The organism is Peribacillus sp. FSL P2-0133, assembly GCF_037975445.1.
Taxonomy (GTDB): domain Bacteria; phylum Bacillota; class Bacilli; order Bacillales; family DSM-1321; genus Peribacillus; species Peribacillus simplex_E.
The window spans coordinates 3,224,086-3,281,756 of the sequence record NZ_CP150254.1 but is presented as its reverse complement, the minus strand read 5'-3'; the positions used below and the strand labels follow the sequence as shown (position 1 = coordinate 3,281,756).

The following is a 57,671-nucleotide window of genomic DNA, read 5'->3' as shown; positions in this document are numbered from 1 at the left end:
TTTAATATTCGTTTCTTTAGTCCGTGGATGAATCACCACATGATTGTTTTCATTTACTTGCACACCTAATTGTAAGGCTAGCTCATTATTAAGTTTGTTACCTTTAAATGCCGTGAATGCCTTTTCAGCTTCGATTATTTTACCTGATCGTAATTGTATGGCTGTCAACTGCTGTTTGGCATCAACATGAACCTCACAAACTTCCTCTTCAATTACGGGAATCTGATTTTCCTTTAACTTTTCCCTATACTCATCATCAATTTTTGTTTTCAAATGATTTACGTAAATGATATCTTTTGACCAATATAATAGAGTAAGCGCCATGCCCGCGCCCGCATTTCCGCCTCCCATGACAACGGTTTGCTTATCCATGATCTCATACCCATCACAATCAGGGCATATATATGTGGAAGTCCCAAGAGTTGGATAGATGTTTTTGATTGGAGGAATGTTATCGGTAATGCCAGTACCAAGAAAAATCATTTTGGCTTGATATTCCCTGTCATTCTTTGTTTGGATAAAAAACATGTCCTGCTTTTTTTCAAGAGATTTCACTGTATCATCCAAGAATTCGACACCGAATTTTTCAGCGTGCTGTCTGCCAAGCGTCCTTAATTGTTTGCCGCTTACCCCATCAGGCCATCCAAGAATGTTATGGTAAGCCTTGGCAATCGAAGATCGGCCTTGAGCAGAATCAATGACGATAATATCATGTTTATATCTTCCGAGTTGGATGGCTGCCTGAATACCGGCTATACCTCCACCAATAATAATGCAATCTGCTTGTTTCATGAATTCACCGCCCATAAATTTGGAATAAACCTAGTGTTATTCTATCTGTAAAAAATATACCACTAGTTGCTGGCGCTTAAACAAAAAAGGAGGAAGTCCGCAGCTGGCAGACCTTCCTCCATTCTTTAATTCCTATATCATTGATTCTGTATTGGTTCAAGCCATTCTTGTGCCCAATTTTGAATTTCGTTCATTACCGGTGCAAGGGCCTTGCCTTTTTCAGTTAAAGAATATTCAATCCTGACCGGTGTCTCTGGATATACGTCCCTTTTAACAATACCTTCAATTTCCAAGTCCTTTAAACGTTCAGAAAGAATCCTGCCGCTTATCGGGAATGCAGATTCAATATTACAAAACCGTTGAGGGCCTTTAAGTAATTGATTGACAATCAATCCAGTCCAGCGTTTACTCAAGATTTGCATTCCTTTTTCAAATCGTGGACAAAGTGTCGTATTATTCATCATATCACCTCATTATTAATATATTATAATCCATTTACCTCAAATGTAACAACTTTACCGATAATTATTTAGTTACTAGAGATGTTATAGTATAAGAAATTTATGAGCTTACTTTAAGTATCATGAAAAGTTTTCCGCCTCAGAATTGCCACACTTTAAAAAAATGTGCTTTTTAAAAATTGTGTTCTTTAGAGATACCATGAAAAATATGTTATTTTAATATTGAAGTCAAAGTTTTGCAAATGGAAGGATCCGTGGGAAAGATGAATGATTTACTGCAAGAGGCCGTATCCTTTATCAGGACAAGTTATCCGGAATTATTGAAAACGGAAGAGGACATAAATGGCAGGATCGAACAAATTAACAAGGAAATAAATGAAACAGGCAAATATGAACATACATATGAAGAATTGGTATATGGTGCTAAATTAGCTTGGCGTAATAGCAATCGTTGCATTGGGCGCTTTTTTTGGGAATCGCTGAGGGTAATTGATAAAAGGATGATTCAAAGCGAAGAGGGAATAGTATCGGCTCTCTTTGAGCATATCGAATATGCTACGAATAATGGGAGCATCAGACCTGTGATTACAATTTTCAAACAGAAAGATCATGATCGAAAAGTGGATATTTGGAATCATCAGCTTATTCGATATGCAGGATATGAGACGGAACATGGCGTAATCGGCGATTCAAGTTCAATCGAATTCACCAAGCAATGTATGGCATTAGGATGGGAAGGGAAAATCGGACCTTTCGATATTTTACCCCTTGTAGTCCAATTGGACGGAAAAACCCCTAGTTTTCATGATATACCTGAAAGACTCGTTAAAGAAGTTCAAATCACCCACCCTAAGCTAAAATGGTTCAAAGATCTTCAAATCAAATGGTATGCGGTACCCATCATTTCCGGTATGAGGTTGGAAATTGGCGGTATTACTTATTCAGCTGCACCATTTAATGGGTGGTACATGGGAACGGAAGTCGGTGCGAGGAACCTTGCGGATGAAGAACGCTACAATATGCTGCCGGAAATCGGGGAGAGGATGGGCTTGGATATTAAGCGCGATTCGAATTTATGGAAAGATAGAGCCCTGATCGAACTGAATGAAGCAGTCCTTCATTCGTATAAAAAACACGGAGTCAGCATTGTAGATCATCATACAGCAGCTAAACAATTCAAGAAATTCGAAGAAAAAGAAACCTCTTGTAATCGGAAAGTAACGGGGGACTGGACCTGGTTAATTCCACCGGTGTCTCCAGCGACGACACACGTTTTTCATCAGCCATATAACAATGAAATAATGAAACCTAATTTCTTTTATCAAATTCCTCCATATAAATAAAGGTTTAAATTATCTGGCGCGGGGTATAGTTATAGCAAGTCAATAAATAAGGGGGAAGGTAATGATGGCATTAGGAAAAAACATAGTATTAATAGGAGTCGGAGTTGCCGGAGTCTCATTTTTATCGAATAAAACGAACAGAGGAAAAGTGAAGGACATATGGTCCAATGCAAAAGCAAAAACAGTAGGCTTTTGGAATAGGAAGGCTTCCGAGCTGGATCCCGTAATTGAAAAGGCAGGTCACCCTGATCCATATGATCATGACGATAATAAAATGGTAGATGAAGGCGCCATGTATGGTGTTCACTATTATAATAATGCGAAGCATGGATAATGCAATCAGACTCGCTTGGGGATACCCAAGCGTTTTTTTTATTATATTTTTCAAATGAAAAAATCAGATAATTGCGAATTCTAAATAGGGGTTCATGGTATTAAATTCTTTATTGTGCTTTAAATGAATAAGGATTAAGATTAAAGAATCGAAAGGAAGTGGATACGAGTGAGCAGCAGTTCTTATGATCCTGAACCCAGAAAGAAAGAGGAAGCCAATATGATGCTAGAAGTCGAGACTGTTATTCTCCCTGAGTATCTGCTCGAAGAAGGTAAATAAGGCTTTCTCTATAGAAGAGGAGGTCAAGAAATGATTGAAATCTACAAGACGGATGAAAACCGTCACCTAAACAATATCGAGGACATGACAAAAGGTTCCTGGGTGAACATTGTTGCGCCCACAGAAGCTGAAATAGATTATATATGCACGACTTTGCAATTACCGATCAATTTCATGAAAGATCCACTTGATGATGAAGAAAGGCCACGAATCGAAAAAGAGGATGATAATGTTTTAATTATTGTCGACTTCCCATATTTGACCAGGGACGAAGCAGACTTACCGATCTTTGAAACGATCCCTATCGGTATGATCTTCACCAAAGACTGTTTCATTACAGTGTCTTTGAAAGAAACACCGATATTGGCGAATTTCAAAAACAATAAAATCAAAGGATTTTTCACTAATAAGAAAACAAGGTTTGCTTTACAAATATTATTTGAGATTTCATCCTATTATTTACGATACCTGAAACAGATTAACAAGATGACTAATGAAGCGGAACGTGAATTGCATCAGTCCATGAAAAATAAAGAATTATACACTTTCCTTGCTTTGGAAAAAAGCCTGGTTTATTTTACGACATCATTGAAATCCAATCGCGTAGTACTTGATAAGATCCTCCGTTTTAATTATTTGAAAATGTATGAAGAAGATAAAGAATTGCTTGAGGATGTAATCATCGAAAATGCTCAGGCAATCGAAATGGCAGAAGTGTATCTATCCATTCTTAGCGGTATGATGGATGCATTCGCTTCGATCATTTCCAATAATGTCAATAATGCCATGAAGTTTCTAACCTCAGTGACCATTATTTTAACACTTCCGACGATGGTGGCAAGTTTTTACGGAATGAATGTCGAACTGCCATTTGAACATAATCGGTTTGCTTTCATTTTTACATTATTAATTGCCATCACATTGGCTGGAACGACGGCATTCATTTTTTGGAAGAAAAAATATTTTTAAAATTAAACCGGCTTATAAAGCCGGTTTTGTTTTATTCCTCAAAAAAATCAGAAAATCCTTCACTGTTAATCCGATTCGCATAAGGGTTCTCATCCTTTACATTCTTTGCATCCAAATTTGTTTGAATAACTAAACGGGGACTCTGTGATGCTTCTCTGATGATACGGTCGTTCAACTCTTTAAAATCCGGTACATTCTTATTGCCGGGTTTGTTTGGTTCCAATAAAACCACCTCCATTCCTATCTTTGCAATAAATGATGGGGTGTATTCATGAATATTCTTAGGTTTGGGAAGGATAAAGGACTGAGGAGGAGATCATGATGGCCAAATGGAACGAGCAAGCAGCGCCCAATAATAATTTAAGGGCAAGTGATTTCAACCCAGGTGAAGCCGATAAAGCAAAAATGGATTCAAAAACAATTGATGGAGATCAATTGAATGATCTAAAAATTCAAAGGGAAATCAGAAATCAAAATATATAAGACCCTTATTGAATGTACGGCAAAGACAGGATCATGCAGAGGAAAACGCTTGGCGGTTAAACCAAGCGTTTTTTTGCGTATCATGAAGGCGGAGTTCCATGATTGATTTAAGATTCTCTGTTATCAGGAACGTTTTTGCTTTTTAAGTGAAGAAGGTTGAGTGAAGGCCCCTGTTTCTTTCGTAGTGGTACCTTGCCCCTCTATCTGAGAAGAACCTAAACGAGTTTGTGAAGCATCCTTCTTGTTTTTCCCATTCATATGTTTATCACCTCGATATTACTTTCCCTATTTCCTTTACATCCTATACATATATTGAAGGTGAAAAGGACAGGTTAGAGGGTAGAGGAGGTGTGTGTTGATGTCAAAAATCGGTGTTGAAGAATCATTAACGAATATTCAGGAAGCACTTCGCGAAAAAGGTTTTGATGTTGTGGAGATTAAACAAGAAGCTGACGCAAAAAACGTGGATTGTTGTGTGGTAACAGGTTTGGAAAGTAATATGATGGGTATAAGCGATACTTCATTGAAAGCGTCCATCATTGAGGCAAATGGTTTAACGGCTGATGAAGTGTGCCGCGAGGTTGAAAATAAAGTGAACTTGATTCAATAGTTCAAAAAGTGCCTAAACCGACATAGGGTTAGGCACTTTTTCTGTTCAAGATTGCTGTGCTATGGAAATTGTCGCATTCAATTCCACCGCTACATTACCTTTTATCGCTCTAGAAATCATACATGAAGTTTCAGCTTTTTCAGCAAGCTTCCTCGCTTTTTTAATCACTTTTTCAGAAGTGCCCGGTACTAATACAAGTGCAGGGCAATGAATGATTTTCTTATAGGTGAATACACCATTCGTAACATCCACTAACGCTTCCGATTGCATGGACAAGCTCGCCTTTTCTATATGGGCTCGCTCTAACAGGGCAGCAAAGGTAATGATATAGCAGGTCGATGCCGCCCCAAGAAGCATTTCATCGGGATTAGTCCCGACCCCTGGTCCTTCCATTCCAGTAGGAATACTTATTTGTGTTTGAAGATTCCCTGAATGAATCGTGCCGATATCATTTCTGCCGCCGGGCCATTCGGCGGTTAAATGAAAGTGATGTATCGTCATATCTATAACCTCCTTAATATTCTTTTAGTGTAAACGAATAAACAGGCTATGTATTCGATTTTGCTCGTAAATCAGGAAGTAATCTCATACATATTGAATTCATATGGAAAGCAAAAATTAATAAAGCTAGTGAAACAAAAAGGCAGAGGCATTAGGCTATTTTAAGCACCATAATGGATAGGCTTTTCTATAATAATATAAATCGCTTTATAAAAAGATAGATATTTCATAACGGAAGGGCTGAAAAGTTGACAACATTAAGTAATCTGTTCGATTTAACGAATAAAACGGCTATTATTACCGGAGGCGGCAGAGGGCTAGGCAAACAGATAGCTTTGGCGCTGGCAGAGGCAGGAGCTAATATTGTTATTGCCTCACGCAATCTTTCTGTATGTAAAGAGGTTTGTGATCACCTACAATCATTAGGAATTAAAGCGATCGCCTTTGAATGTGATATTACCAATAAGAGTGACATCGAACATGTTGTAAAAGAAACTGTTTCTCAATTCGGTGCCATTGATATTCTTGTCAATAATAGCGGTACATCTTGGTCAGGCCCGCTATTGGATGTTCCTGAGGATAAATGGGAGAAAGTGTTGAAGGTAAATGTTACGGGTACGTTCTTGTTTTCACAGGCTGTAGCAAAGGTCATGTTACAGCAAAAGTCCGGCAAAATCATTAATATTGCATCTGTGTCGGGTCTTGGCGGTTCGATACCTGAAGTATTGGATACCATTGCTTATAACACAAGTAAGGGCGCTGTGATAACAATGACTAAGGATCTAGGGGTTAAGCTTGCTAGACACGGGATTCAAGTCAATGCGATAGCACCAGGCTTTTTCCCGACTAAAATCACAAAAAAAATCCTTGAAGAATCCAACTTTGACATCGTAGGTCAAACTCCGGCTGGCCGGTATGGTAATGAAGAGGATTTAAAAGGAGCCGCCGTTTTTTTAGCCTCGAAAGCGTCCGATTATTTGGTTGGACATGTTTTAATCGTTGACGGAGGTATAGCAGCATTAGCATAATCGGAGAAGAGAGGAACGATATATATGACAGAAAAAAAATCAGATTTATATAAAGAGCTAAAAGTGTTCGGCAAACAAAAAGAGCAACAGTTGAATAGTAAAATTCAGGAGTTAATAAATAATAGGGAGTTAATAGAATCAGTTAGTAGAAGTTCACAAATGCAGGTTCCAGAGATAATAAAGATGCAGGAGGCCTCAGAAAGAAGGTCCATTATCATGAATTATCCCACAAAAAAAGATGTAGCCAATATTGCGAAATTAGTCCTCCAGCTCGAAGAAAAAATTGACAAATTAGAAGAGCTACTTTCCACTGTAATTCCAGAAAGAAATGGGTATCTTAGAAGTCAACCTTCTATGAGTGATTTAGGGGTCGTTTATTCATTAGGTAGTAAAAAAATGAAATCAAGAGAGGAATCTAACAAAAAGGAAGAGAATAAAAAAAGGGTTTTAGATTTAATAAACCAATTACAAGATATAAAGTTTGTTGGACAGAGGAATAGAAATGTCTAAACGGAAGGTGCCAAAAAATCAACCTAAATCGATATCTAAATGGAAACATTTTTCGGATATTCCCAATCAGCCTATGCCGGAAATGGGATTAACACCAAAAATTTCGGTGTGGAAAAAAAATAAATCTACACTTTGGTATTATCCGGCGGTAAAAAAAAGATATAACGTGCCGGTTTTTCTAATTTATTCACTCATAAATACCCCGTTAATTCTCGATTTAGCTCCAGGAAATAGTTTAATAGAAGCTTTTGTAAATGAAGGGTTTGAAGTGTATTTGCTTGATTTTGGAAGTCCAGGCTATGAAGATGGTGACATCTCGATTGATGATTATATCGTCGATTACATTCAAAAAGGAGTCCAGCGCGCATTACGACACTCCGGAGCGTCAGAGATAACTGTAATGGGTTTTTGTCTTGGCGGTACAATAGCTGCTATGTATGCGGCTATTGCAGACGAGCCTGTTAAGAATTTAATTCTCTCCGTTACACCTATAGATTTTAGTGCCTCCCAATCTTTTGATCAATGGCAAGCTGCAATAAAAGATGGTACCGCAGATTTTGACGAGACGATTGACATTTTTAAAACGATCCCAGCTAGTGAGGTTAAATATGGAATCCGCTTGATCACATCACCTATCTATATATCACCCTATCTGTCTTTATTAAATCAAGCTGATGATGAAGAATATGTTCAACATTGGCGTCGATTCAATGCGTGGACAAATGGACACGTGCCTTTAGCTGGAGCGACTGCAAAACAGATAAGTGAAGATCTTGTGATAAACAATCGTTTGGTTAAGGGGAGTTTAAGAATCAGAGGAAAAAAAGCTATGCTATCCAATATTGACGCTAGTGTATTAGTATCAGCAAATGAAAATGACCGTCTGGTACCGCAGGAAATGATTAATCCGGTTATGAAGCATTTGACTTGTAAGGATAAGACATACATTCTCCTACCAAGTGGACATGCTTCCAAGGAGTATGTGAGTGGACTCCCACTTTACCTTAAGGAATGGCTTCCGAAGCGATCTTCTCCAATAAATAATTAACAGTTTTTGAAGGGAGATGTATGATGTACGTGGTAAATGAATATGAAAATTTTAAAATTATGCCAATTATAGGTTATTTAGGGTTTGCGCCCGAAGTATTCACAAGATTTTTTGGAACTATTCCAGATTATATCGGTTGAAAATAGTAGGGCTGGCTCGTTATTTAGAGCCAGCCCTATTGTATCATTGATAATATTTCACACGTTCTTCAAGTGGTGAGAAGTCTTTATCGCCAGGCTCTGCAGTGGGTTTTCCAAAGGGCATTTGTGCGATGAGTTTCCAATCCCGTGATATATCCCATGTCTTTCTCACTTCGTCATCGATTAAAGGATTATAATGCTGAAGACTTGCCCCAAACCCTTCAATTTCCAAGGAAGTCCATACGACAAATTGTAAAATTGCAGACGATTGGTTCGACCAAATCGGAAAGTTTTCGGCATACGTTTTGAATTGTTCTTGAAGCCTATCTATAATGGCCTGATCTTCAAAGAATAAAACCGTACCATAACCATTTATAAATGACTTCATTTTTTCTTCAGTTTTTTCAAAATCTTTGTCACCGACTGCTTTTCTTAATGTTTTTTTCGTGATATCCCATAAGTGGTCGTGGCTTTGACCAGTTAAAACAATCACTCTTGCACTTTGGGAGTTGAAAGCGGAAGGGGAATATTGAACGGCATGATCGATAACTTCTTTAATCCTTTTATTAGGAACAACACGTTCCTTGCTAAGGGAATAATAAGAGCGTCTATCTTCAATTGCGCTAAAAAAATCTTTAACCATATATCACACCTCCATTCTATATACCGATTTATTTTGACCTGATTTTAATATTTTATGATAAGTGAATACGGGTGAAATAATTTGAATAAAAATGGTTGACAAATTTATCACTGTCATTTATCTTTAAATCAAGATATTTGTATTAAAAGCATTGTGTAGGTTAAATACTTTGAATTCGAGATATTATATATGGATTAATTCATCTCCGTAAGGGGAGATTTATAAAGATAGGAGTGGTACGGATGGAATTAAAAGGATTGCATCATGTTTCGGCGATTACAGCTAAAGCGGGAAATAACTTTGAATTTTACACAAAAGTCTTAGGGATGCGATTAATTAAAAAAACGGTGAATCAAGATGATGTACGTGTGTATCACTTATTTTATGGAGATCAAATTGGTTCACCGGGTACGGAATTGACGTTTTTTGAGATTCCCAATGCTGCCCGCACTCATGAGGGGAACAATAGTATTTCAGAAATTTCCTTAAGGGTGAGAGATGATGAAGCACTAGGATATTGGAAAAAACGGTTTGTTGAATTCAATGTTGAGCATGATGAAATATCAAGCCGTTTTGAAAGGAAGGTGCTTTCTTTTAAAGATCCTGAAGGGCAGAGGCTACTTTTGGTTTCCGATCAGGATAATAACGGGGTTCAAGGAGGATTACCGTGGGATGGAAGCCCGGTACCGCAAGAGTTTTCCATTCTTGGATTAGGACCAGTAAAACTTACTGTACCTAATATTGTACTAACAGAACGAGTTCTTACCGAGGTATTGGGGTTCAGGAAATCAGGCACATACCCATCCTCAATCAGGGGGCAAAATCCGATAGTCGTTTACGAGACAGGTGAGGGAGGAACAGGAGCGGAACTCCATATTGAAGAAAGGAATGACATACCTCGGGAAAGGTTGGGGAGGGGTGGAGTACACCATATTGCCTTCCGGGTGGATAATGAAGGGGAACTGAGAAAATGGATAGAGAAAATTAGTGAATCGAAATTCGTGAACTCGGGGTATGTGGACCGCTTTTATTTTCATTCACTCTATTTTAGGGAGCCGAATGGCATATTATTTGAATTAGCTACTGATGGACCAGGTTTTGCAGTGGATGAAGCAGAGCAGCACTTAGGTGAGAACCTTGCCCTGCCTCCATTTTTAGAATCGAAAAGAAAGGATATTGAAGCGAATTTAAAACCACTGAATACAAAACCAACAAATTAATCAACGGGAAAGGAAGTAATAGGCATGCAAAAGCAAAATGCAGGAATACATCATATAACCGCAATTGTAGGCAATCCTCAAGAGAACGTGGATTTTTATGCTGGAGTATTGGGACTGCGTATGGTGAAGAAAACCGTTAATTTTGATGATCCAGGCACCTATCATTTGTATTTTGGAGATGAATCAGGTTCTCCTGGCACTATCATCACTTTCTTTCCTTGGCCTGGGGCATACAAAGGGAGAATTGGCTCAGGACAGGTGGGGGTTACAACCTATGCCGTACCGGAAGGATCAATGGGTTTCTGGGAAATGCGTTTAGGTAAATTTAACATAGGCTTTAAAAAGGTTTCACGTTTCGGCGAGGAATATCTGGAATTTCAAGACCCACACGGTTTGCAACTTGAACTGGTTGAGCGTAAAAAAGGGAAAAATAGCGAGTGGTCATTCGGCGGTGTACCAGCTGCCAAGGCGGTCAAGGGATTCGGCGGTGCCGTATTATTGACGTCAGAACCGTTCAAAACGATGGAACTCTTAGAGAAAGTGATGGGCCTGCAAAAAATTGGGGAAGAGGGCGATTACATCCGCTTCAAATCCACATCGGACATCGGAAATTTGATAGATGTTAAAAAAACGGTGTTGCCAAATGGGAAAATCGGAGTGGGAACCGTCCATCATATTGCATGGCGTGCAATCGATAATGAAGATCATAAAGAATGGAGGGAGCATATCGCCAACCATGGCTATGGTGTGACACCCTTTACAGACCGTCAATACTTCGATGCCATTTATTTCAGGGAAGATGGAGGCATACTTTTTGAAGTTGCCACAGATCCACCTGGCTTCGCTCATGATGAAACGAAGGAAACGATGGGCAGTAAATTAATGCTGCCGCCATGGCTGGAAGAAAAAAGGGAGATCATGGAGAAAACGTTACTGCCGGCAGTGCCGAGAGTACTGGAGGAGGATAAATGATGAAGCATATTTTTCAAAAAGGAAGTAATCCAGAAGCGCCATTGCTTTTGCTTTTACATGGCACTGGAGGAACGGAAACAGATCTCTTGCCATTAGCGGAAATGGTTTCACCGGGCTCATCCGTATTGAGCGTACGGGGAAATGTACTTGAAAACGGAATGCCTCGTTTTTTCCGCCGGTTATCCGAAGGGGTTTTTGATGAAGAAGATTTGATCTTTCGTACGAAGGAGCTTTATGACTTCTTGGAATCAGCGTCCAAAAAATATGACTTCGACCGTGAAAGAGTGGTAGCATTAGGTTATTCCAATGGTGCAAATATAGCGGCAAGTTTGCTGTTCCATTTCGAAGGGGCATTACAAGGAGCGATTCTTCATCACCCTATGGTGCCTAGACGAGGGATTGCATTGCCGTCCCTTTCGGATATACCTGTATTTATCGCTGCAGGTAAAAACGATCCGATTTGCCCGGCAGCAGAAACTGATGAACTTAATCAACTTTTACTGCAAGCTGGTGCTACAGTGGATGTTCAGTGGGAAAATTACGGTCATCAGCTAACACGTTCAGAGGTTGAGGCAGCGGGTTCATGGTTTCAAAAGAACTTTTTATAAGAATGAGAGGGAATGAAGATGATTTCTGTTAATCCTGAAAGTCTGACTGAACGGGATAATTATAAGTTTTTAACTGGAAGCATTATACCGAGACCTATAGCACTCGTTACGACACAATCCGAAACCGGTACAATCAATATAGCGCCGTTCAGCTTTTTTAACATAGTCAGTTCAAATCCTCCGATGATTTCCATTTCTGTTCAACGGAAAGAAGGGGTTTCAAAGGACACGGCACGAAATGCAATTCAAACAGGTGAATTCGTTGTTCATATCACTGATGAGAATAATGTAGCTGATGCAAATCGAACGGCCAAGGAACTCCCATCCGACGAAAGTGAATTGGGTCTTACCGATTTCACGCCGGCTGTTAGTGATAAGGTATCCGTACCAGGATTGCAAGAAGCGAAGGTACGCTTTGAATGTACATTAGAGCAGGCGATACCATTGGCAGGTTCCCAGAATAAACCTGGTTGTGATTTATTGATAGGGAAAATAGTCTGCTATCATATCGAGCAAGATATTTACCATAATGGAAGAATTGACCAAAACGGGCTAAAACCTGTAGCAAGATTAGCGGGTCATACTTATACAAAACTAGGGGAATTATTTGAAATAGAACGTCCTTAAGTGAAAAGAAAGAATAAATGGCGTCATCTTTTTAAGATGGCGTCATTTTTTAAAATCAAAATTACCCGGTTAGCTTTATCTGCAATTTTAATGTGGTAAGCGACTGTTCCAAAAACGAGCAACCATATCATATTTATGCCGCCGGTGCCATGATCGTTAGAATTTTAAAGGAAGTCTTTACAATCCGAAACAAAACTTGACAATTTTTTCATAGATTGATAAAGTTATAAAAAAATAATTTCTTATCCAGAGAGGTGGAGGGACTGGCCCTATGAAACCTCAGCAGCAGGTCTACAAAGACACTGTGCTAATTCCAGGGGGTGAAACCTTGATAGATAAGACCGTACGTGTTTATTTGTCAGTAACGCACTCTTTTAGAGTGCGTTTTCGTTTTTTCTGGATCCAAGATTAAGGAGAGTAAGAATGGAGAACAAAAGAAAACATGATTTTCAAAGGGAAATGCAAGCACGGCATATAATAATGCTATCGCTTGGCGGGGTGATTGGAACTGGTTTATTCTTAAGTTCGGGTTATACGATTCAACAGGCTGGCCCATTCGGCACCATCCTTTCGTATCTGATTGGAGCTTTAGTGGTTTATCTAGTCATGCTATGTCTTGGTGAACTGGCAGTACATATGCCCGAGACAGGCGCGTTTCATAGCTACGCAGCCAAATACATCGGACCAGGGACAGGGTATACAGTAGCCTGGTTGTATTGGCTAACCTGGACTGTTGCACTAGGTTCGGAATTTACGGCTGCAGGATTGTTGATGCAGCGATGGTTTCCATCAATCAATGTCTGGATATGGAGTGCTCTATTTGCCATATTGGTCTTGGCTTTAAATGCGTGGACCGTTAAGTTTTTCGCTGAATCCGAATTCTGGTTTGCGTCTATAAAGGTATTTGCTATTGTGATATTTATTATTCTGGGAGCTGCAGCAATGGTAGGTTTTATTCCAATAATTAATTCACAATCAGCTCCGTTATTATCCAATTTTACAAGTGCAGGTTTATTTCCGAATGGTGCTTTTGCCATTCTAATGACGATGCTCGCGGTGAATTTCGCATTTTCTGGAACTGAATTAATCGGAATTGCAGCTGGAGAAACAGTGAACCCAGAAAAAACGATACCAAAGGCAATCCGTATGACATTATGGAGATTGATTATCTTTTTTGTAGGAACCATTGTTGTATTATCCGCATTATTGCCTATTTCGGATGCAAGCGTACTAGAGAGCCCCTTTGTTGCAGTTCTCGAACGAATTGGAGTGCCGTATGCAGCGGATATTATGAACTTTGTTATATTAACTGCCATTTTGTCTGCTGCAAATTCAGGATTATATGCATCATCCAGAATGCTTTGGTCGCTTGCAGATAAGAAAACAATATCACCCATATTTGCAAAATTGACAAAACGGGGTGTTCCGATAAATGCAGTTTTTTTCAGTATGTTGGGAGGTGGTTTAGCCCTTTTCTCGAGTATTATTGCACCGGATACTGTATATATAGTGCTTGTATCCATTTCTGGACTAGCCGTGGTAGTAGTTTGGATGAGTATTAGCGCGTCACAGTTTCTATTTCGCAGACGATTTATAAACGAAGGAAATTCAGTAAATGATTTGGCTTATCATACACCATTATATCCACTCATACCAATCGTTTCTTTTTTGCTATGTCTTGCTTCTTGCATAGGAATTGCATTTGATCCTACACAACGAATTGCACTATATTGTGGCATTCCTTTTATTTTGTTTTGCTATGGAAGTTATTATCTGACACAAACTATAAAGAAAAAGAGGAGTAGAACATGAAGAATAAAATTAGCCCAATTGACGCAATATTACGAGATCATTCAGTCATGATTTTGGACGGGGCTCTAGCTACAGAGCTTGAAAGGCATGGGTGCGATTTGGACGATCCCCTGTGGTCTGCACGTGTATTACTTGAAAATCCAGAAGTGATTTATCAAGTTCACTCTGACTACTTTCGGGCTGGTGCTGACTGTGCGATAACGGCAAGCTACCAAGCAACAGTTGAAGGTTTCGCCCTCCGCGGAATACAAGAGGAAGAGGCTTTGGAACTAATCCGGAAAACGGTTTTACTTGCAAGGGAAGCAAGAGATGAATTTTGGAAGGAAGAAGAATATCAAACGATTAGACCTAAGCCATTGGTTGCTGCATCGGTTGGACCATATGGGGCTTACCTTGCAGATGGTTCAGAGTATGTAGGAAACTATGGTGTTTCAGATGAAACTTTAACTGCATTTCATCGCTCGCGAATATCTGCTTTGATTGAAGCCGGTGCTGACATTTTAGCATTTGAAACGATACCTTCCCTGCAAGAAGCAAAAGTATTGCATTCATTATTGAAAGATTACCCAGAGGTCTATGCTTGGCTATCCTTTTCATTGAAAAATGAAAAAGCGATTAGTGACGGTACATTGCTTGAGGAGTGTACCAGATTGTTTGGGGACAGTGAGCAAATTGCAGCAATCGGCATCAACTGTGCGCCTGTATCAGGTATCACGGAAGCCATACAGGTGTTGCGTTCAAACACGCATAAACCAATTATAGTTTATCCGAATTCTGGTGAAACATATAATCCGGAAACAAAAACCTGGCATGGTCAAGAATCATGTAACAGGCTCGACCTGAAATCTGAAGAATGGCACCATGCAGGGGCACGTTTAATTGGAGGATGTTGCAGAACGGCACCGCATCATATTGCAGACATTTCAAGAAAGTGGCGACCTTCTGTGGTGGTATCCTCCTAGCCCTTTTACTGTTATCAAACTGATATCAGGAATGTAAGTAGTGCAAAAAAAGAACAGGAAGCGTCATAATTTGACGGTTCCTGTTCTTTTTTTGCACTAGATCGGGTGTGAAGGAACATCCTGGATTGACTCATATCTCTTATTATTTCAGTGTTTTTACAATGAATTTCGGGTGAAAATTACAGGTGAATCCAAACCTGCTGCAAAAACAGGAAAAAGAGAAAATAAATCATATTTTTTGTGTGCTTGGGGAAACTAAACAAACAATGATTGGAAAGGAGAGAATGAGTATGAGTCGTGGTAAAAATTTTAATCACAAAGAAAAAGGACATCCAGGAAATTTACCCAATAATAGAATTAGCGAAGAGAAGGAACACAGCCGGCAATATGAACAAATCGAGGATATTGTCACACATGAAGCTTTCAAAAATCGGGAAAAAGAAGACGAGATGCCTTGATTTATTGGGAAACAGTATATTGAATGAGACACTTTTAAACATATCAAGATATGGAGCAATTTTCCATACCTTTAAGGGTTTTATAATTTTGCTTTCCGAAAATAGAAGCACATCATGAGGCTTCCAAAATTCAGCTTCGTTTTTAGCTTTAAAGATGAGACAGCAATTTCCATTTATATACTTAGGAAAAACCATGAGCTTTGCTATGGTTTTTCTTTCATTGCATATAAATCAAGAGGGAAAGTCGGAGATTAAACTTAAATAAGCATATATGGCGGATAGAAAAAACAGTTGAATTTACTCATCTTCCCTTGATGGAAAAGGAAGTAAGTTAAAGAAGATAACAGAATAATGATGATGGATGCATTTAATTAGCCGACTTTCTTCTATTATAAATAATAAAACTTAATTTTCTAAACTCGGTGCACTATTAGAATTCCAAAAACTACTAAGCCCAGTTAGTAAGTTTAATTACATGTAGCGTCAAAAGGGCGAACTCAACGATTAATCATAACCCACTTATCCTAACTGGATAAAGCCATGGAATTTTACAGTTTTAATTAAATCATACCAGTTACATCGTGAATATTATAAGAACCTGGTGATGAAGTGCGGTTCATACCCCATATACCAAGTCTTAAGCCCTATGTCTGCTATGTTTCATTTTGTTTATCGCGATTTATTTCCACTTCTCGTTTAGCTCTAATAAAAGCGATGAATTGAATCGTTTCCTCTTCAGAAAGAGAGATTCCATCTACAGCCAGCTCCATATTTGGTGAATCCGTTAATTCCATGACTCGAGGTGATTCTGTGGTAATATCTTTAGATGGATAATCCACTCGACCTAGAATGTAATCAGTGGATGTATCATATAAGCCTGCTAATAAATTAATCGTTTCTAATGAAGGGCGGCGATGGCCCGATTCGTAACCTGCATAGGTACTCTTGGCGATTCCGAGTCTGTCAGCGGTATATTGCAAAGACCACCTTTTGGCCTTCCTTAATGTAGTTAATCTATTTACAATCATTCTTATTACTCTCCTTTTATATAAATCCATTATAACATCATATTGGAAAAAGCGTACGCGTAATGAATGATTTTAGCTTGATTTCACTCTGGAACATGACTATAATAACATGTGGTGTACGCGTAACATGTACATTTACAGCGAAAACATCCTTTTCTAAGATGATTGAATGATTGTAAAACAGGGAGGCTTTATAGGGGGTAGTATATTGGAGAAGTTGAAGTCAAAAATGAAGAAGTTGATGTTAATTACTACAGGTGGTACAATTGCATCGTTAGAAGGAAAAAATGGACTTGTTCCAGAGATGAAAGCTGACGAATTTTTAGGACACCTGCCGGGATTGGATTTACTTTATCAGATTGATAGTAAGCCTTTGATGAATATTGATAGTACAAATATGCAGCCGGAAGATTGGACAGAAATGGCACAATCCATTCATGAGCACTACCATGATTACGATGGCTTTGTGATTACCCATGGAACAGATACAATGGCTTACACTTCAGCTGCGCTCTCATATATGTTACAAGATTTAGGGAAGCCAATTGTCATTACAGGTTCTCAAATCCCAATTGCCTTTAAAAAGACAGATGCCAAAAGAAATATCTCTGATGCGATCCGGTTTGCTTGTGAAGATATTGGAGGAGTATATGTTGTTTTTGATGGTAGAGTCATCCAGGGTACTAGGGCCATTAAATTGAGAACTAAAAGCTATGATTCGTTTGAAAGTATTAACTATCCATATATCGCTACCATATTCAAAGATAAAATTGAGTATCTAAAGCCAGTTCATTCACCAAAGAAAAAGGAAGCTAAGTTAGATGCTTCCCTATGTACTGATGTTGCTTTGGTTAAGCTGCATCCCGGTATTAAGCCTGAATTCTTTGATTCTCTGAAAAATCAATGTCGGGGAATCGTAATTGAAAGTTATGGCAGCGGTGGTATTCCATTTCAAGGAAGAAATATTTTAGAAAAATTGAATGAGTTGGTACAGTGTGGAATATCCGTAGTCATTACTACCCAATGTTTAGAAGAAGGGGAAGATATGGATATTTACGAAGTGGGACGAAAAGTGAATAAGAATGTCATCATTCGTTCCAGAAATATGAATACAGAAGCCATCGTTCCTAAGATGATGTGGATTTTAGCCAAGACACAAGATCCCAAAAAAGTGAAGGAAATGATGGAAACACCGATTGCAGAGGACATTACATTATAGAACAAACAAAGGGGCAAGAGGAAATGTTGATAGAAGAGAAAACATACCGAATCGAGAAAGACTTTCTTGGAGAAAAGGAAATTCCAGCAGATGTTTATTATGGAATACAAACTCTACGCGCTGTAGAGAATTTTCCGATTACCGGTTACAAAGTCAATGAAGAAATGATTCGTGCACTAGCAATGATTAAAAAAGCAGCCGCTTTAGCAAATATGGATACCAAACGGTTATATGATGGTATTGGAAGCGCTATCGTCAAAGCATCTGATGAAGTGATCGATGGAAAGTGGCATGAATATTTCATCGTTGACCCAATTCAAGGCGGCGCAGGTACATCGATGAATATGAACATTAATGAAATCGTTGCCAACCGTGCGTTAGAACTCATGGGACACAATAAAGGGGATTATGTACAATTAAGTCCAAATAGCCATGTTAACATGTCGCAATCAACCAATGACGTATTCCCTACTGCCATTCATTTATCAACACTACGGCTTTTAGAGCAATTGTTACAAACAATGACCAAGATGAGTACGGTTTTAAAGAATAAAGCAAAACAATTTGATCATGTTATCAAAATGGGACGTACACATCTTCAGGACGCAGTGCCAATTCGACTCGGTCAAGAATTTGAGGCTTACAGTCGCGTGTTGGATCGGGACATAAAACGAATCAGTCAATCACGTCAACATTTATATGAAGTGAATATGGGGGCAACAGCAGTGGGAACGGGATTGAACGCAGATCCTCGTTACATTGAAAATGTTGTTAAATATTTAGCTGAGATCAGTAACTTGCCGCTTGTAGGGGCAGAACATTTAGTAGATGCAACCCAAAATACGGATGCATATACTGAAGTGTCAGCTTCATTGAAAGTATGTATGATGAATATGTCTAAAATTGCTAATGATTTACGTTTGATGGCTTCAGGACCGAGAGCGGGATTAGGAGAAATCACACTTCCAGCACGTCAACCAGGTTCATCCATCATGCCAGGAAAAGTAAATCCAGTAATGCCAGAATTAATTAATCAAGTCGCTTTCCAAGTAATCGGGAACGATAATACGATTTGCTTAGCATCAGAAGCAGGACAACTAGAGTTGAACGTAATGGAGCCAGTCCTTGTATTCAATTTATTGCAATCAATTAGCATAATGAACAATGCTTTCAATGTCTTTACAGATTATTGTTTAGAAGGCATTGAAGCTAATGAGCAACATTTAAAAGATTATGTCGAACAAAGTGTTGGAGTGATTACAGCAGTCAATCCGCACCTTGGGTACGAAGTGGTTTCACGAATTGCGCGTGAAGCGATATTAAAAGGCAAATCAGTTCGCGAACTTTGTTTACAATATGATGTGTTGACAGAAGAAGAATTGGATCTCATTCTAAATCCTTACGAGATGACAAAACCCGGTATAGCGGGAGCTTCTCTTTTTGATCGGCAATAACCAGTATTTTAGTAGAAAACATTAATCTATATGATTTTTGATGCAATGACTATGCCTTTAGGACCGTTGGTATAAAGGCATAGTCATTTATTATATACATTCCTTTATGAAATGTTACCCAAACCGTCCGTCAACTGCTTTTAGGTATTAATATCTGAATATTCAGATATTTTTTGACCGTCGATCTAATCATGGAGGGTGTATAACTATTCATAAAAAATCCATCCCCCATGGAATATATCTAATAGCATTAGCCGCTACAGATCATCTTAAATATTCAAATAAGCCAGTCAGTCATGCTGCAGTGCCTGCAGCTTTTTTAGGAACTAAATCCAGTGCTTGTAGACCTATTAACATTTCAGGTCCGTAAATTAAGAATCCAATTCCTCCTTAATATAATATTTTTGAACCTAATTAAGTTAAGTATTGATGATGATACATATAAAAAACTCATACCAAAATAGCAGCTCTTTATTTAAAAGGTCCTATTAAAGCATGAGTTCTCCAAATCTCCACCATCGTTAACTTTTAATAATTAACTATCTTCACAAGAAAAGCTGTGAACATTTTTTTTGCCCACTCGGACAAAGAAGGCACCATTGGCGTCAAGTTAAATAGCTTAATATTTCAATATAAGTTTTTTTCTAAACGAATGGTATGTGTCCAAAGTTCCAATGAATATTAATAGTAAATGTAAAACCAACTGGAATGACATAAGCAAATTTTCATCTTTTTTAAGATATTTAAAATAATGTAATTAGTCATTTCCAGGTGGAAAGGGAGGATAGCTTTGAAACAAGTGAATCGTTTTATCCGGAGTGTTACATTTCTAATGCTCGCATTTCTCATGTTTGGTGGGCAGCCTGCTTTTGCTTCATCTTCCTTAACATCACAATCCACGCCAGACCTTTTGATTCGGCAGATCCTGGGTTTAGCCTATGAATCCCAGCAAACCATTAATAGTGGTCAATTTTCTGTAGGTGATTCGTTGAAGAAAGTGGAAAAAGCCTGGGGTGTACCGGAAGATTTAAGTACCGCTGCGGCCAATTATTGGTCCCATAATATCCGATTCCTCTACGACGGTTCAACAGGAAGAAAAACGATTACCGCCATTGATGATTTTGATCCGCAATTGCAAACCATCCATTTATCCATGTTGAAGGGATTGATTGGTGAACCTGTAAGTGAGGTGGAGCAAGAAGGGATGTACTATGTCACTTATACCGATTACGCAAATTATAAAGTGGTATTCGTGTTTGAAAGCGCCTGGATTAACCCTGATCCAAGACTGAGTATGTATACGGTTGAATTGGCGTCAGATTGATAAGGAATACGACAAAAAAGGATCGTCCCTTTATTGCCGAGGGGCGATTCTTTGCTGTTATCTTTAAATGGTTTCTTACCACAGGGAGAATTTTGTTTAATAACCAAGCTTACCGTTCTATTCAATATGATTCAGCCATACATTAAAAAGATGTAAATAGAATGATTAAGGGGGGGAACTGCTTTGTCAGAAGGTGTGCATAGTATCATTTTACCAGTTTCAATAAAAACGGTATGGGGATTTGTCAGTGTCATAGATCGTTGGGCACCTCTTGTCCCAGGATATATCAATCATGAGATGATGAATGAAAGGACACTCATTTGGGAGTTTAAAAGCGATTTGGGATTAATGAAGAAGAAAGTAAAACTTGAAGTGAATATATTGGAATGGATTGAACCTGAAAAGGTAACATTTAAACTTAAGGGATTAAATGAAAAATTTGATGGGCATGGCTATTTTTTAGCAGAACAGTGCGGAATTGGGCAGACTAAAATGACTGGCTGCCTGGCGATTACGGCAAAAGGAGCCAAAGCCCCTATCGTCAATGCTTTGTTAAAAACCTACGTTCCCCAAATGACGATCGAGTTTTCTGAGGCAGTTGCACAAAGTCTCCTAGTACAAAAATAGAAATTACATATTGGAGCTATCATTATTGAATATTGGCACTTGACAATTATACCTAAGTGGTATGTATTATAAATTGTAAGATTTTTATCAATCCTTCATTTCAACTGAATAGGTTTTATGATGGATGTCTGGATAGGATTCATAAGTAATAGGCAGGGTAGGAGGCCTCACATGGAATATGATAAGCAGGTTAAAAATAGAGTGAAGCGAATTGAAGGACAGCTTCGTGGGATATTGAAAATGATGGAGGAAAACAAAGATTGCAGAGATGTAGTAACGCAGTTATCTGCCACTAGATCTGCAATCGATAGGACAATCGGGGTAATAGTAAGTTCAAATCTTGTAGAATGCGTCCGGGAGGCTAATGAAGCCGGAGAAAAGAATCCCGAAGAGCTAGTAAAAGAAGCTGTGAATTTATTAGTGAAAAGTCGATAAGCAATTAGATTTATGGTTATTGTTGAATTGGAATTTTTAAGACAATGTTTGAAAACAATTTGACCAATCTAAGAAATTCTAGTGTCCAGGGTGGATGGATTTTTTTAAAATGGGCCTCTACAGGAAGAGGTCCATTTTTTTGAATTCTCTGTTTTCATTTCTGATAAGCAAATCCTTTGATATAAAGAATTTGCATGGTATCCTTAAAGGGATAAAAATTGAGTGAGGGTATACTATGGAATTTACGCATGTTACATCGGTTTTGCTCGGCCTCGTCATCATTCTAAATATTTTATTTGCCACGATTGTCATATTTTTTGAAAGAAGGGAAGCGAGCACCACCTGGGCTTGGTTATTGGTGTTATATTTTCTCCCTGTAGTTGGTTTTATTTTATATCTCCTTTTTGGTACGAGTTTAAGGCACGCCCACTTATTCCAATGGGAGGACAAGAAGAAAATCGGGATTGAAGAAATCCTTGATAAACAGATGGAAGAGCTTTCAACGGATCATTTTCCTTTTCGAAATGCCTCTTCAAGTAATTACCGTGATTTGATTTATATGCATCTCCGGAACAATGATGCCGTGCTTACTGAAGATAATCAAGTCGATATTTTTACGGAAGGAAAAAATAAGTTTGACCAGCTTTTTAAAGATATCGAAGCGGCAGAAAACCATATACACATACAATACTACATCATTCAAAGGGATGGCCTGGGTAAACGATTCATTGAAGCTTTGACTAAAAAAGCGAATGAAGGCGTCAAAGTTCGGGTTCTTTATGACGAGCTGGGATCCAGGGGGATGACTAAAAGTTTCTTCAGGGAATTTAGGCAGGCAGGAGGGCGAGTGGAGGCATTCTTCCCATCCAAATTAAAATTTATAAATTTACGGCTGAATTTCCGTAACCATCGAAAGCTAGTCATCATTGATGGAAAAGTAGGGTATGTTGGAGGCTTTAATGTTGGTGATGAATATTTAGGGCTTAATCCAAAATTCGGTTATTGGCGTGATACACACCTTCGAATACAGGGTTCGGCTGTCAAAGCCATTCAAACCCGTTTTATCCTGGATTGGAATCAGGCATCAAAGCACCATGATATAACTTATCAGCCTCATTATTTCCCTGTTTTAAAGCCTCAAGGCAATATAGATTTGCAAATAGTAACAAGTGGGCCGGATTCTGAATGGGAACAAATTAAAAATGGCTATATTAAATTAATATCTTCAGCAAAGAAATCGATTCTCATTCAAACACCTTACTTCATACCGGATGCAAGTTTATTGGATGCACTCAGGATTGCCAGCTTATCAGGGTTAGATGTAAAAATCATGATTCCGAATAAACCTGATCACCTTTTCGTTTATTGGGCAACAACGTTCAATGCAGGGCAGTTATTAAGAGCGGGAGCTAAGATATACATCTATGATAACGGCTTTATTCATGCGAAGATGATCGTGGTGGACGAAGAGGTCTCCTCGGTGGGGACTGCTAACATTGATGTCCGTAGTTTTAAATTGAACTTTGAAGTAAATGCCTTCATTTATGATGAAGGAATGGCCGAAACACTGACAAGGATTTTTTATAAGGATGTTGAAGTCTGCAGGCAGCTTACAATTGAAGACTTTGAAAAGCGTTCAAAATGGATTCGTTTTAAAGAGTCCATTGCAAGGCTGGTATCACCCATATTATAATTTTTAAAGTTGCGGACCATTACTATATGGGCCACTCAGACTGTAGACAAATTCGTAAAAAGCGAGTTTGCCTGCAGTTTTTTTTTTTTGAAAAACGTTCAAAATTTTACAAACCCTCAAAAAAGTTCTAGCTATGATTTCAGAAATCCGCTTCCTTTCCGCCGAATGTTTGCCAAGCCTCATCAAAGCAAGCGTCACCGGGGTCTCGGCTAGCCAGTTTTCGGCAGGAGTGTCACGAATTTCTTAAATCCAGTGAGGATTTATTTCATATAAATGAAAAAAATCACGGAGTATAACCAAGACTGTTTTAAAATTATAGTAATCATCTCCTCGGTAAAAATAGTGAAAGGAATTCGGCAGGAGACCATTCCGGACTCCATTTTGGTACAATAGTTTATATCCATAAAAGGGGGAAATGCCGTGAAAACGTTTATAATCACAGGAGCTTCAAAAGGTTTAGGGGCTGCCATCGCCAAAGGATGTTTGCAAACGAGTGATCATTGCATCTTAGTTTCCCGTACAGCCCATCCTGAAATGCAGCAGATGGCTGACCGATCCGGGACGAAACTTACATATATTTCGATGGACTTGAATGAAACTGAAAAGTTACCTTCCTTAGTCAATGAGATTCTTGCTGCTGTCGATGAAACAAGTGACATTTATTTCATTAACAATGCAGGTGTCATTGAACCGATAAAGCCGGTAGGAAACCTTGGTATAGTAAATTTGGAAACAATCATGCGGGTGAATTTCATGGCACCCATCGTATTGGCTGATGAATTCGTTAAACAGACAAAGGACTGGAACAGAAAGAAGGTAATGGTCAACATATCTTCAGGAGCAGCAAAAAACCCTTATCATGGCTGGTCAGCCTATTGCAGCACTAAGGCAGGGCTAGAAATGTTCACACGGGTTGCAGGGTTGGAACAGGATAAAACATCTTTCCCTACGTCTCTCATCTCTTTTTCACCAGGTGTAATGGATACGGAGATGCAAGGGACAATCCGGTCAGCAGACGAACGGGACTTTTCGGATCGAGACAAATTTCATGAATATAAAGAAAATGGCATGTTAAGAAGCCCCGAATTTGTGGCAGATAAACTTTTGCAGCTTCTTGAAGCGGAAGATTTGGAGAATGGGAAGTTCTACGATATTAAGAATTTACTTTGATGTATGGGAGTATGTGAAACGAAAAATCAACTGATGGCTTATAGAGTGGGGTTGTCCCTTAGGACAGCCTCTTTTTTTTGTGATCCTTCATTCCCATTTAAAATAAAGTCTAAAAAACCAGGATATCATCATTAGGAAATGTGATAATGCGTTCTATCCAATTACCTGAATGACATAAACTTTTTTGGAGGGAGTTTGGAGGGCTTTAAATGACGATCATTATTGTGCAAAAAGGTGACAGTCTTTGGGAAATTGCCACGAAAAATAAAGTTGACCCATCGAGGATAATTGAAGTAAACGGATTGGAATCAACAACTTTGGTCCCTGGCCTGGCATTGTATATACCTAATGAAAAAGCGGTGAATCGGAGGTATCTAATTAAAAGTCAGGATACCCTTACTAGAATCGGCAGTCGTTTTGGTACGAGTGCAGCGGAAATCATGGAGGCCAATCCAGGAATCGTTGCAAACTCGTTAAAAGTCGGTACGGAAATTTTAATTCCGTCTCCTTACAAAAATCAATTGATTACGCTGGGTTTTGCTTTCCCTACTTCAGGTGGAGTAGTGTTTGAAACACTTGAGCAGAATGGTGATAAACTATCCTATTTAGCCATTGTAGCTTATTCGTTTACAAGGGAAGGAAATGCATACGTTGATGGTGATGATCTCCCCCTTATTGCGAAATGCGAGCAGACAGGGGTGAAGCCGCTACTGATGATCCGGAACTTCCAAGGTGGTGATTTTGATGCGGATTTGGCTGGCGATGTCCTTGCTAGTTCAGTATATAGAGCGAATTTAATCAATAGTATGCTGAATTTCGTTACGGAGAAAGGCTATGCCGGTGTCAGTATGGACATCGAATTCATCCCACCTGCCAGGCGTTCCGATTATGTACTTTTTTTAAAAGAATTAAAGGAGGGGTTGAACGAACTGATCCTGCATGTGAACGTACATGCAAAAACAGCGGATAATCCTGATAATCGAATTGTAGGTGGGCATGATTATCGGGGAATCGGAGAGGCAGCCGACCTTGTTGCCGTGATGACCATTGACTATGGGTATCCAACTGGACCGCCTGAACCCATTTCCCCACTTTGGTGGATGGGCGAGGTTCTTCGTTATGCATTGTCGACTATACCTGAGTATAAACTGCAGTCAGCTTTTCCTATGTATGGATACGATTGGATAGTACCAAGCCACGAGACTAAAGCTTTATCAGCTCAAAATGCCCAAAATCTTGCCATTGCAACTGGCTCTGAAATAACTTTTGACACTTCAGCAGCGTCCCCTACCTATTCTTATCGAAGAGAGAATTCGAACCATGTCGTTTGGTTTGAAGATATTCGATCGATAAGCGCAAAATATGAAATGATTGATGCATATGAACTTATAGGTGCAACTTATTGGCAGATTGGTTTGGAATTCCCTCAGAATTGGGAGTTTTTAGATAAGAATATCTGGATTATCAAATAGAATGAATGGGTGCCAGGAGGTGAAAAGAAGCGTTATATATTTTTTTCCCTTGTTTGGTTGTGCAGCTTTTATCAGGGGCAAGCCAATCACTCCGAGCAATATTTTAAAGAGCGACATTATTCTTCGACGGGCCCTTGAAACATAAAAAAGGAGCCATTGAAAACCAAGGCTCCTTTTTTATGTGAATCGAAAGGAATGCATCATCTAGGAATATTAGATGACTGACTTGACAGTGATTGATCACATTTTTCCCCTTGTAGGTCCTTTCTTTTAAACGTTGCATAAAGAAAGGCAAGGAATATCAGGGTGGAAGAAAATTGGAACGTTGCTTTGACACTGTATGTTTCTGTTATATAGCCTAATAGTAAAACAGAGCCGGCAAATGTAAGATTGATGACCGCTCCCCAAACGGCATAAATTTTTGCAAGAGTCTTTTCCGAAGCATGGTCTTGAAATAGTTTGGTGTAGATCACTTCCCGGATTTGTTCTGGGAGACCGTACAGGCATGCCAGCAGCAAAGCCAAAGCAGGAATACTGGTAGTTCCAAAAAGCAGGGTCAGCAGTGAACTGAGAAATAGCCCGAAAGTGATGAAGAATCCAATATATTTTTCCAGTACCTTGGCAAAACGGATGACGATCAATCCACTGACAATCATGCCGACAAAGTAGCTAGTGTTAATGTATCCCCACCACTCCTCACCCAGTTGCAGGTTCTGTTCTACATATATATAGATCACGGCAGCCACCCACACGCTTGAAGCTAAAGTAGTTATAAAATCAATGGAAATGAGTGTACGGATAGTTGGAATTTGGCGAATCGCAACCCATCCGGATTTAATGGAACCCCAGTTTGACGGGGCAACAGAGTCCGTCGTATGTTCCGGGACTACGATTCTCACTGTATAGATCGTTGAAACGGCAAAAAGCATGACCGAAAGCCAAATAATGAAACTGCTGTTGGTGCTTATCAATAAGACGGAACCAAGTGGCCATCCTGCTACAAAGATGGTCTGGGTGATCACATTCAAGAAACCATTCGCTTTCATCCGTTCTTCTTTTGGAACTAATTGAGGAACCAAAGCTGCACTGACCGGGGCAGCGACTCCATCCAATAATGAAATCACGGCAATGAAGAAAATGACGGCAACAGAAAAACCATGATTGAAACTTGTTATATAGATTCCTAGGCAAACGAGTAAGATAGTTTTCCACCATTGAGATTGTACAAGGATTCTTTTTAAAGGAAACCTGTCGATGACAAGGGGGGCAAGTAAACTGCTGATAAACCGAAAAATCGTTGTCGTGAACGGTAGTAAACTCAAATAAAAGGCAGAGCCCGTCAAGGTATATAATAGTGAAATCAACCCGACTACATAAAATATATCCCCTAGATTTGCAAACGCCTGACCAATCCAAAGGCATCGAAACGATGTGTTTTTCATGAATACCATCCTTTTACGAAAATAAAGTTCATGGATATTTAGAATGGTTATTTTTTTACACTGTATTCACTCCTTCATTTAATAGATTGCATGAGCCGGGTTGGGCTGTTTTATATAGATGATTTTACCATAATATGAAAATGGGGGTTCTGAAATGCTTGCTGAATATTGAATATGGAATTATACTCCTTAATATATGTAAAAAAGGAGAAAAATTTGATGATTCGACGTTTTGCTTCATATTACCTGCCGCATAAGCGGTTATTCATTATTGATTTCTTCAGTGCAGTGGTCGTGGCTGTACTTGAACTTGCATTTCCGCTAGCTGTTCAGTGGTTTATAGATACACTGCTGCCTGGCGACGATTGGTCTGCAATTGTTTCGGTAAGTGCCGGTTTGTTCCTCCTTTATATCATTAGTACCTTTTTACAGTTCATCGTAGGGTATTGGGGTCACAAATTAGGTATCAATATTGAGACTGATATGCGTGAGGAATTATTTGAACATGTGCAAAAACAATCTTTTCGTTTTTTTGATAACACGAAAACCGGCCATATCATGAGCCGCATAACCAATGATCTGTTCGATATTGGTGAACTTGCTCACCATGGTCCCGAAGATTTATTCATTGCCTTCATGACTTTTATAGGTGCATTTTGGATTATGTTGACGATCAATGTAAAATTGGCACTTGTATCGGTTTGTATTTTACCGTTCCTCGTTTTATTAATTGTCATAAGTAATTTAAAGATGAATAAAGCCTGGAAGAAAATGTATACAGAGGTTGCAGATGTAAATGCCCGTGTGGAAGATAGCGTTTCAGGGGTGAGGGTTGTCCAATCCTTTACTAATGAAACATATGAAATGAAAAGATTTTCTACTAATAATCGCAGATTCCGTAAAGCGAAACTTCTTGGATATAAAGTAATGTCCTTTAGCCTATCAGGCATTTACATGATGACGAGGTTTATGACCCTTGCCGTGTTGGTGATAGGAGCTTGGCTAACTTTTCATGGGCAGCTCTCTTATGGTGAACTGGTTGCATTCGTCTTATACGTTAACGTATTATTTAAGCCAATCGACAAAATCAGTGCTTTGATGGAACTCTATCCAAAAGGGATGGCAGGCTTTAAGCGTTTTACGGAACTTCTGGATGTCGCTCCTGATGTCGTGGATAAAAAGGATGCAATAGAGGTAACCACCCTTTTGGGTGATATATCCTTTAGAGACGTTTCTTTTAACTATGAAGATAAAAAGCCGGTTTTAAAAGGTATTGATCTAACAGTTAAAGCGGGTGAAACCATCGCTTTTGTCGGGCCTTCAGGAGCCGGGAAAACGACCATATGTTCATTGATCCCACGATTTTATGATGTTAATGCCGGCTCGATTTCCATTGATGGAATTGATATTCGTGAGATGACGAAAAAGTCATTGCGCTCACAAATTGGCATTGTCCAGCAAGACGTGTTTCTTTTCACAGGAACTGTAAAAGAGAACATTGCGTACGGAATGCTTGACGCATCGGATGAACAAATTCAAGAAGCCGCAAGGAAAGCCCATTTGGAGACTTTCATTGAAGGACTTCCGGAAGGCTATGAGACTCAAATAGGTGAACGCGGCTTGAAATTATCGGGAGGACAAAAACAACGGATTGCAATAGCAAGGATGTTTTTGAAAAATCCGCCAATATTAATTCTCGATGAGGCAACCTCTGCACTCGATACTGAAACGGAAAGAATAATTCAGCAGGCTCTTACTGAACTAGCTGAAAACAGAACTACGTTAATCATCGCACACCGTTTGGCAACCATTCGAAACGCTGACAAAATCGTGGTAGTAACGGAAGAAGGAATTGCTGAAGAGGGCGGTCACGATGACTTACTTAAGCAGGGGGGCATTTTTGCCAATCTGCATCAATTACAATTTCAAAAATGATAAAAAGCTATATGTCTTCACAAGGACATATAGCTTTTTTAATAGAATGGTGTGGAGTTCAATCAATAATGATTTCATATAATTTCAAAAATGAAATTAAAAAGGATAACAAACATAACCATATACAACTTAGGAATCCACTTAATGAAATAATCGAGAAATAGGAGAAACATTTGCCGTTATTTAGTTTTTTTAAAAAAGAGACCGTGAATGAATACCTGCAAAAAACTGCATTGGAATCCGTTGATGGACTATTATTGCATCCTCTTGTCGGTGAAACGAAAAATATTATATACCCGCTGATGTTAGGATGGAATACTTAAGTTACACGATCCTGAAGTTCTTATTAGAGGCATGAAGATAAATGAAGGAGAGTAAGCTAATGTAAACGCGTTTAGATTTAGTATTTTAAATCCGGCGGAGCAGTATTGTTCAAATACAGTTTTTGAAGATTCGTAGATATTAAGTGAAAATAACGAATTGGAGGTGGATAAATGAAAGCAATTGTGTACACCAAGTACGGTCCCCCCGACGTTCTTCAACTGAAAGAGGTAGAAAAACCTGCTCCTAAGGAGAATGAAATACTGGTAAAAGTGAAAGCGACAACGGTAACAATGGGGGATATTCGGTCACGGAGCTTTACAGTTCCCCTCTCTGTTTGGCTGCCTGCTCGGATAATAATGGGGTTAAGGCGTCCAAAGAAATCCATATTGGGTTTGGAGTTATCTGGGGAAGTTGAGTCAGTAGGAGAAGATGTCAAGTTGTTTAAAGCAGGTGACCAGGTTTTTGCAGCTTCCCAAGTCGGTTATGGTGCTTATGCCGAGTATAAGTGCTTGCCTGAAGACGGGCCAGTTTCCATTAAACCTATTAATTTATCTTTTGAGGAAGCCGCAGCCATTCCAATTGGGGCACGTACAGCATTGTTTTATCTTAGAAAAGCTAACATTCAGAGAGGTCAAAAGGTTCTTGTCTATGGGGCTTCAGGAAGTGTCGGAAGTTATGCAGTACAAATTGCCAAGTATTTCGGAGCAAAAGTTACAGGGGTTTGCAGTACCGCGAATGTAGAATTGGTAAAATCTCTTGGAGCCGATAAGGTCATTGATTACACTTCAGAGGATTTTTCCAGAGATGGTGAGACTTATGATGTTATCTTTGAAGCGGTAAACAAGAGTCCTTTTTCAGCTTGTATGAAATCGCTGAAAAAGGACGGAACCTATCTAAATGTCACCGTACCGGTACCCGGTGTTCGAATGCTATGGACTAAATTGACAACCAGCAAAAAGCTGATATTGAGTCAAAATTCACCTGAAACCCCTGAAGCTCTAAACTTCCTCAATGAACTTGTTGAAGCGGGGAAGTTAAAAGTCGTCATTGACAGATATTATGCGTTTGAAGAAATAGTTCAAGCCCATACATATGTAGAGAAAGGACACAAGAAGGGGAATGTCGTGATAACAATCGAACATAACAGCAAATCCTAATAAATGATACAAGATAATAAACAAGCTCTTAAAAAGCTAAAGGGTGTGTTCTAATTATAAGGTTAACCGGTTTATACTGGTTGACCTTTTTTAAAATGGAAGTCTGATATATCAGTAGTCAGGGTAATACGTACGGGGGTTGCGCCATAAATTTATTGAGGTGAGCCTCTGAAAGAAATAGGCCAAGATTTTTTAAGAGGAATCTAATTTTAAGCAAAGGGAGTGGAAAAATGTTTCCTATATTAGAAACAGAACGGTTAATCTTGAGAGAATTGGTGGAGGGTGATGCATTAAATATATTAAAATGCTTTTCCAATCCAGAGGTATTACGATATTATGGGCAAACTCCATTAACAAATACAGATCAGGTGAAGCAAATCATTAGGAATTTTTCAAAGGATTTCGATGAAAAACGCGGTATTAAATGGGGAATTGAATTGAAAGGGAAGGATGGCATCATTGGGACAATTGGATTACAAGAATGGTTTCATGAACATAAGAGAGCAGAACTGAGCTATGCACTTTTCCCAAATGAATGGGGTAACGGTTATGCAACAGAAGCTGTCAGTAAGGTGATTTCTTATGGTTTTAAAGAGCTTGACCTAACTCGTATTGGAGCAATTGTTTTTATTGAAAATAAAGCATCCAATAAGTTGTTGACAAATTTAGGTTTCAAAAAAGAAGGGATATTGAGAAATTATATGTACCAGAATGATGTTTCATTTGATACTAATCTATACTCTTTAATAATGGCAAATCCTCACTAAAATAACAAACTATAATGAAAGCTTCACAGACTAAGGGGAGATTGTTAACTGTTTTATAGAAAACAAAAATGGAAATTCAGATATATATTTAAAAATTCATTGTTTTCCTGTAAGATATCAATATATAAAAACCCTGTCGACTTGTCGACTTACTTAGAAAACGTGAGGAAAACATAAATTATGGAATTCGAAAAAAGTCTTGAAAAAAGTTGGAGTAATCAACAAACAACTGGTTTAACAGCATATTTAAAGAAAATGAAGGGCGAAGCTAGAGAAAAACACAGAATTGATTATATGGATTCCTTTGTTTCAGCTATAGGTGGACTCATTGCTATTATCATTATTAGTTTTATAGCTGTTTATTTAGGATATCCTATGGCACTAGCTCCTCTTGGGGCGAGCTGTGTTATTGTTTTTGGTGCGCATAAAAGTCTCTTGTCACAACCCCGTAATGTTATTGGAGGACATATAATCTCTACAACAACAGCCCTTATCATTTGGAGCATTTTCGGTAAAAGTCTATTCATTATCGGTCTGGTACTGGCTATTGTATTAATTATTATGACTTTTACAAAAACCGTTCACCCTCCCGCAGCGGCTAGTGCCCTTGTTTTGATCAATTCTCAAGTTGGTTGGGGATTCCTGATTCCGATTGTAATAGGTACCTTATTATTAGTTTTTATATCGATGATTTATAATAATTTATTTCAAACAAGACAGTATCCAAAACACTGGTTATGAAAAACCTATTTCATATACTTATATATATGACTGTTTTATAGCTCCCCGCTTATTGTACTGCTACTTTACTTCAATTAAAATTTTCAGGAGAACGGCCAACACTTGTGATCCGTCATTCCGACCAAAAGGGGGTTATTGCCGAATTATCGGATATTCTTTATCAAAAAGGGTTCAATATAGCCCGAATGGCCAATGAACGTTCCAAAATCAATGGTGAAGCAATAACGGTTTGTGAAATCGACAATATAATTGAAGAAACTCTCTTATCTTTATTAAAAAGAGAGATTCCGATTATTGACGAAATTGTCTTAGTTCAAACTAAGTAGTTTCCTAAAAACTATCCATTAATCTCGCGACCGTATTTTCGCTGATGCAAAAAGCATGGTATGCGATTAAATTCAAAAAGGCATTCGGAATTAATTCGTTCCGAATGCTTTTTGTATATAATCTTAAGGATGGTTGTTTATTTTATATGCTGGTTTATCCATTATGTTCATCAGTTGTGTTATTAGCCTGGGTGAAAGTATGATTGTCAGCGGGCTGGAGTTGTTACAGCTAGCTTTTAGGGAATCGGCTAGATGTTGAATTTTCAGAAAGCAAGATTTCCAATATGCTTGATATTGAGAAAATACGATTCACGATTCTCCTGAACGAACGAAATTCGCTATGAATAATTTTCTATACACCGTGGGGATTTCATATTTGCCACTCCATGAAAAGGCAGTCGAGACTGCAAAGGCAATAGGAACAGTTGAAGTCAAACGGGACAAGAAAAAAAGCAGTTTTCTAAATGCTTACGAAAGTATTTAAAAAGAAGTCGATAAAGGAAGGCTTGGTTTTAAACGAAAAAAGTGCCAATTTTGACATCTTACATATTTTATCCGGAAAGTTTTTGAACAAACGAGCCTGTATCCACCTTGGATCAGGCTTTAATGTATATATAGAAAATTAATCACGAGAGATATTACGTTTATAGACTTTGAAAAAAATCATGCTTGAATCTGCGATTGTCTAGAATTCTTTTTAAAAATCACTTTCGCTTTAAAATGTGAGAACAAATAACAGCCTATAATCACAATACCACTACCAATTCCTTGTACCCACGTCATTTTTTCACCTAATAATAGAAAGGCTAAAATTGCAGTGAAAATAGGATTAAAATTCAAGAAAATACCTGATGTTGTTGTACCTAATTTTTGTACACCAATGTTCCAAAGTACCATACATGCTACTGTTGAGATAACGCCTGTATATAAAATAGATTGGATGAAAGAAGTATTTATATTAGACACTGTAAAATTAGAAAAATTAAACGGAAGAAGGACTATAAGTCCAAATATACCAGAATATAATGTAGACATCATGGGTGTAGTTGTTATCATGGCCCATTTGCTACAAACGGAATATATTCCCCAAACGCATACAGCAGCCATCATATATAAATCACCTGTATTAAATCGCAATGAAAGAAATAGATCAATATTTCCTTTTGAAAGTACAAGTATTACGCCAATAAGCGAAAAAAACATAGAAAACATTTGTAGAATATTAATTCTTTCTTTTAAAAGGAAAAATGAAAAAACAGCAATTGAAATCATGTTTAATGTTGATATTAATCCAACATTAGTGGCGGATGTTTTCTCTAATGCTGCAAATTGTAAAAGATTAAATAGAACCACACCAGTAATTCCCATCAAAAATAAAGGAAGGATTGCAGTTCGAGGGGGAAATATCTTTCTTTCTTTCCACCATACAATTGGCAAAAGACAACTAATAGCAATGATCCACCTTAAACTCGTCAAAGTCATCGGAGAAGCATGACCGACAAGCGATTTTCCTACGACAAAGTTCCCGCCCCATAATAAACTTGTTAAAAGTAATAACGAAAAATAATAATACTGCATATCTTTTTGCTCCTTTTCAGCTTTCACAGTTTAAGTGAAAAAAGATCGAAGCCATTGTGCACAATGACATTTCAATTTTCATAATTAATTACTGCTAATTTTAACATTATAGTTCGTTACTTTATATATTATTTTGTATAATAGAAGAAACTTAAAATAATAATAAAAAATATTACTGATATACAGAATTAAATTAAGTTTTGCTATTGGGATGATACTGTTTTTGGAACAATTGTAAAAGGAGTGACTATAAGTGGAATCTATCGTAAGCAAGGTTCTAGATAATGTTGATATTCAAATTTTAGATTTACTACAAAAGGATGCACAATTAAGCAATACTGAGCTTGCAAAGCGTGTCAAGTTATCTCCACCAGCTATACATTCAAGGATAAAACGTTTGGAAAATGAAGGATTTATTAATGGACAAGTAGCAATTTTAAACCAGGAGAAGCTAGGTTTTGATTTATTATGTTTTATTTTTATGAGTACGAATATACATCAAGCTGAAAAACTGGAAGTTTTGGAGAAGGCATTAGCTTCTATGTCAGAAGTATTAGAGTGCCATTGTTTAACAGGTGAGTATGATTATCTTTTAAAAGTGGCTAACAAAGATCGGAAGGAATTAGAAATATTTATTAGAAAGCTAAATAAACTAGGCATAACAAGAATTCAAACTAGCCTAGCTCTCAGAGAAATTAAATATTCAACAGTTTTACCCATATAGAAAAAAAGTCCCGTTCGTAAAAGTACACTTTTACGAACGTTTTTTGATAGAACAAGAGAGAGAAAAGTAGAAGAAGGAATAAAAAAATGAAGTCCTTAAATTTGGAAACATACAAATCTGCAGCATGGATCAAAATGAAGGACCGCAACTTCAGGCCATGAGAAAAAAGGGGTTGGATAAAAAAACTTGTCAAAAAAAATAGCCTTTGCTAAAAAAGAACATAGGCTATTTATTCATTATCAAGTTATTTGAGTAGATATAAATCCATTTTTAATTTGAACTATAATGTTCGCTCAAAATTTTGAACGTCTTTTGATTTTGTTAAGGAGGATTATAGATTGGATAATAAGGAACGACTCTGTCTTTCAATAATTACATATCAACATCACTAGAAATACTAAGCTTATGATCAATCCCCGATTAAATCATTGCTATAGAAAATTTGAAAAATTTAAAATTCCTACTTGATGCACCATATATTTTTCTTGAAAATGTAAATTCTCCTTTTGCCCTTAATCTTATAAAATCATTATATGCTCAACTAGTTTAAGCACTGAGCCGTGCATCGATTAAAAAGCAGTACACTTCTTTCGGAGTTGCACTGCTTTTTTTAATTTCTCCCGTTTATTATGATTTTTAATCAGAAAATCGGTATTGAAGACTCGCTTAATGAAACATAAAGTTTAATTACTTAACAAAATTGCTTCTGCGTTACTCGGTTGAAGAGCTATTTGTAGTGCACTTTTTTCTTCATAGTTTAAAGGGACCAATGGTAAGCGGACACCTCCAACATTTAACCCCCGCATATTTAATGCTGATTTTACCGGCGCTGGGCTTGGTGCAGCAAATAATGCCTTCATAATTGGAAGAAGGTTACGATGTGCAGTGGCAGCACCATGGACATCACCATTTTTAAAGCTATTGATCATTTCTTGCATTTCATTACCAATTATGTGTGAAGCAACCGAAACAATGCCTGTTCCACCGATGGCTAAAACCGGTAGTGTTAACCCATCATCGCCGCTGTACAATGTAAAATCGCTAGTTGTCTTGCTTATGATTTGTGCCATGGCATCTAAGTCACCACTTGCCTCTTTTACTGCCACAATATTGTTGATTTTTGAGAGGCTAACAATCGTCTCCACTGACATGTTCACAACACTTCGTCCTGGGATATTATAAAGCATTACCGGCAATGATGTTGAATGGGCAATAGCACTAAAGTGCTGAAATAATCCTTCTTGAGACGGCTTGTTATAATATGGGGTAACGAGCATGATTCCGTCGACTCCTGCTGCCTCTGCTTGTTTTGTTAAGCTGATAGAAGCCTTCGTGTTATTTGAGCCAGTTCCAGCTATGACTGGAACTCTTCCATCAACAAATTCTACAACAATTTTGAATAAATCGACTTTCTCTTCTTCAGTTAATGTAGGAGACTCTCCAGTTGTACCAGCTATTACTAATCCATCAGAACCATTAGCAATTAAATAATCTACTAAAGTTCTCGTAGCATTAAAATCAACCTCATCATTATGATTAAACGGGGTAACCATTGCGGTTAAAACTTGGCCAAAATTCATAACTTCACACCCTTTTGTATAATTTTTTAAAAAATTCAGAGGTGGTTTGGGCCATTCAGGAGTAAACGCAAAAAAGCAACAACGAGGATTCGCTGCTGCAGTAGAAACAATATTTATCAAAAAAATGTTTCCGCGCATAAGATAGCCCTCCATATAGTTTCCTATATGACAGTCCTGCATTTATTCAATAGCAGAACCAGCTTCAAGAACATGAGATTCTTTCCGCTTCGGCAAATTCCCCTTTCCACAATAGTCATAGGATCTCATTCTCCTCAAAATGTGTACTAATGGTCTTTGCTCCTCTATCCTCACTTCAAAAAGTATGAAGTAAGAAAATATTTAATTGACTGTAATATAACAAGGAATCCTTATTATTGCAAGGCCAATTTAAAATATTTTTTTAGAATACATGGATAATCAATGAAAATGGATACGGTATAGGGGCTGGATTTTTCTTTTTTAGTATTATGTAATCTCAACATTAATAGTTTTATAAAACAAACTGTATGAAAAGTTTCACTCTTTTATAGTCAGTTTTACAATTGATATATCTTATAGATAATTAGTATTTATCTTATGAATCCTTAGAATAATGATCAAGGTGGGGAGGACAACATGATAAATATAAAACTAACAAAGGAAAGAAAAGATATGAAAATCCGTGACGTTTGGGAAGCAAGAAAACGGATCGCTTCAATTTAAGGAGGACTCCATTGATTCAATTATACTATCATAATAAATTGAAAAGGGATGGCCATTAATGACATCAAGCTAATGTTAACAACCTATCCAAAGATAAAATTATCTTTCGTCCAATAAAAACTGATCAGAAGCAATTGCTTGCACGAGGGAAAAAAACCGGAGGAGTTCGACAGCATTGTAGCTGGCAATTTTACCAGCGAGTATGTTGCTGAAAATGGAAATAAATCCGTAGCCAACAAGATTAAACTTATTGAACTACTTGGTGCTTCCATTCCATTCAGGATTGGAACGAGTACGTATAAACAGCATACGTCGTTCCAAATCCATGAGCTGGAATGATAAAATCCATTAAGATCCGTGGGATTGTTAACAAAGAAAATTGATCAGGCATTGAACTGCGAAATGGACTGTACTAATTAGGAAAACTGAGGAAAGTTGCCCAAAACGCAATTCCACCGAGAAAAGTCGTTAACAGGAAGTTTGCATTAATAACGACCAGTGTTCGCAGAAATAATGAGAGCCCCGCTTGAAGAATAAATACCTGCTTTGGCCAAAGCATTATACGGATCTAAATTCCATAATTGTGCAGTATAACAGGATGTCTGGCCTTTCATTATCCATCCGTTACCACCGGAACTAGCACAACTTGTAAATGCTCTCTTGGTCTTGCCATTAAAACTGTCAACCCAAACATTTGCATAATAATCGTAAGGAGCAGCCGAATAAAACTTTAAGTAACCCCACGCCGTATGACAATACGCACTTCCTTTTAGCTGCACATATCCAATTTTCACACCGTTTTTATAAATATATTCCGTTTCATAAGTGATTGGGCTTTTAGAAGCACAACCTGTCGAATAAGGGTTTGTATTATCGTAGGACAAGGCAAATGCTTTATTCATCGGTCCAATCGCAAAAAACAGTCCAAAGACAAGCGTTATTACCATCACAATATTTAATAATTTTTTTATAATAACCTCTCTCCTTTCCTTCTTCTCGACTTTACCATATGAAAATTGGTATTTCTATGTACTTTGGAATCATTTACCATATATATAAATATTACTATAACCCGGATAACTACGTAGTTAAGGGATAGTTCCCCATTCACATCAAGCAATGGCAATTCATTACTACAAGCGAAAAATTATCTTAAGTTTTCCTCCAGAATCAATTTAAGTGAACGGAGGATTATTGGCCATAGGTATTTTTTGATTTATTAATATTTAAATTACACTGAACTAATATTTTATTAATAATGTAAAGTTACTATTTAAATTGGTAAACCACATAAAAATTTAAAAATGAGGAGGATATTTGTCTTTTTGCAAAATACTTACATAATTAAAGCGGCTAAACGATAAATAGGAGGAATTGATTTTGAAAGTGAAAAATAAATTTGCTGCAATGTTGACAGTTGTAACTGTAGGATTAACAACATCTTTATCAAATGTACAAGCATTCTCGGAATCTTCAAATTCAGATAATAAACGTAAACCGGAGCTCGTTTTTCCTGTAATCAGTGATGTACATATAGATGATGGATCATCTGCTGATATGAACAAGTTTAGAACAGCCATGGATCAATTAAACAAAGCTGCGCCTAAACAGGATGCTTTTGTTGTCGTTGGGGATTTAACGGACTATGGATACGCTACTGAATATGATAAGTTTTTCTCCATTTATAATGAGAAGAAACAAGGGGATGTCCAATCCATGTTTACAATGGGAAACCATGATTATTGGAATGGACTTTCAGTAGAAAAAGCACAAGATCGTTTTCTCGAGAAAACAGGAATGGATTCTCTTTACTATCATAAAAAAGTAAATGGATATGATTTTATTACGTTAAGTCCGGAAAATGGTAATACGCATGGTTTATATTCTGTTAATCAAATTAACTGGCTAGGCGAAAAGTTAGCTGCAGCAGAAAAAGAGAATCCGGACCAACCAATCTTTGTTTTTCTTCATCAACACATTAAAGGCACTGTGTATGGAAGTGACTTATGGGGAACTCAGGAAAATAAAGAACTTTTATATGATACATTAAAGAAACATCCACAGGTTATTACATTTTCAGGCCATTCTCATTATCCACTTGAAGACCCTAGAACGATTCATCAAAAAGACTTTACGTCTGTAGGCACGTCTTCTGTAAGTTATTTGGAATTAGAGCCGGGCAAACTTCAAGGGTTTCATCCTGAAGGATATCGGGATATTAGTCAAGGTATGATTGTAGAAGTTTATAATAATGAAGTTGTCCTTAAAAAACGTGACTTTCATAAAGACGATTGGACAGGAAAACCATGGGTAATCAAAAATCCTTCTAAAAAAAATAACTTTAAATATACAGACGATCGAGATCAGTTACCACCGGTTTTTGCAGTTAAAGACAAGGCTTCGATTGTAAAAGAAAAATCGACACTAAAAAGTTTAAATGTTACATTACCGCAGGCAAAAGATAACATGCTAGTACATTCTTATCACATTACAGCCAAAAACAAGGAAACAGGGGAGTTAGACGCAGACTTTACCGCATTTTCTGAATTCTATATTGATCCTGTTCCAAAGAATTTAGAGTTCCCTGTAGCTGGTCTTAAGCCAGGTACAGATTATGAAATTAAGGTACAAGCACTAGATTCATTTAACAATAGCAGTAAAAAGGTGTTACTGGCTGAAGGCCAGACAAAAGCCCTGGAAATGGTCTCAGCACTAGCTTCTCCTTCTTTAGTAACGGAAGGTGAATCGACTACACTCCAAGTGAAGATGAAAAATTTTGGAAATGGTAGTGTGAAGGGGAAAATTAAAGTTGATGCACCTGAAGGTTGGAGTTTGGAGCACAATGAACTTGATTATGAGCTTTCGGGAACTGAAGAAAAAATGTTGCCAATTAAAGCTACACCTAGTAAGGAAAGTTCCGGATCATCACAATTCACGATTACTGCTTACGAGGGCGGCCAAATAATTGGCTCCAAGAATATAAATGTATTCGTAAACATGTTGCTTGGAGAAAGTTTTGACCAATTAGAGTCTGGATTAAAGCCAGCAGTGAATGAAAACATTCCAAGTTCTATTCTCGGTTGGAGCCATGCAGCCCCTAACGGCTGGTCGGTGACAAATAGCTCAAATATGCCAGCCGGTACAATGGAGTGGCAAGGTTGGAGCTTCACAACAAAGGACTTTTGGACAAAAGCAGAAGACCAAGATCGTAACAAATTTGAGCTTGGTCAAGGTGTTATAGCTGTAGCGGATCCTGATGAATGGGATGATAACGGTTCACCATCATCAAAAGGTTTTTTTGATAGTACATTAACTTCACCTTCTGTAAAAGTTGATGGTGCAAAAGATCTGTACTTAGGATTTGCATCCCATTATAAACAAGAAGGAACGCAAACAGCTGAAGTAACTGCTGTCTTTGATAATGGGGAAAAACAACAAGTTCTCGTTTATGACAATAAAGCTGCTTCCGATAATAAAAATGGACATGTTTTGAATAAGTATGAAGTTAAATCGATTAAGGTTCCTGAAGATGCTTCTTCGATGACAGTACAATGGAGAATGCATAATGCGAAAAATAATTGGTTTTGGTCGATTGACGATATTAGATTGGATGACCAAATGATCGTTTCACCAAATGAATGAGAAGAACAGGTGAACTTTTCTTGAAATTTGTATTAGTAAAAAGCGGACTTTCCTTAAGGGGTAAGTTCGCTTTTTCTTAATTTATAATGGTTTATCACTCATTTATTTCGTATCTTTGTTAGGATAATACATCAAAATAAAGGTATAGTTATTAATTTATTAATCATTGAAGTGCAGCTTTATTTAACTCTTGGATAATTTATAAACCATTCCATTATTATAAAAGGTAGGATGAAAATCTAATATTTTATCAAAAAATTAGCTAGCCGAGACCCGAGAGAAGCTTTCGTCGAGGAGGCTTGGCATACAGTAGGCAGAAATGGAGCGATTTCTGAAAACAACTGGAACGTTTTATAATTAAAAAATTGTAGACCGACATAGAATTTTTTCTATGTATTTTAGAAAATTTTAAGATTTGTGTGATATGTTTTTTTAAAGTTCTAAGAAAAATTATCGTGGAAAACATTTTCCATGCAAGAACAGCGGATAAACGGTGAACTTTTCTATAAAAGCGTAAACGAGAGATCGATATGGGGTGAAAATATTTGTCAATTAAAATGAGGTTTCTATTGTCCTACGTTGGCGTAATTCTTATTTCCATCACTTTATTTTTAGCAGCTGGATTTTTACTTACTTTTGCAATAACAGGCGATATAAAATCGATAGAGCATTTATACAAAAAATCTTATCTCCAAAAACCTTTGACTGCAGTAGAAGAAAGTGTGTTTCTCGATTTAAAGCTTTTGGCAAAAAATAATCCAGAGCAGCTTTTGAATGAAGAACAGCTGGAGAAGATTGAACATAGAGATATTAAGATTGTCGTTAGAAAAGATAATAACATTGAGTATACGTCTCCCACACTTGATAAGCTAGGCTTGGTTCAATCACTTCCTATGTTCGAAGAAACGAACATCAATACGCGGGACACAATCAAAATGAAAGACACTTTTTTCACATATGTAAAGTTTGATTTTTATTTTTCTGATAAAAGTGAAGGAAGTATTTTTGTATTGAGAAAGGCAAGTTCCTTTGCTGAGCTGACCCGCGAGTCATTTCCCATTTTATTCGCGCTATTGTTATTACTGTTTGTAATGATTATTGGACTTTTAAATTATTTAGTTTCAAGAAGCATCATCAAACCTATCTCAATACTTAAAGAAGGAGCAGAGCGTATAAAATCAGGAGATTTAAACTTTGAAATCAAAGCGACTTCGAATGATGAAATAGGACAATTGAATAGGGAGTTTGAGGAAATGAGAAAAAAGTTAAAAGAGTCCGTAAACCTTCAGCTTCAGTATGAGGAAAATCGTAAAGAACTTCTTTCCAATATTTCTCATGATTTGAAGACACCGATCACTTCGATTATGGGATATGTAGAGGGGATAAAAGACGGAGTAGCAAACACCCCACAGAAGATGGACAAGTATTTATCGACTGTATACCTAAAAGCAAGAGATATGGATTCATTGATAGATGAATTGTTTTTATTTTCCAAGCTGGATTTAAAAAAAGAACCATTCACTTTTGAAACGGTCAGACTAGATAAATATTTAATAGACTACGTAGATGAACTTCAATTGGATTTACTTCAACAAGGAATCCAGATTGAACTTCAACAGCTGCATGAACCGATACACGTGACAGCGGATAGAGAGAAACTAAAACGTGTATTGGCCAACCTAATCAGTAATTGTGTAAAGTATATGGATAAAAATGAAAAACACATTTCCATTTCTCTGCATGAAGGACAATATGATGTAGTCGTACAAGTAACAGATAATGGCTATGGAATAGAATCTTCTGCATTGCCTTATATTTTTAACCGCTTTTATCGTGCTGAGCAATCTAGAAATTCTCTGACAGGTGGAAGTGGTTTAGGGCTTGCGATCGCAAAAAAAATTATCGGCGAGCATGGAGGAGATATTTGGGCTACTAGCGAGATAGGAAAAGGAACAAGTGTCTTCTTTTCCATAAAGAAAGGTGAGGAAATGTGAAAAAGATATTACTTATTGAAGACGAAGTCAGTATTGCTGAATTGCAAAGGGACTATTTGGAAATAAATGATTTTAGCGTCGATATTCAACATACAGGTGATGCAGGTCTCCAACAGGCCCTTCAAGGAAATTATCATTTAATCATTTTAGACATCATGCTTCCAGGAATGAATGGATTTGAGATATGCAAACAAATACGTGCAGTCCATAATATTCCGATATTGCTTGTATCCGCCAAAAAGGAAGATATTGATAAAATTCGGGGACTTGGTTTAGGGGCAGATGATTATATTACAAAGCCATTTAGTCCAAGTGAACTAGTTGCGAGAGTGAAAGCGCATTTAGCGCGATATGAACGTTTATCAGGAAGTCACCCCAAATCTAATTCAATCTATGTTCATGGGATTTCAATAGATAAGTCAGCACGCAGAGTTCACATAAATGGGGAAGTGGTCCCGTTTACAACGAAGGAATTCGATACTTTAGTGTTTTTTGTCATGCATCCGAATCAAGTATTAAGCAAAGAGCAGCTTTATGAAAATATTTGGGGGTTGGAATCGGCTGCAGATGTTTCGACTGTCACCGTCCATATCAGGAAACTACGTGAAAAAATTGAAAGAAATCCTGCACATCCTAAATTTTTGGAAACCGTTTGGGGAGCAGGGTATCGCTTTAATGTTTAAATAGCATGTTTTATGACCCGTCACGAAGGTGGCGGGATTTTTTTATAAACATTAAGAAATTTTATGAATAAGTTAATCATTTTTTAAGAAATTGTTTAGAGGGAGTTTAAGAATAGGCACTAATATAATGAAGACGGAATAAGTAAGCAACTAAAAATAAAAGGGAGAAAAAAACCTCATGCACCTTAAAAAGCATTTTAGAACAAGCTCTTTTGTTTGGTGCATCAAAATGACGGAAAATCTTTTTGGGGCAGATGATGTACAAACGGGGAAAGGATGGTGTGTTTCATGTGGAGACGGCTAACGATTGTCATCTGCTGCCTTTTCACCCTTCAAGCCTGTGTCTTAGATAACGAAGGAGAGTTAAATAAACAAGAAAAGGAGACAGGAAAGGGAATGAATGAACAACTGATTCAAGCTGTAGAACGAAATGAAACGGAAAGAATAAGAAGTTTGATTGAGCAAGGTGCTGATATTAATACACAGGACTCGGAAGGGCGAACCGCCACTATGATTGCGACTTATAACAATGATGTAGAGACTGCAAAAATCCTTATTGAAGCGGGTGCAGACGTCAACATTCAGGATGACATGAAAAATAGCCCCTTCTTGTATGCCGGTGCTGAAGGTTATGTAAATATACTTAAACTTGCAATTGAAGCAGGTGCCGACCCGTCTATTACAAACCGTTATGGAGGAACGGCTTTAATCCCTGCTTCGGAACATGGTTATGTTGAGGTTATTAAAGAACTCCTTACTAAAACCGATATTGATGTGAATCATGTAAATGATCTCGGCTGGACAGCTTTACTAGAAGCTATCATTTTGAATAATGGTGATGGAAAACAGCAGGAAACAGTGAAATTGCTAATTGATCATGGGGCAGATGTCAACATCCCTGATAATGGTAGTATGACACCTATACAACATGCCCGTGAGAAAGGATTTAAAGAGATTGAACAAATTTTACTATCCGCAGGAGCAAAATAACCGATCGCCGATACTTGCAATTTGAAATGTCAATTGCACTACTAATTAATTACAACCATAAAATATTGAGGAGACGAAAAAATGAACAAAAAAGCAAAAATTTCATCATCTATACTACTTGGGTTAACATTGGCCTTAACAGGATGCAACACAAACGCACAAGACAATCAAAGTGCTCAGAAGCATGAACAAACTGCTAAAGAGAGTAAACAAGAACATAAGTTAACCGCAGGACAGGAAATGACTAAAATTCTTAGTGACACGAATTGGCAAGGAACAAAAGTTTATGATAAGAATAATAATGATTTAACAAAGGAAAACGCAAACTTTATTGGTCTAGCGAAATATGATGCTGAAGCATCGAGATATGAATTTTTTGATAAAAATACTAAAAAAAGTCGTGGTGATAAAGGAACTTTCTTTATCACAAATGGGAAGATGCGAGTGTTAATTTCAGAATCAATGGGTTACCAAGCCGTTGTTGAAATAACAGAACTGAATAAGGATATGTTTACTTATAAAAGAATGGGTAAAGATGCAAAAGGTAACGACGTAGAGGTGTTTGTTGATCATATTCCTTATACTGAAACAGAACTTTCCTTTACTGATCCAGACAAAAAATTGGAAACTTACACAGGAGAAGTAGTTACAGACGTTGATGGTGACAAAATTTTATCCAGCACTCCATGGCAAGGAACGGTGGCATTGGATGAAAAGGGAAATGATGTATCAAGCTATAACTCGAATTATTTAGGACTGGCAAAATACGATGATAAAACAAATAAGTATGAATTTTTTGATGCTAAAACCGGTGAAAGCCGTGGTGATTACGGCTTTTACGATGTTGTTCATGGAAATAAGATAAGAGCCCTTGTTTCACAAGGGGAAAATAAGTATGGCGCAGTTCTTGAACTTACAGAGCTTAATGAAGATAAATTCACTTATAAAAGAATCGGTAAAGATAAAGATGGAAAAGAAATAACGATAACAGTTGAACATATACCATATGAAGGTAATTTGAAACTAAAATCAACTAAGTAAAATAGAAAGGGATTTTGCATTAAAGCAAAATCCCTTTCTTAATATAGTAATAGAATAGTGGTTCAAGATGTTTACGCGTTAAACTGTTCAACAGATGTTTCCAGGTCATTAGCGAGTTTTACCATCGAGGAGGTTGATAAGGAAATATCCTCCATGGATTTCGCTTGTTGATCTGTTGATTGTGCCACTTGTTTTGAAGCCACTGCTGTTTCCCTTGTTAACACTGCAAAATCTTCTATCGAAGCATTGATTTCCTGAGAACTTGCTGCCATTTGCTCTGTAATGGCTGATATTTCTTGAATCTGATCACTAACATGCTCAAAAGATTTTATAGTCTGTTTAAAAGTTTCTCTTGTATTCAGGACAAATTTTGTCCCTTCCTCTACTTCTTTAGTTCCAGTTTCCATCATTTTCACTGACTCATTTATGATGGATTTAAAATGTAGTAGGGACTCTTGTATATTGATAGCAGATTCCTTCGTACCTACTGCCAATTTCCGTACTTCGTTCGATACCACCGCAAAACCTTTACCCTGCTCACCGGCTCTAGCAGCTTCAATTGCCGCATTTAGTGATAGCAGGTTTGTTTGCTCGGCAATTCCTGTAATTAAATGTACAATATTCACAATTTCATTTGCTTGTTCGTCCAATTTCTTTATTTTTGAACTTGTTTGCAGCATCACACCTTTTACTTGCAGAATTTGATTTGAGAGTTCATTTATATCTTTATTTCCAATGGACATTCTAGTTGAAACATGATTTGTCTGTTCGCTGACTTCTGAAGAAGCTTCTGCAATTCTTTGTATCCCTATGGTCATTTCCTCGATGCCCCTCGATGATTCTTCACTTCTGTGCAATTGTACTTCCGCAGCTCCTGCGACTTGCTGAATGCCATTAACGATATATTGTGTGGAAGTATCCATTTCTTTGATTTTGTGTTCGATATCACTTGATGACTCCAAAAGCTGGAATGATGAGCTTTTCATGGAGTTGACGATCCTACTTGTATTGGTAATCATTTCTTCAAAGGATTTCACTAAAACCTTGATTTCGTCGTTCCCATTTACTTTTATGTTGCTAATCAGTTTATTGGCAGTTAATAAATACCCATTTGAGATCTCCTTTGCAGCCAAGCTGACTTTAAGAAGGGGACTTAACTTTTTAGTCAAGAACCATATTAAGGCACTCACTACGATTGCCATTAAGATTACATTGATTATTATGGTCAGTGGAAGGATGCCGCACAGAACCTTGCTGGCAGTTGCGTCGACTTTGCTGGCATCAATATCCACCCCTAGTATTCCTATGACCTCGTCCCCTTTCTTTATGGGAACAAAAACGGATAAATAGTCACCATATTCAGGATCATGAACGATGGAAGTGGTAGAAACCTTTCCCTTCATGACTCTTTCTACATCCTGATATGAAGTTGCGGTTGTGGGTGTTAAAATGGGGGATGCTTTTTTATCTCCATTACCCATTCCATCTATAAGAATATGGACTTTTTCGCTACTTTCGTTAATCCCCAATGTATATACATATAATGCTCCAGTTTTTTGCCTATAATCGTCTAACTGTTCGCGTATCTCCCAATATGTAGAGGTTTCGGATTGATTACTTAAAAAATCAGCATAAGATATTGGATTTATTCCTTGAGAGATGTTGCTTGCTATGTCTAAGCTGCTCATAGCGATTGTTTTCTCAACCGTATCATTTGTACTTTTATACATCAATAGTAAACTTCCAATTAATGTAATGACCATGCCTGTTAAAAGGACAAAACCTATTTTCGTACTGAGTTTATTCATCTTTGTTTATTCCTTCCCCGCGTTATATATTAACCATGTTTTATATATCGGTAATAATTAAATATATTTAATGAGACCTTTTTAAAACCTTCTGGTGGAGTTTTTATTCATTTAGTCTTTAACCTGTTGTAATAGAGGTTCGTAATGAAAAGATCTCAATATTAATAATGGATTGTAATTTTTCAAAAGTGAAAAAAAGATATATACCTTTAAAAATGGAATATATCTATTGAAGGAAATGGACGGGTGAATAAACATACTAACAAGGAAAAAATTAAACAGACGAATACCACTCTGATAAAGCGGAAGATCAAATAAAAAATAATTTCTTGAAGACAGATTTTTCAGCAGGAAATACAAATTCCCGACTAAAAGTTCAATTAAAAAGAGTAGAGGAATGTATTTTTAAGAAAACCTGGTTTTGTATGATTTTCTATTCTATAAATATCCTAGTATAGAAAAAAATAAATTTTCTTTTGCGTTCTGATTCCATAAATCTTGACTGGAAGGATGAAATTATTAAATGTTGAACCTCTAAATATTAATTAGTGAAATAAAGGATTTGTTAAATTGTTATAAAATTCAAAAAATGGTTTGACATTAGTAAAAATGGAAGCTTATAATCAACGTAAGATTTCAAATTCAAAAACCGAGTTTTATATTATAGAACAAATTACTCTTAAAAGTAATCGTTTAAAAAGTCATGAATCAACTTGAAAAACGCAATTAGAGGTGAAGTGTTTTCCTTACTCCGAATAAAACAAAAACGGAGTTTTATATTATAAAACAAAATAATTTTGGCTTATACAAGGGTGAGGAGAAGTTATTAAGATAGGTCATAAATGATAACGCTTACAAAAAACTTTGGGGAGGGTTTTTATTGAAAAAAAGAAAGCTTTTTGTATTATCCACAAGCTTAACTCTAGCAATGGCATTCCTTTTATCAGGATGTAGTGGAGGCGAGGGAGAAAAGACCAGTGGATCTGGAGTTGAAAAGAAAACGATAAAAGTGGCAAATTATTTTGCTGAAAATCATCCTCAAAACATTGCATTGAAAGAAAAATTCAAAAAAATAGTTGAAAAGGAGAGTAATGGTGAACTAGAGGTTCGGATTTATGCGAACAGTACATTAGGTGCAGAAAAGGAATTTTATGACGGCGTCAGAAATGGAACGATTGAAATGGGTGTTCCAGGACTAATTATGCAGTCGGACATTCCTAAAATGGGTGTTCCGGAATGGCCCTTCCTATTTAGGGATTACGACCATGTAAAGAAGGTATTGAATGGACCTATCGGAGAGGAATTGACAGAAGAGCTTGATCCAAAACATGGAGTGACACCGCTTGCTTGGAGTGCAAATGGATTTAGGATGTTTTCGAGTAATCGTCCAATAAAGAGTATGAAAGATTTTGATGGACTTCGACTCAGAATGCCGAACATCCCGAATTACATAAAATTAGGTGAATCATTGGGAGCGAACGTTAGCCCATTACCTATTTCAGAAGTTTTTACCGCACTTGAACAAAAGGTAGTTGATGCTCAAGATAATCCAATTGCCACGCTGAGATCCTCGGGGTGGAATGAAGTTCAAAGTGATGTACTGGAATCCAAGCATATGTTCAGCCCCAATATTTACATTATCAATAGCAAATTCTATAAAGGGCTAACAAAGGAGCAACAAAAAATCATACAAAAAGCAGCAAAAGAGTCGGCAGCATATGAGTTTGAATTGATGGAAAAAAGTTATGAAGATGACAAAGCATATCTTAAGGATAATGGAATCAAATTCACTACGCCTGACGAAGACTTTTTAGAAAAAATGTTAAAAGCATCTCAACCTGTTTATGATGACGTCTTTAAGGAAAATGACTGGGCGGAGGAGCTCGTCGGAAAAATAAAAGCAGAATGAAGCAGGCGCTCTAGATAGGAAGGGGGAGATGTATAGGTGAATAAAATATCCAGAATCTTGGAAAATTCGTTAAACATTATTATGGCAGCTGCTTTAGCAATAATGGTCGTGCTCGTGTTTGGTAATGTAGTTCTTCGTTATTTCTTTAATTCAGGAATTACTTGGTCAGAAGAAATGTCAAGGTATCTCTTTATTTGGTTGACGTTCCTCGGCGCCATCGGAGCTTTCAAAAACAAAGAACACTTAGGTGTCGACATGGTCATTAAACGGCTCCCGAATAAAATGAAAAAAGTGGTACTTGTTATTAGTGATTTGATGATGTTATTCGTTCTTCTCTTAATCCTGGATGGAAGCTGGAAAATGACTATGATAAACATTGATAGTGCTGCACCGGCCACTGGAATGCCACTGGCTTTTGTATATGGTACAGGTATTCTTGTAAGTATTTCAATGGGCAGTATGATCATTTTCAATTTGTATCGGATTTTCTTCAATAAAATTAAAGACGAAGAATTGGTGATGATAAGTGAGTCAGAAGAGCTAATTTCCCTCCATGCTGATGATTTTGAGTCAGATATTAGGATAGTTAAGGAGGAGAAGCAGGGATGATAGGTGTATTTGTCGGATCTTTACTGGGAGCCATGGGACTTGGAATACCTATTGCATTTGCCTTACTTGTTAGTAGCGTAGTGCTTATGTACTTTCTTGGTATTTTTGATAGTCAAATTATCGCACAAAACCTAATCAGTGGCGCGGATAACTTTCCTCTAATGGCTATACCGTTCTTTATGCTGGCAGGAGAGGCGATGAATCGGGGCGGTTTATCACGGCGTATCGTTGAGATGGCAATGAATTTGGTTGGCCATATCAAGGGAGGCCTTGGCTATGTTGCGATCATTGCGAGTGTGTTGTTTGCGAGTTTATCAGGATCTGCTGTTGCCGATACGGCAGCGCTTGGGGCTATATTAATTCCAATGATGGTGAAGTCTGGTTATGATGTGAACCGTTCAAGTGGGTTGATTGCATCAGGTGGTATCATTGCCCCGATCATTCCGCCAAGTATTGGCTTTATCATTTTCGGTGTCGCGAGTGGTGTGTCCATTACAAAGCTGTTCATGGCAGGAATCGTTCCAGGTATTTTACTAGCGGTTGGACTTACGGTTACCTGGGCCATTGTTGCACGAAAAGATAAAGTCGCCGTTAACCCCCGAGCTTCAGCAAAAGAAATACTTACTTCTTTTCGTCAAGGCATTTGGGCTCTATTCCTGCCCGTCATTATCATTGGTGGATTGAAATTCGGTTTATTTACACCTACTGAAGCGGCAGTGGTGGCTGCAGTCTATGCAATATTTGTCGGTCTTGTAATCTATCGCGAAATGAAAGTGAAAGATTTGTATGAGGTCTTTGTCCATGCAGGAAAAATGACGAGTGTTGTCATGTTTCTAGTCGCTGCAGCACTCGTGTCATCCTGGCTGATAACTGTAGCCGATTTACCTGGTCAGGTAATTGGATTGCTTGAGCCATTTATGGATCATCCATTCCTTCTATTAATAATGATAAACCTATTGGTTATCGTAGTCGGAACTGCTATGGATATGACGCCGACAATCCTTATTCTAACACCTGTCTTGATGCCATTGGTGGTCGCTGCAGGTATTGATCCAGTTTACTTTGGTGTCCTGTTTATCCTGAATAACGCCATCGGTTTACTTACACCACCTGTCGGAACCGTTTTAAATGTCATGTGCGGCATAAGTAAGATCAGTATGGAAGATATCATGAAGGGGATTTGGCCTTTCTTGCTCGTTGAAGTGATTGTATTGATCTTGTTGATTTTGTTTCCTTCCTTAGTGCTGGTTCCTCTAGAATGGTTTACCTCCTAAAGGAATTTATCAAGTAATTGGTCTGTATGCTGATATTCAACTTATTTAATAGGAGGAAATGAAAATGAATAATTTGTTCAAACGTTTGGCGGTTGGAGTTTTACTGCCGGCAGTACTGCTATTAAGTGCTTGCGGAAGCGGACAAAATGAAAGCGCTTCAGCTGACGGTATTCAGAAAAGAACAATCAAAGCAGGGATCGGAAATAGTAAAATGCATCCACAAGGAAAAGGAATGGAGAAATTTAAAGAACTGGTTGAAGAAAAAAGCGGGGGGAAAATGAAAGTCCAAAACTTTTTTGATGCCACCCTCGGAGATGATCAGAAAATGACAGAAGCTCTTCAAGGTGGCTTACAGGAAGTAACTGTTCCTTCAACCTCACCACTTGTTGGTATGATTAAGGAATTTGGAATTTATGACTTCCCATTTGTCTTTAATAATGAAGAAGAAGCTTATACAGTACTTGATGGTGCAGTAGGCAAAAAACTTTTGGATAAATTACCGGAACATGATTTAGTAGGTTTGGGATACTGGGAAAATGGTTTCCGAAACTTAACCAACAGCAAACACCCTGTAAAAACGGCTAACGATTTCAAAGGTCTTAAACTTCGTACCATGCAAAATGAAGTGCATTTAGATGCATTTTCAAAGTTAGGGGCGAATCCATCGCCGATGGCCTTCTCTGAAGTATTTACTGCACTGGAAACAGGCACAGTTGATGGTCAGGAGAATCCACTCGCAACAATTCAAACGCAAAAATATAATGAAGTGCAAGAATACTTAAGTCTTACAAATCATGTTTATACACCATTTGTATTCCTTGTAAGTAAAAAGTTCTGGGATGACCTATCAGAACAAGAGCAAGAAATCATGAGTGAGGCCGCACAAGAGGCTGGAAAGTATCAACGGGAAGTTAACCAAAAAGAAAATGAAAAAGCACTTAAGTATCTAAAAGAAGAAGGAATGAAAATCAATGAAGTAAAGCCGGAAGAAATTGAAAAAATGAAGAAAATCATCCAACCAGTGACGGACGAATATGCTCAAAAATTCGGGCCGGATCTTGTAGAGGAAATGATGAGCGAAGTTGAAAAAGTACGCGGTAAATAATCCAGACTGTTTGGAGGATTGAAAATGGACATTATCTCTGAACTTTTACGTGAAATCCAATTACCGAAAATGGTCAAAGTGAGGCAGAAATTTCATACACTTCAAATCGCTGATGTAGCTGGTGAGGTGAAGAAGGCGATAAAAGAAGCAGGTGTTTTATCAAGAATAAATGAAGATGACAGGGTGGCAATTGCAGTAGGAAGCAGAGGGGTAGCGGACCTTCCTACTCTAGTAAGAGAAACGGTGGCTGCCGTTAAGGAGGCTGGCGGCAATCCTTTTATAGTCCCTGCAATGGGGAGCCATGGGGGTGCTACAGCGGAAGGACAAATCGATGTGTTGCTTCAGCTGGGTATTTCAGAAGAATCGGTTGGAGCGCCAATACTGTCATCGATGGAAGTTATTAAACTGGATGAATTGCCAAATGGGCTCCCTGTCTATATTGATAAGCTTGCATATGAATCAGATAAAATCATAGTCATTAATCGGATAAAACCACATACGGCATTTCGTGGACCGGTTGAAAGCGGACTAATGAAAATGATTACAATCGGTTTAGGCAAGCAAAAGGGAGCCGAAGCTGCACATGCATACAGCTTTAAGTATATGGCGGAACATGTCCCTGAAATGGCGAAAATCTCTTTAGCAAAAGCTCCTATCATATTTGGTCTTGCGACTATTGAAAATGCCTATGATAAACCAGCGAAAATCGTCGCAGTCCCCGCAGAGGAACTGGAGGAAGTGGAACCGGGACTATTGCTTGAAGCAAAATCAATGATGCCAAAAATCCATTTCGATTCGATCGACGTACTTATTGTAAATGAACTCGGAAAGGATATTTCGGGGGATGGAATGGATCCGAATATTACGGGTAACTTCGCCACTCCATATGCTACCGGGGGGCCAGACGTTAAACGGACCGTTGTACTTGGACTTACTGAAAAAACTCACGGTAATGCAAACGGCATTGGCATGGCTGATATGACGACGAAGGCCGTCATGAATGAAATCGAATGGGAAAAAGGCTATGCCAATGCACTCACAAGCACAGTGACAGATGTAGTAAAGCTCCCAATGTTTTTAGATACGCAGGAATTGGCTGTTAAAGCTGCTATCAAAACGTGCAATGCCTTCGATTTGAATAAAGTGAGAGTGGTAAGAATAAAAAACACGCTTGAAATCGGTGAAATTTGGATTTCTGAAAGCATGAAGGAAGAAGCTTTAAAAAACAAAAATATAGAGCTCCTTTCAGAACCAGAAGAATTGGCACTAGACTAAAAACCTTCGTTAATATTTTTAGAGAATGGAAGAATCCATTTGAAATCAGAAAAGGAGTGCTGAAATGACACACCTATATCCACTAATTGATAACGAAATAAACCCTTACCGCGATAATGTACAGGGAAAAGCAAATGAACCCATTACGGTTGCGGGTCTGTTGGACCGTTCGAAGCTGACGCTTGGCTCCACATATGAAGGGGGGAAGCCTGATTGGACGCTTGAAGAAATTTATATGCGGCTCGAGAGGAATGCCCCGCGTATCGCAATTATCGGTGGTTCGTCCGATCATCCGGCCCATATAATGGATTATCAAACGTCGGCACGGGCAGCAATCCGCATCTGGCAAAACGGCGGCGTGCCGTTTCATTTCTCGACACCGGTAATGTGTGATGGAACTGCGCAAAACAATCAAGGAATGAGTTACTCTCTCCAGAGCCGAAACGCGGTTGCACAAATGGTTGTCAACCAGCTAGAAGCTCACAGTTATCATGGTGCATTCGTCATTCAAGGGTGTGATAAGCAGCCTCTTGGTGTTGTAAGTGCACTCGCACATGTTGATCGTGTTCGCCGAAACCGTGGTGAAGCTCCCTTTTTCGCAACATTCGCGCCTGCTCACGTATTAGAAGGCGGTTCGATTCCAGCTGACGTGATCGAGGAATTGGAAACTCTTGCGAAAAAAGCGGAAAATAAAGGAGCTACTGATGTAGCCGTTGATTTACGAGATACGATGGCATATATATTGCAATGTTCATCGAATACTGCATTTCAGGGTGTGTTTGAAAGGGCGTATGAACGTGGAATATTGACGAAGGAACAGCATAAATATTTTGAAATGAGACTTGCTGTCGCAACATGTGACGGGCAGGGAGGTGTATGTGCCTTCAATGGTACGGGTAATAGTTCACGTCATTTAGTGGCAGGCATGGGTCTCGTTCATCCAGCCGTGGAGCTGTTAACCGATCCACCAACACAACGCCAGATTAACTCGGTGCTTGATAGCTTTGCCGGCATGATAAATGAAGAGCGCTACGGCGTGGCCAACATTGTCGCTGCGAACATAAAAAATGCAATCCGTATTCACAGCGCCTCGGGTGGTTCTACTAATTTAATGATGCATATTGTTGCAGGCATGCTTTATGCAGGATTCAAATTCAGCTTATGGGACCTTGACCGCATACATCATTCACATCCAATTCCTGACTTATTTGATTACAGTTTGACAGAAGGAAGGGACATTTATTCACTTGCGATGCAGTGTTGCAGCGGGACAAGCAGGGGAATGGAAACACTTTTTTATGAACTTATCGAGAATGGTGTACCAATGGATCAGGATGCGCCGACTGTCGCAGCAAAAACCTGGAAAGAACGTCTTTCGATTACAAGTAGCCTAAAAGCGGTTAATGTAAAGAAAAATCAGGTCATTTTATCCAATCCACGCCGTGGATTCAGTGGTGTAGATGTATTAAAAGGAAACTTCTTTGAAAGCGCCGTTGTTAAAATCAGCGGAATGCCGACACCTCAGCTTGACCAATTCGATGATAAGCTGGCATTTGTCCTTTATTATGAAAATGAAGATGATGCAAATAAAAGCCTGCTCGATTCAAATCTGCTTTCAAAAATAAAAGAGCAAAGGCTTTTTGAACATAATCTATTGCTAGAATCTCTTAAATACAACAATGAGCCGGAATGGTCTCTTCTAAAAACTGCTTCCTATGGGGAGTTATTTGACAGGATGGTTGAAGAAGGCACATTGAAAATTGCGATCATTATCTCAGGGCAGGGGCCAGTAGCATTCGGAATGCCGGAAATGTTTACACCAATGCAACACATCAATGCAAATCGTGTTATGAAAAAAATCGCTACAATCATAAGCGACGGCCGCTATTCAGGAGTCACATATGGTGCTGCTATAGGACATATGACACCGGAATCGTATGAAGGCGGCGGTATTGGTTTACTTAAATCAGGGGATGTAATTCACCTTCAGCTTCGTAATCGACGGATTGATTTTGTAGATGCTACTCCACTTCATTCAGGAAAGGTTGTTCATGATTTTGCAGATCATTCTAAAGAAGAAAGACAATCATTGGCAGCTGAACGTAAGCAGCGGATGAAAGTTAGACAAAAAATGGTTGCGGCCAGCAACAGGATGTTTGGACATACAGATGCAGCAAATGGTGTTGTTCCAATCGCTGTAATTGAGGATGCGGTACTTGATTATGAACAGGATATATTACTCCAAGGAAAAAAAGTTGAAATAAAGTGAGGAATGCTCGTCATAAATCCGATAAGATAAAGGTAGACAGAATTATAAAAGGAGTGAGGAACGATGCCTATCATCCAATCGGTGGAGCGTGCCTTGAAAATATTGGATTTATTTGATGAGCGTGAGCGCGAACTAACTATCACAGAGATAAGCAAGCGAATGAATTTACATAAAAGTACGGTTCATTCACTATTAAAAACTTTACAGGAGCATCACTATATTTCACAAGGCGAAGAAAATGGAAAATATTCGCTAGGATTAAAGCTATTGGAGAGGGGAAGTGTTGTTGTGACCCATCTCGATTTGCGCAACGTAGCAAGAAAACATCTTGAATGGCTTTCAGCAACAACGAATTTAACACTGCACCTTGTCATATTAGACGGGCAGGAAGGCGTCTATGTTGATAAAGTGGAGGGCACTGGGGTAACGGTCCTCTATTCCCGTATTGGCCGACGTGTTCCGATTCATACGAGTGCAGTTGGCAAATCTCTTGTTGCAACCAAAACGGATAGTGAAATGGATTTGCTCTTGGACGGCTATGATTATACGGGACCGACCGAAAAATCGATTAGATCCAAGGAGCAGTTTTTAGCGGAAATCAAAAAAGCCCGCATTAATGGCTATTCAATGGATAATGAAGAAAACGAACCGGGCATTTACTGTCTTGCTGTACCGATAAGAGATTATTCAGGAAAGGTAATCGCTGCAATGAGTGTATCGATGCCTGCTTCGAAAGTAAATGAAGAAACACATGAGTATTATGTACGTCTCTTAAAGGAATGCAGCAGTAAAATTTCGCAGGAGCTCGGTTATGAATATCAAAAAATATAAATGAGGCCTGCCATTTAGGAGGAACTAGAAAATGAGAATTATTCGCTATGTAAAGGAAAATCAGAAACAACTTGCTGCCGTGACAAACGAAAACAATGTGGTGGATCTTCCATTTACAGATTTTATGTCGTTGATTACAGCGGCACGCCATGATAACAGAACGGCGTTTGACATTGTAAAACAAATTGTCGCCGAAGGGGAAAAGCGGCCATTGGAAGGTCTTCAATTAACAACGCCTATCGATGCACCGGAAGTATGGGCATCTGGCGTTACGTATAAGAAAAGCAAGGAAGCACGTAACTACGAAGCAACACAAGGAAAGCTGGACCGCCAAACTTTCTATGACAAAGTTTATGATGCAGTGCGTCCTGAGATTTTCTTTAAATCGACTGCAGCAAGAACCGTGGGCCCGAATGATCCGGTATACTTGCGTTCTGATTCAAAATGGCAAATTCCGGAGCCGGAGCTTGGTCTTGTCATAGATAAAGAGGGAACGGTACTCGGATATATTGCAGGTAATGACATGAGCTGCCGTGATATTGAAGGTGAAAATCCGCTTTATCTTCCACAGGCAAAAGTATGGAAAAACTCTTGCTCCATTGGACCGGCCATCTTGTTAAAAGAGGCTGTTCCGGATCCATATGAGCTTAAAATCATGTGCCGTATTTATCGAAATGAAGAAAAAGTATTTGAAGGTGAAGCGAAAGTAAACCAACTGAAACGAAAATTGGAAGAGCTTGTCG

The 57,671-nt window shown here is 38.1% G+C and carries 55 protein-coding genes, 3 pseudogenes and 2 riboswitches (2 of these 60 only partly in view); of the genes and pseudogenes, 45 read left to right on the top strand and 13 right to left on the bottom strand.

Annotation, left to right across the window (positions count from 1 at the left end; all coding sequences use genetic code 11):
• Positions 1–792: the 5' portion of an NAD(P)/FAD-dependent oxidoreductase gene (locus tag MKY17_RS15640; RefSeq protein ID WP_098369625.1), read on the bottom strand. 126 nt of this gene lie to the left of the window's left edge; the window shows 792 of its 918 coding nt (coding positions 1–792); the start codon lies at positions 790–792; its stop codon lies beyond the left edge, outside the window.
• A gap of 137 nt (positions 793–929) precedes the next feature.
• Positions 930–1,253, bottom strand: a complete 324-nt coding sequence (locus tag MKY17_RS15635) for a winged helix-turn-helix transcriptional regulator (protein ID WP_098369429.1) — start codon at positions 1,251–1,253, stop codon at positions 930–932.
• A 263-nt stretch (positions 1,254–1,516) separates the two neighbouring features.
• On the opposite strand from MKY17_RS15635, the gene MKY17_RS15630 reads away from it, so the two are divergent.
• The 3 genes from MKY17_RS15630 (at position 1,517) to MKY17_RS15620 (ending at position 4,178) form a co-directional block, all read left to right on the top strand.
• Positions 1,517–2,596 (top strand): nitric oxide synthase oxygenase, encoded by a 1,080-nt coding sequence (locus tag MKY17_RS15630; RefSeq protein ID WP_098369626.1) that lies wholly within the window; start codon positions 1,517–1,519, stop codon positions 2,594–2,596.
• Positions 2,597–2,657: 61 nt separating this feature from the next.
• Positions 2,658–2,930, top strand: a complete 273-nt coding sequence (locus tag MKY17_RS15625; RefSeq protein WP_286176849.1) for a hypothetical protein — start codon at positions 2,658–2,660, stop codon at positions 2,928–2,930.
• 309 nt (positions 2,931–3,239) lie between these two features.
• On the top strand, positions 3,240–4,178 hold the full coding sequence (locus tag MKY17_RS15620; protein WP_098369430.1) for a magnesium transporter CorA family protein: 939 nt from the start codon (positions 3,240–3,242) through the stop codon (positions 4,176–4,178).
• 31 nt (positions 4,179–4,209) lie between these two features.
• Here MKY17_RS15620 and MKY17_RS15615 read toward each other — a convergent pair whose 3' ends face one another.
• Positions 4,210–4,416, bottom strand: coding sequence for a hypothetical protein (locus MKY17_RS15615; protein ID WP_339200156.1), 207 nt, complete (start codon positions 4,414–4,416; stop codon positions 4,210–4,212).
• Between the two features lie 80 nt (positions 4,417–4,496).
• On the opposite strand from MKY17_RS15615, the gene MKY17_RS15610 reads away from it, so the two are divergent.
• Positions 4,497–4,661: a hypothetical protein gene (locus tag MKY17_RS15610; RefSeq protein ID WP_339200155.1), complete on the top strand. Its 165-nt coding sequence runs from the start codon at positions 4,497–4,499 to the stop codon at positions 4,659–4,661.
• 123 nt (positions 4,662–4,784) lie between these two features.
• Here the strand turns inward: MKY17_RS15610 and MKY17_RS15605 are convergent, their stop codons facing one another.
• Complete coding sequence (locus MKY17_RS15605; RefSeq protein ID WP_098369432.1) at positions 4,785–4,919, bottom strand: YuzL family protein; 135 nt, start codon at positions 4,917–4,919, stop codon at positions 4,785–4,787.
• 100 nt (positions 4,920–5,019) lie between these two features.
• Here MKY17_RS15605 and MKY17_RS15600 point away from each other — a divergent pair, with 100 nt between their 5' ends.
• Positions 5,020–5,271 (top strand): YkuS family protein, encoded by a 252-nt coding sequence (locus tag MKY17_RS15600; protein ID WP_098369433.1) that lies wholly within the window; start codon positions 5,020–5,022, stop codon positions 5,269–5,271.
• A 45-nt stretch (positions 5,272–5,316) separates the two neighbouring features.
• Here MKY17_RS15600 and MKY17_RS15595 read toward each other — a convergent pair whose 3' ends face one another.
• A complete protein-coding gene (locus tag MKY17_RS15595) occupies positions 5,317–5,772 on the bottom strand; it encodes an OsmC family protein (RefSeq protein ID WP_098369434.1) in 456 nt (151 codons plus the stop codon).
• Positions 5,773–6,020: 248 nt separating this feature from the next.
• Between MKY17_RS15595 and MKY17_RS15590 the strand changes: the two genes are divergently transcribed.
• The 3 genes from MKY17_RS15590 to MKY17_RS15580 are packed head-to-tail and all read left to right on the top strand — an operon-like array spanning position 6,021 to position 8,358.
• On the top strand, positions 6,021–6,800 hold the full coding sequence (locus MKY17_RS15590) for an SDR family oxidoreductase (RefSeq protein ID WP_053346465.1): 780 nt from the start codon (positions 6,021–6,023) through the stop codon (positions 6,798–6,800).
• Between the two features lie 24 nt (positions 6,801–6,824).
• Positions 6,825–7,310, top strand: a complete 486-nt coding sequence (locus MKY17_RS15585; protein WP_098369435.1) for a hypothetical protein — start codon at positions 6,825–6,827, stop codon at positions 7,308–7,310.
• Positions 7,303–8,358: an alpha/beta fold hydrolase gene (locus tag MKY17_RS15580; RefSeq protein ID WP_286176850.1), complete on the top strand. Its 1,056-nt coding sequence runs from the start codon at positions 7,303–7,305 to the stop codon at positions 8,356–8,358. Before MKY17_RS15585 ends, MKY17_RS15580 begins: the two co-directional genes overlap by 8 nt.
• A gap of 183 nt (positions 8,359–8,541) precedes the next feature.
• On the opposite strand, the gene MKY17_RS15575 is transcribed toward MKY17_RS15580, so the two are convergent.
• On the bottom strand, positions 8,542–9,141 hold the full coding sequence (locus MKY17_RS15575) for a nitroreductase family protein (RefSeq protein ID WP_098369436.1): 600 nt from the start codon (positions 9,139–9,141) through the stop codon (positions 8,542–8,544).
• A gap of 242 nt (positions 9,142–9,383) precedes the next feature.
• Here MKY17_RS15575 and MKY17_RS15570 point away from each other — a divergent pair, with 242 nt between their 5' ends.
• From MKY17_RS15570 to MKY17_RS15540, 7 genes are all read left to right on the top strand, one after another.
• Entirely contained in the window at positions 9,384–10,361 is a 978-nt protein-coding gene (locus tag MKY17_RS15570) for a ring-cleaving dioxygenase (protein ID WP_098369437.1), read from the top strand.
• 24 nt (positions 10,362–10,385) lie between these two features.
• Complete coding sequence (locus MKY17_RS15565) at positions 10,386–11,333, top strand: ring-cleaving dioxygenase (RefSeq protein ID WP_098369438.1); 948 nt, start codon at positions 10,386–10,388, stop codon at positions 11,331–11,333.
• The gene (locus MKY17_RS15560) at positions 11,333–11,941 is read left to right on the top strand and encodes an alpha/beta hydrolase (RefSeq protein ID WP_061463465.1); all 609 of its coding nucleotides are present in this window, start codon (positions 11,333–11,335) and stop codon (positions 11,939–11,941) included. Before MKY17_RS15565 ends, MKY17_RS15560 begins: the two co-directional genes overlap by 1 nt.
• An 18-nt stretch (positions 11,942–11,959) precedes the next feature.
• Positions 11,960–12,568 carry a flavin reductase family protein gene (locus MKY17_RS15555; protein WP_098369439.1) on the top strand — a complete coding sequence of 203 codons (609 nt, stop codon included), beginning with the start codon at positions 11,960–11,962 and terminating at the stop codon, positions 12,566–12,568.
• Positions 12,569–12,807: 239 nt separating this feature from the next.
• Positions 12,808–12,910, top strand: a riboswitch (SAM riboswitch).
• Positions 12,911–12,991: 81 nt separating this feature from the next.
• The gene (gene mmuP, locus MKY17_RS15550) at positions 12,992–14,380 is read left to right on the top strand and encodes an S-methylmethionine permease (RefSeq protein WP_098369440.1); all 1,389 of its coding nucleotides are present in this window, start codon (positions 12,992–12,994) and stop codon (positions 14,378–14,380) included.
• On the top strand, positions 14,377–15,342 hold the full coding sequence (gene mmuM, locus MKY17_RS15545; protein WP_098369441.1) for a homocysteine S-methyltransferase: 966 nt from the start codon (positions 14,377–14,379) through the stop codon (positions 15,340–15,342). Before mmuP ends, mmuM begins: the two co-directional genes overlap by 4 nt.
• Positions 15,343–15,632: 290 nt before the next feature.
• The gene (locus MKY17_RS15540; protein WP_162878727.1) at positions 15,633–15,800 is read left to right on the top strand and encodes a hypothetical protein; all 168 of its coding nucleotides are present in this window, start codon (positions 15,633–15,635) and stop codon (positions 15,798–15,800) included.
• A gap of 653 nt (positions 15,801–16,453) precedes the next feature.
• Here the strand turns inward: MKY17_RS15540 and MKY17_RS15535 are convergent.
• On the bottom strand, positions 16,454–16,828 hold the full coding sequence (locus tag MKY17_RS15535) for a helix-turn-helix transcriptional regulator (protein ID WP_098369443.1): 375 nt from the start codon (positions 16,826–16,828) through the stop codon (positions 16,454–16,456).
• Between the two features lie 229 nt (positions 16,829–17,057).
• Between MKY17_RS15535 and MKY17_RS15530 the strand changes: the two genes are divergently transcribed.
• Both MKY17_RS15530 and aspA read left to right on the top strand, forming a co-directional pair.
• On the top strand, positions 17,058–18,047 hold the full coding sequence (locus MKY17_RS15530) for an asparaginase (RefSeq protein WP_098369629.1): 990 nt from the start codon (positions 17,058–17,060) through the stop codon (positions 18,045–18,047).
• Between the two features lie 23 nt (positions 18,048–18,070).
• Positions 18,071–19,501, top strand: coding sequence for an aspartate ammonia-lyase (gene aspA, locus MKY17_RS15525; RefSeq protein ID WP_098369444.1), 1,431 nt, complete (start codon positions 18,071–18,073; stop codon positions 19,499–19,501).
• 297 nt (positions 19,502–19,798) lie between these two features.
• Here aspA and MKY17_RS15520 read toward each other — a convergent pair.
• Positions 19,799–19,885, bottom strand: a pseudogene (locus MKY17_RS15520) (hypothetical protein); the annotation flags it as partial.
• 415 nt (positions 19,886–20,300) lie between these two features.
• On the opposite strand from MKY17_RS15520, the gene MKY17_RS15515 reads away from it, so the two are divergent.
• The 6 genes from MKY17_RS15515 to MKY17_RS15490 all read left to right on the top strand — a co-directional run bounded on the left by MKY17_RS15515 (position 20,301) and on the right by MKY17_RS15490 (position 26,222).
• Complete coding sequence (locus MKY17_RS15515; protein ID WP_260399701.1) at positions 20,301–20,825, top strand: YjgB family protein; 525 nt, start codon at positions 20,301–20,303, stop codon at positions 20,823–20,825.
• A gap of 183 nt (positions 20,826–21,008) precedes the next feature.
• On the top strand, positions 21,009–21,452 hold the full coding sequence (locus MKY17_RS15510; RefSeq protein ID WP_098369446.1) for an SRPBCC family protein: 444 nt from the start codon (positions 21,009–21,011) through the stop codon (positions 21,450–21,452).
• Between the two features lie 171 nt (positions 21,453–21,623).
• The gene (locus MKY17_RS15505) at positions 21,624–21,887 is read left to right on the top strand and encodes a metal-sensitive transcriptional regulator (protein WP_098369447.1); all 264 of its coding nucleotides are present in this window, start codon (positions 21,624–21,626) and stop codon (positions 21,885–21,887) included.
• A 235-nt stretch (positions 21,888–22,122) separates the two neighbouring features.
• Positions 22,123–23,580 (top strand): cardiolipin synthase, encoded by a 1,458-nt coding sequence (gene cls / locus MKY17_RS15500; protein WP_098369448.1) that lies wholly within the window; start codon positions 22,123–22,125, stop codon positions 23,578–23,580.
• A 420-nt stretch (positions 23,581–24,000) separates the two neighbouring features.
• The gene (locus MKY17_RS15495; RefSeq protein ID WP_179890961.1) at positions 24,001–24,750 is read left to right on the top strand and encodes a (S)-benzoin forming benzil reductase; all 750 of its coding nucleotides are present in this window, start codon (positions 24,001–24,003) and stop codon (positions 24,748–24,750) included.
• A gap of 209 nt (positions 24,751–24,959) precedes the next feature.
• Positions 24,960–26,222: a LysM peptidoglycan-binding domain-containing protein gene (locus MKY17_RS15490; protein WP_098369450.1), complete on the top strand. Its 1,263-nt coding sequence runs from the start codon at positions 24,960–24,962 to the stop codon at positions 26,220–26,222.
• A 200-nt stretch (positions 26,223–26,422) separates the two neighbouring features.
• Here MKY17_RS15490 and MKY17_RS15485 read toward each other — a convergent pair whose 3' ends face one another.
• On the bottom strand, positions 26,423–27,664 hold the full coding sequence (locus MKY17_RS15485; RefSeq protein ID WP_179890962.1) for an MFS transporter: 1,242 nt from the start codon (positions 27,662–27,664) through the stop codon (positions 26,423–26,425).
• Between the two features lie 219 nt (positions 27,665–27,883).
• On the opposite strand from MKY17_RS15485, the gene MKY17_RS15480 reads away from it, so the two are divergent.
• The 7 genes and pseudogenes from MKY17_RS15480 to MKY17_RS15450 form a co-directional block, all read left to right on the top strand.
• Positions 27,884–29,599: an ABC transporter ATP-binding protein gene (locus MKY17_RS15480; protein ID WP_098369452.1), complete on the top strand. Its 1,716-nt coding sequence runs from the start codon at positions 27,884–27,886 to the stop codon at positions 29,597–29,599.
• Between the two features lie 209 nt (positions 29,600–29,808).
• A pseudogene (locus MKY17_RS15475) lies at positions 29,809–29,915 on the top strand (hypothetical protein); the annotation flags it as partial.
• Positions 29,916–30,093: 178 nt separating this feature from the next.
• A complete protein-coding gene (locus MKY17_RS15470; protein WP_098369453.1) occupies positions 30,094–31,080 on the top strand; it encodes an NAD(P)-dependent alcohol dehydrogenase in 987 nt (328 codons plus the stop codon).
• 230 nt (positions 31,081–31,310) lie between these two features.
• Positions 31,311–31,847, top strand: coding sequence for a GNAT family N-acetyltransferase (locus MKY17_RS15465; protein ID WP_098369454.1), 537 nt, complete (start codon positions 31,311–31,313; stop codon positions 31,845–31,847).
• A gap of 180 nt (positions 31,848–32,027) precedes the next feature.
• Positions 32,028–32,588, top strand: coding sequence for an HPP family protein (locus MKY17_RS15460; RefSeq protein ID WP_098369455.1), 561 nt, complete (start codon positions 32,028–32,030; stop codon positions 32,586–32,588).
• Between the two features lie 104 nt (positions 32,589–32,692).
• Complete coding sequence (locus tag MKY17_RS15455) at positions 32,693–32,914, top strand: ACT domain-containing protein (RefSeq protein WP_098369456.1); 222 nt, start codon at positions 32,693–32,695, stop codon at positions 32,912–32,914.
• Between the two features lie 194 nt (positions 32,915–33,108).
• Positions 33,109–33,398 (top strand): annotated as a pseudogene (locus tag MKY17_RS15450) (DNA alkylation repair protein); the annotation flags it as partial.
• Positions 33,399–33,577: 179 nt separating this feature from the next.
• Here the strand turns inward: MKY17_RS15450 and MKY17_RS15445 are convergent.
• On the bottom strand, positions 33,578–34,492 hold the full coding sequence (locus MKY17_RS15445) for a DMT family transporter (RefSeq protein ID WP_098369457.1): 915 nt from the start codon (positions 34,490–34,492) through the stop codon (positions 33,578–33,580).
• Between the two features lie 253 nt (positions 34,493–34,745).
• Between MKY17_RS15445 and MKY17_RS15440 the strand changes: the two genes are divergently transcribed.
• Positions 34,746–35,216: an Lrp/AsnC family transcriptional regulator gene (locus MKY17_RS15440; RefSeq protein WP_098369458.1), complete on the top strand. Its 471-nt coding sequence runs from the start codon at positions 34,746–34,748 to the stop codon at positions 35,214–35,216.
• Between the two features lie 683 nt (positions 35,217–35,899).
• Here MKY17_RS15440 and dapA read toward each other — a convergent pair.
• Positions 35,900–36,796, bottom strand: coding sequence for a 4-hydroxy-tetrahydrodipicolinate synthase (gene dapA, locus MKY17_RS15435; protein WP_339202403.1), 897 nt, complete (start codon positions 36,794–36,796; stop codon positions 35,900–35,902).
• 134 nt (positions 36,797–36,930) lie between these two features.
• Positions 36,931–37,109, bottom strand: a riboswitch (Lysine riboswitch).
• 527 nt (positions 37,110–37,636) lie between these two features.
• Here dapA and MKY17_RS15430 point away from each other — a divergent pair.
• Positions 37,637–37,837 carry a hypothetical protein gene (locus MKY17_RS15430; protein WP_098369459.1) on the top strand — a complete coding sequence of 67 codons (201 nt, stop codon included), beginning with the start codon at positions 37,637–37,639 and terminating at the stop codon, positions 37,835–37,837.
• A gap of 146 nt (positions 37,838–37,983) precedes the next feature.
• On the opposite strand, the gene MKY17_RS15425 is transcribed toward MKY17_RS15430, so the two are convergent.
• Positions 37,984–38,400 (bottom strand): DUF2690 domain-containing protein, encoded by a 417-nt coding sequence (locus MKY17_RS15425; protein WP_179890963.1) that lies wholly within the window; start codon positions 38,398–38,400, stop codon positions 37,984–37,986.
• A gap of 484 nt (positions 38,401–38,884) precedes the next feature.
• On the opposite strand from MKY17_RS15425, the gene MKY17_RS15420 reads away from it, so the two are divergent.
• The 5 genes from MKY17_RS15420 (at position 38,885) to MKY17_RS15400 (ending at position 45,848) form a co-directional block, all read left to right on the top strand.
• On the top strand, positions 38,885–41,140 hold the full coding sequence (locus tag MKY17_RS15420; RefSeq protein WP_339202400.1) for a metallophosphoesterase: 2,256 nt from the start codon (positions 38,885–38,887) through the stop codon (positions 41,138–41,140).
• A gap of 545 nt (positions 41,141–41,685) precedes the next feature.
• Positions 41,686–43,134, top strand: coding sequence for a HAMP domain-containing sensor histidine kinase (locus MKY17_RS15415; RefSeq protein ID WP_098369462.1), 1,449 nt, complete (start codon positions 41,686–41,688; stop codon positions 43,132–43,134).
• Positions 43,131–43,817, top strand: a complete 687-nt coding sequence (locus tag MKY17_RS15410) for a response regulator transcription factor (RefSeq protein WP_098369463.1) — start codon at positions 43,131–43,133, stop codon at positions 43,815–43,817. Before MKY17_RS15415 ends, MKY17_RS15410 begins: the two co-directional genes overlap by 4 nt.
• 288 nt (positions 43,818–44,105) lie before the next feature.
• A complete protein-coding gene (locus tag MKY17_RS15405; RefSeq protein ID WP_098369464.1) occupies positions 44,106–44,807 on the top strand; it encodes an ankyrin repeat domain-containing protein in 702 nt (233 codons plus the stop codon).
• An 81-nt stretch (positions 44,808–44,888) separates the two neighbouring features.
• Complete coding sequence (locus MKY17_RS15400) at positions 44,889–45,848, top strand: DUF4822 domain-containing protein (protein WP_098369465.1); 960 nt, start codon at positions 44,889–44,891, stop codon at positions 45,846–45,848.
• Positions 45,849–45,919: 71 nt separating this feature from the next.
• Here MKY17_RS15400 and MKY17_RS15395 read toward each other — a convergent pair whose 3' ends face one another.
• Positions 45,920–47,656, bottom strand: coding sequence for a HAMP domain-containing methyl-accepting chemotaxis protein (locus tag MKY17_RS15395; RefSeq protein ID WP_339200154.1), 1,737 nt, complete (start codon positions 47,654–47,656; stop codon positions 45,920–45,922).
• Positions 47,657–48,536: 880 nt separating this feature from the next.
• Here MKY17_RS15395 and MKY17_RS15390 point away from each other — a divergent pair.
• From MKY17_RS15390 to MKY17_RS15355, 8 genes are all read left to right on the top strand, one after another.
• Positions 48,537–49,565 (top strand): TRAP transporter substrate-binding protein, encoded by a 1,029-nt coding sequence (locus tag MKY17_RS15390; RefSeq protein ID WP_286176852.1) that lies wholly within the window; start codon positions 48,537–48,539, stop codon positions 49,563–49,565.
• A gap of 36 nt (positions 49,566–49,601) precedes the next feature.
• A complete protein-coding gene (locus MKY17_RS15385) occupies positions 49,602–50,174 on the top strand; it encodes a TRAP transporter small permease (protein ID WP_260398134.1) in 573 nt (190 codons plus the stop codon).
• Positions 50,171–51,448: a TRAP transporter large permease subunit gene (locus tag MKY17_RS15380; RefSeq protein WP_098369467.1), complete on the top strand. Its 1,278-nt coding sequence runs from the start codon at positions 50,171–50,173 to the stop codon at positions 51,446–51,448. Before MKY17_RS15385 ends, MKY17_RS15380 begins: the two co-directional genes overlap by 4 nt.
• Positions 51,449–51,512: 64 nt before the next feature.
• On the top strand, positions 51,513–52,553 hold the full coding sequence (locus tag MKY17_RS15375; protein WP_339200153.1) for a TRAP transporter substrate-binding protein: 1,041 nt from the start codon (positions 51,513–51,515) through the stop codon (positions 52,551–52,553).
• A 24-nt stretch (positions 52,554–52,577) separates the two neighbouring features.
• Positions 52,578–53,828: a lactate racemase domain-containing protein gene (locus tag MKY17_RS15370; protein ID WP_098369469.1), complete on the top strand. Its 1,251-nt coding sequence runs from the start codon at positions 52,578–52,580 to the stop codon at positions 53,826–53,828.
• Between the two features lie 64 nt (positions 53,829–53,892).
• A complete protein-coding gene (locus MKY17_RS15365; protein ID WP_339200152.1) occupies positions 53,893–56,097 on the top strand; it encodes a dihydroxy-acid dehydratase in 2,205 nt (734 codons plus the stop codon).
• 63 nt (positions 56,098–56,160) lie between these two features.
• A complete protein-coding gene (locus MKY17_RS15360) occupies positions 56,161–56,928 on the top strand; it encodes an IclR family transcriptional regulator (protein ID WP_098369471.1) in 768 nt (255 codons plus the stop codon).
• 31 nt (positions 56,929–56,959) lie between these two features.
• Positions 56,960–57,671, top strand: partial view of a fumarylacetoacetate hydrolase family protein gene (locus MKY17_RS15355; protein ID WP_098369472.1) — the 5' portion only. The gene runs 176 nt beyond the window's last position; the window shows 712 of its 888 coding nt (coding positions 1–712); the start codon lies at positions 56,960–56,962; its stop codon lies off the right edge, out of view.

What these genes read in the sequence shown, in the direction of transcription:
- MKY17_RS15480 (WP_098369452.1), top strand. Translation starts at nt 27,884, where the DNA reads ATGATTCGACGTTTTGCTTCATATTACCTGCCGCATAAGCGGTTATTC.
- MKY17_RS15605 (WP_098369432.1), bottom strand. Translation starts at nt 4,919, where the DNA reads ATGAATGGGAAAAACAAGAAGGATGCTTCACAAACTCGTTTAGGTTCT.
- MKY17_RS15400 (WP_098369465.1), top strand. Translation starts at nt 44,889, where the DNA reads ATGAACAAAAAAGCAAAAATTTCATCATCTATACTACTTGGGTTAACA.
- MKY17_RS15375 (WP_339200153.1), top strand. Translation starts at nt 51,513, where the DNA reads ATGAATAATTTGTTCAAACGTTTGGCGGTTGGAGTTTTACTGCCGGCA.
- MKY17_RS15485 (WP_179890962.1), bottom strand. Translation starts at nt 27,664, where the DNA reads ATGAAAAACACATCGTTTCGATGCCTTTGGATTGGTCAGGCGTTTGCA.
- mmuP (WP_098369440.1), top strand. Translation starts at nt 12,992, where the DNA reads ATGGAGAACAAAAGAAAACATGATTTTCAAAGGGAAATGCAAGCACGG.
- MKY17_RS15470 (WP_098369453.1), top strand. Translation starts at nt 30,094, where the DNA reads ATGAAAGCAATTGTGTACACCAAGTACGGTCCCCCCGACGTTCTTCAA.
- aspA (WP_098369444.1), top strand. Translation starts at nt 18,071, where the DNA reads ATGTTGATAGAAGAGAAAACATACCGAATCGAGAAAGACTTTCTTGGA.
- MKY17_RS15555 (WP_098369439.1), top strand. Translation starts at nt 11,960, where the DNA reads ATGATTTCTGTTAATCCTGAAAGTCTGACTGAACGGGATAATTATAAG.
- MKY17_RS15460 (WP_098369455.1), top strand. Translation starts at nt 32,028, where the DNA reads ATGGAATTCGAAAAAAGTCTTGAAAAAAGTTGGAGTAATCAACAAACA.
- MKY17_RS15360 (WP_098369471.1), top strand. Translation starts at nt 56,161, where the DNA reads ATGCCTATCATCCAATCGGTGGAGCGTGCCTTGAAAATATTGGATTTA.
- MKY17_RS15530 (WP_098369629.1), top strand. Translation starts at nt 17,058, where the DNA reads ATGAAGAAGTTGATGTTAATTACTACAGGTGGTACAATTGCATCGTTA.
- MKY17_RS15395 (WP_339200154.1), bottom strand. Translation starts at nt 47,656, where the DNA reads ATGAATAAACTCAGTACGAAAATAGGTTTTGTCCTTTTAACAGGCATG.
- MKY17_RS15505 (WP_098369447.1), top strand. Translation starts at nt 21,624, where the DNA reads ATGGAATATGATAAGCAGGTTAAAAATAGAGTGAAGCGAATTGAAGGA.
- MKY17_RS15600 (WP_098369433.1), top strand. Translation starts at nt 5,020, where the DNA reads ATGTCAAAAATCGGTGTTGAAGAATCATTAACGAATATTCAGGAAGCA.
- MKY17_RS15580 (WP_286176850.1), top strand. Translation starts at nt 7,303, where the DNA reads ATGTCTAAACGGAAGGTGCCAAAAAATCAACCTAAATCGATATCTAAA.
- MKY17_RS15635 (WP_098369429.1), bottom strand. Translation starts at nt 1,253, where the DNA reads ATGAATAATACGACACTTTGTCCACGATTTGAAAAAGGAATGCAAATC.
- mmuM (WP_098369441.1), top strand. Translation starts at nt 14,377, where the DNA reads ATGAAGAATAAAATTAGCCCAATTGACGCAATATTACGAGATCATTCA.
- MKY17_RS15620 (WP_098369430.1), top strand. Translation starts at nt 3,240, where the DNA reads ATGATTGAAATCTACAAGACGGATGAAAACCGTCACCTAAACAATATC.
- MKY17_RS15370 (WP_098369469.1), top strand. Translation starts at nt 52,578, where the DNA reads ATGGACATTATCTCTGAACTTTTACGTGAAATCCAATTACCGAAAATG.
- MKY17_RS15465 (WP_098369454.1), top strand. Translation starts at nt 31,311, where the DNA reads ATGTTTCCTATATTAGAAACAGAACGGTTAATCTTGAGAGAATTGGTG.
- MKY17_RS15445 (WP_098369457.1), bottom strand. Translation starts at nt 34,492, where the DNA reads ATGCAGTATTATTATTTTTCGTTATTACTTTTAACAAGTTTATTATGG.
- MKY17_RS15425 (WP_179890963.1), bottom strand. Translation starts at nt 38,400, where the DNA reads ATGAATAAAGCATTTGCCTTGTCCTACGATAATACAAACCCTTATTCG.
- MKY17_RS15585 (WP_098369435.1), top strand. Translation starts at nt 6,825, where the DNA reads ATGACAGAAAAAAAATCAGATTTATATAAAGAGCTAAAAGTGTTCGGC.
- MKY17_RS15365 (WP_339200152.1), top strand. Translation starts at nt 53,893, where the DNA reads ATGACACACCTATATCCACTAATTGATAACGAAATAAACCCTTACCGC.
- cls (WP_098369448.1), top strand. Translation starts at nt 22,123, where the DNA reads ATGGAATTTACGCATGTTACATCGGTTTTGCTCGGCCTCGTCATCATT.
- MKY17_RS15575 (WP_098369436.1), bottom strand. Translation starts at nt 9,141, where the DNA reads ATGGTTAAAGATTTTTTTAGCGCAATTGAAGATAGACGCTCTTATTAT.
- MKY17_RS15380 (WP_098369467.1), top strand. Translation starts at nt 50,171, where the DNA reads ATGATAGGTGTATTTGTCGGATCTTTACTGGGAGCCATGGGACTTGGA.
- MKY17_RS15610 (WP_339200155.1), top strand. Translation starts at nt 4,497, where the DNA reads ATGATGGCCAAATGGAACGAGCAAGCAGCGCCCAATAATAATTTAAGG.
- dapA (WP_339202403.1), bottom strand. Translation starts at nt 36,796, where the DNA reads ATGAATTTTGGCCAAGTTTTAACCGCAATGGTTACCCCGTTTAATCAT.
- MKY17_RS15490 (WP_098369450.1), top strand. Translation starts at nt 24,960, where the DNA reads ATGACGATCATTATTGTGCAAAAAGGTGACAGTCTTTGGGAAATTGCC.
- MKY17_RS15570 (WP_098369437.1), top strand. Translation starts at nt 9,384, where the DNA reads ATGGAATTAAAAGGATTGCATCATGTTTCGGCGATTACAGCTAAAGCG.
- MKY17_RS15540 (WP_162878727.1), top strand. Translation starts at nt 15,633, where the DNA reads ATGAGTCGTGGTAAAAATTTTAATCACAAAGAAAAAGGACATCCAGGA.
- MKY17_RS15630 (WP_098369626.1), top strand. Translation starts at nt 1,517, where the DNA reads ATGAATGATTTACTGCAAGAGGCCGTATCCTTTATCAGGACAAGTTAT.
- MKY17_RS15535 (WP_098369443.1), bottom strand. Translation starts at nt 16,828, where the DNA reads ATGATTGTAAATAGATTAACTACATTAAGGAAGGCCAAAAGGTGGTCT.
- MKY17_RS15560 (WP_061463465.1), top strand. Translation starts at nt 11,333, where the DNA reads ATGAAGCATATTTTTCAAAAAGGAAGTAATCCAGAAGCGCCATTGCTT.
- MKY17_RS15565 (WP_098369438.1), top strand. Translation starts at nt 10,386, where the DNA reads ATGCAAAAGCAAAATGCAGGAATACATCATATAACCGCAATTGTAGGC.
- MKY17_RS15405 (WP_098369464.1), top strand. Translation starts at nt 44,106, where the DNA reads ATGTGGAGACGGCTAACGATTGTCATCTGCTGCCTTTTCACCCTTCAA.
- MKY17_RS15595 (WP_098369434.1), bottom strand. Translation starts at nt 5,772, where the DNA reads ATGACGATACATCACTTTCATTTAACCGCCGAATGGCCCGGCGGCAGA.
- MKY17_RS15625 (WP_286176849.1), top strand. Translation starts at nt 2,658, where the DNA reads ATGATGGCATTAGGAAAAAACATAGTATTAATAGGAGTCGGAGTTGCC.
- MKY17_RS15615 (WP_339200156.1), bottom strand. Translation starts at nt 4,416, where the DNA reads ATGGAGGTGGTTTTATTGGAACCAAACAAACCCGGCAATAAGAATGTA.